Source organism: Olsenella sp. An188, assembly GCF_002160255.1.
GTDB classification, from domain to species: Bacteria; Actinomycetota; Coriobacteriia; order Coriobacteriales; family Atopobiaceae; genus Thermophilibacter; species Thermophilibacter avistercoris.
Genome location: NZ_NFKF01000002.1, coordinates 228243 through 285913 on the forward strand (window position 1 = coordinate 228243; position 57671 = coordinate 285913).

At 68.6% G+C, this 57671-nt stretch carries 42 protein-coding genes (1 of these 42 only partly in view); 16 read left to right on the forward strand and 26 right to left on the reverse strand.

Features of this window, described 5'->3' with window-relative positions:
• Window positions 1–8: 8 nt before the first annotated feature.
• Window positions 9–1325, reverse strand: coding sequence for a lipase family protein (locus tag B5F23_RS03455; RefSeq protein WP_158096109.1), 1317 nt, complete (start codon window positions 1323–1325; stop codon window positions 9–11).
• A 268-nt stretch (window positions 1326–1593) separates the two neighbouring features.
• Between B5F23_RS03455 and B5F23_RS03460 the strand changes: the two genes are divergently transcribed.
• Entirely contained in the window at window positions 1594–2529 is a 936-nt protein-coding gene (locus B5F23_RS03460; protein ID WP_087351836.1) for a 1-phosphofructokinase family hexose kinase, read from the forward strand.
• 330 nt (window positions 2530–2859) lie between these two features.
• Here B5F23_RS03460 and B5F23_RS03465 read toward each other — a convergent pair whose 3' ends face one another.
• From B5F23_RS03465 to B5F23_RS03495, 7 genes are all read right to left on the reverse strand, one after another.
• Window positions 2860–3783, reverse strand: a complete 924-nt coding sequence (locus B5F23_RS03465) for a sensor histidine kinase (RefSeq protein ID WP_087351838.1) — start codon at window positions 3781–3783, stop codon at window positions 2860–2862.
• Window position 3784: 1 nt separating this feature from the next.
• Complete coding sequence (locus B5F23_RS03470) at window positions 3785–4549, reverse strand: hypothetical protein (RefSeq protein ID WP_087351839.1); 765 nt, start codon at window positions 4547–4549, stop codon at window positions 3785–3787.
• A 13-nt stretch (window positions 4550–4562) separates the two neighbouring features.
• Window positions 4563–5318, reverse strand: coding sequence for a hypothetical protein (locus B5F23_RS03475; RefSeq protein WP_087351841.1), 756 nt, complete (start codon window positions 5316–5318; stop codon window positions 4563–4565).
• Window positions 5315–6325: an ATP-binding cassette domain-containing protein gene (locus tag B5F23_RS03480; RefSeq protein WP_087351842.1), complete on the reverse strand. Its 1011-nt coding sequence runs from the start codon at window positions 6323–6325 to the stop codon at window positions 5315–5317. Before B5F23_RS03480 ends, B5F23_RS03475 begins: the two co-directional genes overlap by 4 nt.
• A 123-nt stretch (window positions 6326–6448) precedes the next feature.
• Window positions 6449–7186: a response regulator transcription factor gene (locus B5F23_RS03485; protein WP_241145785.1), complete on the reverse strand. Its 738-nt coding sequence runs from the start codon at window positions 7184–7186 to the stop codon at window positions 6449–6451.
• 17 nt (window positions 7187–7203) lie between these two features.
• Window positions 7204–8019, reverse strand: a complete 816-nt coding sequence (locus B5F23_RS03490; protein ID WP_087351845.1) for an HAD family hydrolase — start codon at window positions 8017–8019, stop codon at window positions 7204–7206.
• A gap of 44 nt (window positions 8020–8063) precedes the next feature.
• Window positions 8064–8831, reverse strand: coding sequence for a DeoR/GlpR family DNA-binding transcription regulator (locus tag B5F23_RS03495; protein ID WP_087351847.1), 768 nt, complete (start codon window positions 8829–8831; stop codon window positions 8064–8066).
• Between the two features lie 490 nt (window positions 8832–9321).
• Here B5F23_RS03495 and B5F23_RS03500 point away from each other — a divergent pair, with 490 nt between their 5' ends.
• Window positions 9322–10173: a class II fructose-bisphosphate aldolase gene (locus tag B5F23_RS03500; RefSeq protein WP_087351849.1), complete on the forward strand. Its 852-nt coding sequence runs from the start codon at window positions 9322–9324 to the stop codon at window positions 10171–10173.
• 144 nt (window positions 10174–10317) lie between these two features.
• Here the strand turns inward: B5F23_RS03500 and B5F23_RS03505 are convergent, their stop codons facing one another.
• Window positions 10318–10776 carry a PTS sugar transporter subunit IIA gene (locus tag B5F23_RS03505; RefSeq protein WP_087351851.1) on the reverse strand — a complete coding sequence of 153 codons (459 nt, stop codon included), beginning with the start codon at window positions 10774–10776 and terminating at the stop codon, window positions 10318–10320.
• Between the two features lie 114 nt (window positions 10777–10890).
• Entirely contained in the window at window positions 10891–11847 is a 957-nt protein-coding gene (locus B5F23_RS03510; RefSeq protein WP_087351853.1) for an ROK family protein, read from the reverse strand.
• 191 nt (window positions 11848–12038) lie between these two features.
• Between B5F23_RS03510 and B5F23_RS03515 the strand changes: the two genes are divergently transcribed.
• Both B5F23_RS03515 and dtd read left to right on the forward strand, forming a co-directional pair.
• Entirely contained in the window at window positions 12039–13589 is a 1551-nt protein-coding gene (locus tag B5F23_RS03515; RefSeq protein WP_087351855.1) for a carboxypeptidase M32, read from the forward strand.
• A complete protein-coding gene (gene dtd, locus B5F23_RS03520) occupies window positions 13590–14060 on the forward strand; it encodes a D-aminoacyl-tRNA deacylase (protein ID WP_087351856.1) in 471 nt (156 codons plus the stop codon).
• A gap of 171 nt (window positions 14061–14231) precedes the next feature.
• On the opposite strand, the gene B5F23_RS03525 is transcribed toward dtd, so the two are convergent.
• The 3 genes from B5F23_RS03525 to B5F23_RS03535 all read right to left on the reverse strand — a co-directional run bounded on the left by B5F23_RS03525 (window position 14232) and on the right by B5F23_RS03535 (window position 16634).
• The gene (locus B5F23_RS03525) at window positions 14232–15197 is read right to left on the reverse strand and encodes a type I phosphomannose isomerase catalytic subunit (RefSeq protein WP_087351858.1); all 966 of its coding nucleotides are present in this window, start codon (window positions 15195–15197) and stop codon (window positions 14232–14234) included.
• A 110-nt stretch (window positions 15198–15307) separates the two neighbouring features.
• Window positions 15308–16255 (reverse strand): hypothetical protein, encoded by a 948-nt coding sequence (locus tag B5F23_RS03530; protein ID WP_087351859.1) that lies wholly within the window; start codon window positions 16253–16255, stop codon window positions 15308–15310.
• 121 nt (window positions 16256–16376) lie between these two features.
• Complete coding sequence (locus B5F23_RS03535; RefSeq protein ID WP_087351861.1) at window positions 16377–16634, reverse strand: hypothetical protein; 258 nt, start codon at window positions 16632–16634, stop codon at window positions 16377–16379.
• A gap of 147 nt (window positions 16635–16781) precedes the next feature.
• Between B5F23_RS03535 and glpK the strand changes: the two genes are divergently transcribed.
• Window positions 16782–18272: a glycerol kinase GlpK gene (gene glpK / locus B5F23_RS03540; RefSeq protein WP_087351864.1), complete on the forward strand. Its 1491-nt coding sequence runs from the start codon at window positions 16782–16784 to the stop codon at window positions 18270–18272.
• A 9-nt stretch (window positions 18273–18281) separates the two neighbouring features.
• Here the strand turns inward: glpK and B5F23_RS03545 are convergent, their stop codons facing one another.
• Complete coding sequence (locus tag B5F23_RS03545) at window positions 18282–19487, reverse strand: CapA family protein (protein ID WP_087351866.1); 1206 nt, start codon at window positions 19485–19487, stop codon at window positions 18282–18284.
• A gap of 66 nt (window positions 19488–19553) precedes the next feature.
• Window positions 19554–20957, reverse strand: a complete 1404-nt coding sequence (gene asnS, locus B5F23_RS03550; RefSeq protein ID WP_087351868.1) for an asparagine--tRNA ligase — start codon at window positions 20955–20957, stop codon at window positions 19554–19556.
• A 220-nt stretch (window positions 20958–21177) separates the two neighbouring features.
• On the opposite strand from asnS, the gene B5F23_RS03555 reads away from it, so the two are divergent.
• The gene (locus B5F23_RS03555) at window positions 21178–22548 is read left to right on the forward strand and encodes an ATP-binding protein (RefSeq protein WP_087351870.1); all 1371 of its coding nucleotides are present in this window, start codon (window positions 21178–21180) and stop codon (window positions 22546–22548) included.
• Between the two features lie 43 nt (window positions 22549–22591).
• Entirely contained in the window at window positions 22592–23254 is a 663-nt protein-coding gene (gene pyrE, locus B5F23_RS03560) for an orotate phosphoribosyltransferase (RefSeq protein WP_087351872.1), read from the forward strand.
• A gap of 58 nt (window positions 23255–23312) precedes the next feature.
• Here pyrE and B5F23_RS03565 read toward each other — a convergent pair whose 3' ends face one another.
• Window positions 23313–23828: a nitroreductase family protein gene (locus tag B5F23_RS03565; protein ID WP_087351874.1), complete on the reverse strand. Its 516-nt coding sequence runs from the start codon at window positions 23826–23828 to the stop codon at window positions 23313–23315.
• 42 nt (window positions 23829–23870) lie between these two features.
• Window positions 23871–26615: a glycoside hydrolase family 3 N-terminal domain-containing protein gene (locus B5F23_RS03570; RefSeq protein WP_087351876.1), complete on the reverse strand. Its 2745-nt coding sequence runs from the start codon at window positions 26613–26615 to the stop codon at window positions 23871–23873.
• Window positions 26616–27032: 417 nt separating this feature from the next.
• On the opposite strand from B5F23_RS03570, the gene B5F23_RS03575 reads away from it, so the two are divergent.
• Window positions 27033–29636, forward strand: coding sequence for a DEAD/DEAH box helicase (locus B5F23_RS03575; RefSeq protein ID WP_087351879.1), 2604 nt, complete (start codon window positions 27033–27035; stop codon window positions 29634–29636).
• A gap of 12 nt (window positions 29637–29648) precedes the next feature.
• Here B5F23_RS03575 and B5F23_RS03580 read toward each other — a convergent pair whose 3' ends face one another.
• Window positions 29649–30650, reverse strand: coding sequence for a DUF362 domain-containing protein (locus B5F23_RS03580; RefSeq protein WP_087351881.1), 1002 nt, complete (start codon window positions 30648–30650; stop codon window positions 29649–29651).
• Between the two features lie 215 nt (window positions 30651–30865).
• Here B5F23_RS03580 and B5F23_RS03585 point away from each other — a divergent pair, with 215 nt between their 5' ends.
• Entirely contained in the window at window positions 30866–33010 is a 2145-nt protein-coding gene (locus B5F23_RS03585) for a HelD family protein (RefSeq protein ID WP_087351882.1), read from the forward strand.
• 249 nt (window positions 33011–33259) lie between these two features.
• Entirely contained in the window at window positions 33260–34510 is a 1251-nt protein-coding gene (locus B5F23_RS03590; RefSeq protein WP_087351884.1) for an ATP-binding protein, read from the forward strand.
• 43 nt (window positions 34511–34553) lie between these two features.
• Here B5F23_RS03590 and B5F23_RS03595 read toward each other — a convergent pair whose 3' ends face one another.
• The 4 genes from B5F23_RS03595 to B5F23_RS09680 form a co-directional block, all read right to left on the reverse strand.
• Window positions 34554–37238, reverse strand: coding sequence for a cation-translocating P-type ATPase (locus tag B5F23_RS03595; protein WP_087351886.1), 2685 nt, complete (start codon window positions 37236–37238; stop codon window positions 34554–34556).
• A 426-nt stretch (window positions 37239–37664) separates the two neighbouring features.
• The gene (locus tag B5F23_RS03600) at window positions 37665–40613 is read right to left on the reverse strand and encodes a glycoside hydrolase family 3 protein (protein WP_087351888.1); all 2949 of its coding nucleotides are present in this window, start codon (window positions 40611–40613) and stop codon (window positions 37665–37667) included.
• Between the two features lie 376 nt (window positions 40614–40989).
• The gene (locus tag B5F23_RS03605) at window positions 40990–43437 is read right to left on the reverse strand and encodes a glycoside hydrolase family 3 N-terminal domain-containing protein (protein ID WP_158096110.1); all 2448 of its coding nucleotides are present in this window, start codon (window positions 43435–43437) and stop codon (window positions 40990–40992) included.
• A gap of 100 nt (window positions 43438–43537) precedes the next feature.
• On the reverse strand, window positions 43538–44002 hold the full coding sequence (locus B5F23_RS09680; protein WP_087351892.1) for a hypothetical protein: 465 nt from the start codon (window positions 44000–44002) through the stop codon (window positions 43538–43540).
• Window positions 44003–44283: 281 nt separating this feature from the next.
• Between B5F23_RS09680 and B5F23_RS03615 the strand changes: the two genes are divergently transcribed.
• From B5F23_RS03615 to B5F23_RS03630, 4 genes are all read left to right on the forward strand, one after another.
• Complete coding sequence (locus tag B5F23_RS03615) at window positions 44284–44994, forward strand: LytR/AlgR family response regulator transcription factor (RefSeq protein ID WP_087351894.1); 711 nt, start codon at window positions 44284–44286, stop codon at window positions 44992–44994.
• On the forward strand, window positions 44991–46322 hold the full coding sequence (locus B5F23_RS03620) for an ATP-binding protein (RefSeq protein ID WP_143786351.1): 1332 nt from the start codon (window positions 44991–44993) through the stop codon (window positions 46320–46322). Before B5F23_RS03615 ends, B5F23_RS03620 begins: the two co-directional genes overlap by 4 nt.
• Window positions 46323–46391: 69 nt before the next feature.
• A complete protein-coding gene (locus B5F23_RS03625) occupies window positions 46392–46682 on the forward strand; it encodes a hypothetical protein (protein ID WP_087351898.1) in 291 nt (96 codons plus the stop codon).
• A complete protein-coding gene (locus B5F23_RS03630) occupies window positions 46675–46974 on the forward strand; it encodes a type II toxin-antitoxin system RelE family toxin (RefSeq protein WP_143786352.1) in 300 nt (99 codons plus the stop codon). Before B5F23_RS03625 ends, B5F23_RS03630 begins: the two co-directional genes overlap by 8 nt.
• A gap of 328 nt (window positions 46975–47302) precedes the next feature.
• Here the strand turns inward: B5F23_RS03630 and B5F23_RS03635 are convergent, their stop codons facing one another.
• The gene (locus B5F23_RS03635) at window positions 47303–49723 is read right to left on the reverse strand and encodes a glycoside hydrolase family 3 N-terminal domain-containing protein (RefSeq protein WP_087351902.1); all 2421 of its coding nucleotides are present in this window, start codon (window positions 49721–49723) and stop codon (window positions 47303–47305) included.
• A gap of 230 nt (window positions 49724–49953) precedes the next feature.
• On the opposite strand from B5F23_RS03635, the gene B5F23_RS03640 reads away from it, so the two are divergent.
• Window positions 49954–50664 carry a LytR/AlgR family response regulator transcription factor gene (locus B5F23_RS03640; RefSeq protein ID WP_158096111.1) on the forward strand — a complete coding sequence of 237 codons (711 nt, stop codon included), beginning with the start codon at window positions 49954–49956 and terminating at the stop codon, window positions 50662–50664.
• Window positions 50661–51986 carry an ATP-binding protein gene (locus B5F23_RS03645; protein WP_087351906.1) on the forward strand — a complete coding sequence of 442 codons (1326 nt, stop codon included), beginning with the start codon at window positions 50661–50663 and terminating at the stop codon, window positions 51984–51986. The genes B5F23_RS03640 and B5F23_RS03645 overlap by 4 nt, the downstream gene beginning before the upstream one ends.
• A gap of 90 nt (window positions 51987–52076) precedes the next feature.
• On the opposite strand, the gene B5F23_RS03650 is transcribed toward B5F23_RS03645, so the two are convergent.
• The 3 genes from B5F23_RS03650 to B5F23_RS03660 form a co-directional block, all read right to left on the reverse strand.
• Window positions 52077–52541 carry a hypothetical protein gene (locus B5F23_RS03650; RefSeq protein WP_087351908.1) on the reverse strand — a complete coding sequence of 155 codons (465 nt, stop codon included), beginning with the start codon at window positions 52539–52541 and terminating at the stop codon, window positions 52077–52079.
• Between the two features lie 288 nt (window positions 52542–52829).
• Complete coding sequence (locus B5F23_RS03655; RefSeq protein ID WP_087351909.1) at window positions 52830–55262, reverse strand: glycoside hydrolase family 3 N-terminal domain-containing protein; 2433 nt, start codon at window positions 55260–55262, stop codon at window positions 52830–52832.
• 217 nt (window positions 55263–55479) lie between these two features.
• Window positions 55480–57671, reverse strand: partial view of a glycoside hydrolase family 3 N-terminal domain-containing protein gene (locus tag B5F23_RS03660; protein ID WP_087351912.1) — the 3' portion only. It continues 253 nt past the right edge of the window; only the last 2192 of its 2445 coding nucleotides appear in the window; its start codon lies beyond the right edge, outside the window; the stop codon is at window positions 55480–55482.

Sequence of the window (57671 nt, forward strand, 5' to 3'; positions counted from 1 at the left end):
CCCGAGCCCTACTCGAAGCGCAGGTCGGCGGCATCCGTGGCGTCGAGCCAGGCGATGTAGGTGTTGGGGTAGTGGCTCGCGAGCAGGCGCCCGAGGTCAAGCCCCATGAGCTCGCCCGCCAGGTCCACGAGCCCGAGCGGCGAGACGAGCTCGTCGAAGCTGGAGACGCGCGCCCCGAGCGAGGCGGCAAACTCGTCCGCCACGGCGCGGTCGTCCGGGCTCGCCGGGCACTCGGCGCCCATCGTGGCCAGGTAGGACGCGCGCATGACGTCCTCGCGCTCGGCAAACGACGCGTCGCCCTCGCCGGGCAGCCACACGTCGCGCCCGTAGCGCTCGTAGCCCCAGGACTCGAGCGGCAGGCGCGTGACCAGGTCGGACGGATTCAGCACGTTGAAGATGTTGTCGTAGGTGGCGCTGCGCGCGTCGTCCGCGGAGGTGCAGTTGGGCGTCGCGAAGGTGTAGGCGCGAACGTCCTCGGCCGTGGCGAGCGCGTGGCTGCCGCCCGCCACGTCATCCGCGTAGCTGGCGAGCAGGTTTGCGACCGCGCCCCCGCGGCTGTGCCCGCAGAACAGGTAGCTGCGCTCCACGCTCGGGTCGAGCTCGGCGGCGCGCTTCTCGAGGTCGGCCACGATCTCGCTCGCCGCGAGGGTGAAGCCGAGGTGGTCCTCCTCGTCCCCCTCACCCGCCACGCCCGTGGCGCCCTCGATCTTTGCGTTGGAGATCCACTCGGAGCCGTAGCTCCCGCGGACAACGACGACCGTGAGCAGCCTCTCCGCGCCCGTAGCCGGGTCGGTGACGCGCTTGGTCGCCAGCGTGTAGGCGACCACGTCGGTGCCGTCCACCACGCCGAGCACCTCGTCGAGCACCTCGCTGCGATAGCGGTAGGACGCCGTGCACACCTCGTCAAAGCCAAGCTGCGCGAAGGCGTGCTCGGCGTAGGCCGGGGAGGTGGACCCCTGCTGGTAGTAGGCGCTCTCGGCGTTTGCCACGGCAGAGAGCACCGCGCATGTGTGCGCGAGGTCCTGGTTGTAGGAGCCGGCGTCCTGGAAGAACCACGCGTCGTCCCAGGAGACCTCCGAGGTGACCTGGTGCCCCCCTGCGGAGAAGAGTGCCCCGTACTCGATCGTGGTGACAAACGATCCCGTGCGGCGTTCGGCGGCAACGGTCGGCGCCGTGACGGCGTTGGCCCCCGTGACGCGCTCGAGCCGGCGGGCGTGCAGCACGGCGGCCCCGGCGAGCGTGGCGCTGTCGGCCAGCGCGACGGCAACGAGCAGGGCGAGAAGCACCCCGCGCCTGCGACCCTTTCTACGGAGCCTGCCCCGCATGACCACCTCCTCTCCGCTTTTCATCATGATACCGGGCGGGACGCGCCTCCCGGCGCTCGGTGCCGAACGTGACAAAACCCTTAGGGTGGGCGGCGCACGGACGTCCCGGTGCGCACCTCGGGACCGCAAAACGCGCCAAACGCAAGCAAGCGAAAGGCTGCCGCAGGGCGAGTCGCGGGCCCACGCGACCGGGCGGCGCGCACGGGCGGGCTATGATTGCAGTGAGGAGGGGTCGCGCCCGCGCCCCGCGCGAACAAAGGAGACTCGCATGATCGCCACCGTCACGCTCAACGCTTCAATCGACAAGGCCTACCAGCTGGCGTGCCCGCTCGTGGACGGCACCGTCATGCGCGTCGAGACCTGCATCGACAACGCGGGCGGCAAGGGCATGAACGCGGCCCGCGCGGTGGCCACCTGCGGCGAGGACGTGCTGGCCACGGGCTTTGTGGGCGGCAACAACGGCCGGCTGCTCTGCGAGCTTCTGGACGCCGACGGCATCGCGCACGACTTTGTCCACGTGGCGGCCGAGACCCGCTGCTGCGTGAACGTGCTCGAGCCCGACGGGCGCTCCACCGAGTTCCTGGAGCCGGGCCGCCCCGTGAGCGAGGCCGAGGTGGCCGCCATGCGCGAGAAGATCGCCGAGGTAGCGGCGCGCGCGGACGTGGTGACCTTCAACGGAAGCGCCCCGGCGGGCGCCGGCGAGGACATCTACCGCGTGCTCGTGGACGTCGTGCGCGCGGCGGGCAAGCCGGCGATCCTGGACACCTCGGGCAAGCTCCTCGTGGAGAGCCTCGCGGCGCGCCCGACGATGATCAAGCCCAACACCGACGAGATCTGCGCGATCCTTGGCAAGAAGCCCGAGTCCATCGACGAGATCGTTGCCGCCGCGCGCGAGGTGCACGAGAGCCGCGGCGTCGAGAAGGTTGTGGTGTCGCTCGGCGGAGACGGCTCCGTGATGGCCTGCTCCGAGGGCGTCTTCCGCGGTCGTGCGCCCAAGATCGACGTGGTAAACCCGGTTGGCTCCGGAGACACGATGGTCGGCGCCTTCGCCGTGGCAATCGCGCGCGGCATGGGCGTGGAGGACCAGCTCGCCTACGCCATGAGCTGCGCCTCCGCCAACTGCCTCACGGCCTCGACCGGCCACTTCGACATGGCCGTGGCCGAGGAGCTGCGCTCCGGCACGAGCGTGGAGCGCGTGGCGTAGCGCGCGGCGAGAGGGCCGTACGGCAAGAATGCCGTGCGATTGGGTGGCAAGCTTGATGTGCCCACGCGCCCAAGACCGCACCAACCGCCCGGCGAGAAGAACGACCTGCCCAAACGTTCTTCTCGCCGGGCGAATCTGTGCCGGAGGGGGCAAGGGCGCCCCCGGGACATCAAGGATGCCACCCAACGGGAGTGGGTTCCTGACAAAACGACGCTTCCCGGCAACCCGAGGGGACCAAAACGCCCAATCGGGCCGCTTTTGTGGCAGCGAGATGGACGGGACGGGCCCCGGCGCCATGCGGGACTCGCGCCGGGCGACGCGGCACGCGGGCTACGACGCCGCGCGAGCCTCCGACGCCGGCCGCAGCTCAAGACGCGCCGAGAAGCGCGGCGGCTCGCGCGTGACATCAACGGAAAAGCTCGCCCCCATCGCCTCGGCGAGCGCGCCCACGACGGCCAGGCCCAGCCCCGAGCCCTGCCCGGTGCGCGAGGGATCGCCCTGGTAGAAGCGGTCGGTCAGGCGCGCGGGGTCGAGCGCGGCCGCGACGTCGGCGCCCACGGGGTTCTCCACCGCGAGCGTCGCGCCGTCCACGCGCACCGTCGGGGCGCCCGATCCGTGCGCGAGGGCGTTGTCCAGTAGGTTTGCCACCACGCGGTCGAGCGCGTCCGGCGCGGCGAGCGCGGGCTCGGCGTCGGCGAGAAGCACCTCGGGCTCCCAGCCGCGCGCGGCGAACTCCTCGTAGCGCGCCGCCAGCGCGTCGGCCACCGCCAGCTGCAGGTCGCAGGGCACGAGCTCGGGCGCCCAGGACGGGTCCGCCGCGCGGGCGTAGGCAAAGAGGTCGTCCACGAGCACCCGCAAGGCGGCGAGGCGCTCCTCGGCCCCGTCCAGGCAGTGGGCCGCGCGGGCGGCGTCCGGGGTGCGCCGCGCGAGCTGCAGGTAGCCCTGCGCGCCGGCGAGCGGCGTACGCAGGTCGTGACTGAGCGCGGAGAGCTGCTCGCGGAAGCGCTCGTCGTCCGCGCGACGGGCAAGCTCGCGGTCGCGCGCGGCGTCGAGCGTGCGGTCGATCGCCGCGGCGAGCGCGGCGACCTCCCGGTCGGCCGACTCCAGGCGCGCACGGGCGATCGGGGCGGCCTCGTGGTCCTCGAGCATCGCGGTGAGCCGGGCGAGGTCGCGCGTGCGGGCGCGCCCGCGGGCAACGAGCCACGCGAGCGCGCCCAGGGAGGCGAGAAGCGCTATGGCGAGCAGCGCCGTCACGTCACACCGTCCTTCTCGCCAGCAGAAGGCGCGTCAGGCCGAAGAGGGCCGCGAGCCACACGAGCGGGGTCACAAAGGCCGGCACCAGCTCGAGCGGCATGAGGCGGGCCTCCGGCGCAAAGGAGACGCCCGTCGTGAGGCCCTCGGTGGACACGAGCGCGCCCACGACGTCGAGGAGCCGGGCCTGCTGGAGCGTGATTTCGCCGTCGGGGACCAGGGCGACGATCGCCATGTGGAAGAGCACGTAGAGCACCGCGAGCAGGGCGACCGTGGCAAGCGCGCTCGGGCTCCTCACGAGCGCGCCCACGAAGAACGCGAGCTCGCAGGCAACGAGCACCGTGAGGATGCCGGCCGCCAGGCGCAGCGGCTCGTGCATCTGCGGCGACGCCAGGATGCGCGACGCCCCCGGCACGAGCGCCCCTCCGAGCAGGTCGAGCGCCGCCGTGGCAGCCACGAGCGCGAGCGCGACCACGGCGACCATCACAAAGCGCGAGGTGGCGTAGCGGGCGCGTCCACCCTCGGCCTCACAGGAGCTCCGCAGGGCGCGACCGCGTTGGTCGAAGGCGGCGATGCCGGCGGCGGAGAACACGTAGACGACGAGCGTGACCTTGTCGCGCAGGATGGAGTCCTGCAGGCCAAAGCTCACGCTGCCCTGCGCAACTCCCGCCAGGGTCCACGCCCAGCGCGCCACCACGAGCGCGAGCGCCACCCAGACGTAGGGGTTACGGACGAGCAGGTAGAACCCGGAGCGAAGCTGGTTCTTCATGATGACACCCCTCTCAGACGGCCCTTCTCGCCCAGAGGCGACAGGAGAGCGCGGAAGCGGCAACGAGATAGACGAGCGGCAGGGCGACGGAGCGCAGCGGGTCCACCACGGCAAAGCTCTCCACGAGCGGGTAGAGCAGCACGAAGCGCAGACCGTCGAGCAGCGCACTTCCCAGCTCCTGCGAGAAGAGCTGGGCGACCATGACGGGAAGCGTCTGGACGAGAAGCCCCAGGATGCCCGCGGAGACCGCAAGCGAGATGAGAAAGACCCCGCCCATGCCCCGCTCGCGCCTTGAGACCCAAGTGAGCAGCGTGGCGATCGTCGCATACGCCCAGGCGACGAGCACGCGCGCGCCAACGACGCCCACGAGCTCGCCGAGCGCGTCCGAATATGCCACGTACACGCCGGGAAAGACGAGCAGCACGGCAGAAAAGACCACCGCCCAGAGCATGAGCGCGACCGAGACCACGCCCGCCAGGACCGCGCGCGAGACAACGTAGCGTTGCCGGCCGCGCGGGGCGAGGCAGGCCGCGCGCAGGCCCCCGGACGCCAGGTCGTGCGCGACGAGCCCCACCATCGCGAAGCTCGCCCCAAAGTTGGCGGCGCCCACGGCACCCGAAAGCACGTACTCGAAGGTGACGGGGTCGACCCCCGGGATGAGGGTCGTCAGCGCGAACACGAGCGGCAGCAGCGCCGTAATGGCCACCGCACCCTTGGGGTACGCGTCGTGAAGCAGCAGGTAGAGCGCTGCGCGAAGCTGGTTTCTCATGCGGACCGCCCCCTCCCGGGAGCGCTCGCGTCGCCGGCCGCGCGCGAGGGCTCGCGCGCGTCGATGATGCGCACGAGCTCGGCCTCGAGGTCGGGGACGCTCACCGAGAGCTCGCTCACGGCAACTCCCGCGGACAGGAGCGCCTGGGACAGCACGCGGCGGTCCGGCTCGCCGCCGCCCGGCGCCGTCACGCGCAGCGCGCCGTCGGGAAGCACCCGCACCGTGAGACCGGGAAGCTCCTCGGCGAGCGCCGCCACCGCGCGCTCCGGCGCGTCCACCCGCAGCGTGAGGTAGGTGGCGCAGGCGTCGGCGAGCTCGCCCTCCGTGAGCTCGCGCACGAGGAAGCCTCCGCGCATGATGCCGTAGTGCGTGCAGACGCGCTCCAGATGCGAGAGCACGTGCGAGCTTATGACCACGGTGACGCCGCGCTCGCGGTTGAGCCGGGCGAGAAGGTCGCGCAGGGCCGCCGCGCCCGTGGGGTCGATGCCGTTCAGCGGCTCGTCGAGCAGCAGGATCTCCGGGTCGCCGAGAAGGGCGAGGGCCACGCCGAGTCGCTGGCGCTGGCCGGTGGAGAGGTCGTCGACGTAGGTGCCGCGCGGCCAGAGGACGCGCCGGCGGCCGTCGCCGGCGTCACGGGCACCGAGCCCCACGAGCTCGAGCACCTCTCGGCACGCCGCCCTGGGGTCGGGCAGGCCAAGGATAAGCGCACGGTTCATGAGGTTCTCGAAGGCGTCGAGGCGCCCGTAGACGGCCGGGGCCTCCACGAGCACGCCGAGGCGCGGGTCGGACTCGCCGGGGCGCAGCTGGCGCCCGCCCACGCAGACGGTCCCGCGGTCCTGCGGCGTGAGCCCGGACACGAGCTTGAGCAGGGTGGACTTGCCCGCGCCGTTCTTGCCCACGAGGCCGTAGACGGAGCCTGCAGGCACGTGCATGTCCGCGTCCAACACGGCCCGCACGCCGCGGAACGACTTGGAAAGACCACTCGTCTCTATGGCGTTGCTGCTCATGGGACCTCCCCTCGCCGTCTTTGTCTCAAGCGTACGCGGGGAGTTTCGAGAAAGGCTTCAGAAAGGTACAAGACTTTGACAAGAACGAGCCCGCGCCTGGGTCCTTCTCGCCCGTGCCCGCCCCTACGCCTGCGCGCGGAGCTTGAAGCCGATGCCCCAGACGGTCTGGACGTAGTCGTCCGTGCCGGACTCACGCAGCTTGGCACGCAGGTTGCTCACGTGCGTGGAGATGGTCCGCTCGTCGGCGAGCGCCTCCTCGTGGCGCACGAGCTCGAAGAGGGCCTGCTTGGTGAAGACGCGGCTCGGCTCGCGCATCAGCGCGGCGAGGATGTCGAACTCGGTGCGCGTGAGGCGCACGGGCGCGCCGTCCACGGTAAAGGTGCGCGCCGCAGGGTCGAGCTCCCAGCGGCCAAAGCGCAGGGCGGCCGGGGCTGCGGGCGTCTCGCGGCCGCGCAGCTGGACCTCCACGCGGGCGAGAAGCTCCTCGAGGTCGAAGGGCTTGACCAGGTAGTCGCTCGCCCCCAGGCGGAGCACGCCCACGCGGTCGGCAAGCGCTCCCTTTGCCGAGGTCACGATCACCGGCGCGTCAACGCCCGCCGCGCGCAGGCGCCCGATGAGCTCCTCGCCCGGGACGCCCGGCAGCATGAGGTCGAGGATCACGAGGTCGAACGGCTGGCCCTTCTCGGCCGCGCGCTCCGAGAGCAGCAGCGCCTCCGTGCCGGAGAAGGCTGGCGCGCACGCGTACCCCTCGTCCCCGAGGAAGGTGCGGACCACCTCGGAGAGCGCGGCGTCGTCCTCGACCACGAGGACGCGCGGGGCGATGCTGTGGGCGTGAGGTTCCATGCAGACAGTGTAGCCCACGGGGCCCGGCGCGCGCCTTAGCGCTCGAACGGCCAGTCGCCCGCGGCGAGCGCCTCGATCGCGGCCGCGACCGCGTCGTCCTCGCATGCGCCGATGTGCCAGCGCGCCGCGGCAGCCGCCTCGGGAAGCGCCCCCGCAACGGCGACGGGGTGCCCCGCCTGCGCGAAGAGCGCCAGGTCGTTGCCCGCGTCGCCAAAGACGACCGTCTCCTCCCGCGTGACGCCGAGGTGGTCCTGCAGCCACGCGAGCGCGGCGCCCTTGTTCCAGCCAGCGGGCATCACGTTGGAGAAGCCCGCCTGTGGCACGTCGAAGTCCAGCCCGTCCACCTCGGCGTTGAGGCGCGCGACGAGCTCGCGGGTCTCCTCGAGCGTGCCGTTGACAAAGACGTTGGCCTTGGGCACGGGGGCGTCGGGCAGCCCCGGCGCGTCGAGGCACTCGCGCGCGTAGCGGGGGAAGGCCTCGGCCAGGTCGTCGCGCGAGCCCAGGGCCAGCAGGGGCGCGTCGCCCTCGAAGTAGAGCAGGCCCGCGCGGGGCTCGTCGCGCAGCACCTCGGCCGCGCGGCGCAGCGGCCCCGGCTCGATGGAGCGCGCCATCACCTGCCTGCCGCCGTGGTAGACCTGCAGGCCGTTGGCGGCGATCGCCGTGGCGCAGCACGCCTCGTCACCGCCAAAGAAGGCGGGAACCCACGAGTAGAAGCGCCCCGACGCCGGACCCACCACGATCCCGGCGTCCAGCGCCGCGTGGAAGGCCGAGCGCGTCCGGGCGGAGACCTCGTGGCGCCCCCAGGGCAGGATGGTTCCGTCGATGTCCGTGAGAATGAGCCTGACCGCCATGTTCTTCTCCCCCGTCCGTCGCCACGTCCGCGCCAGCGTCCGCATCAGTATATGACGCGACAGCCCAGCTCCGCGGCGTCGGCGGCCACGAGGTCCCCGGGGTCCGCGTCCATGATCACCGCCTCGGCGCTGGCCAGCGTGCCAAACCACAGGAGCCCCGGCGCGCTCACCTTGCTGGCGTCCATGAGCACGAAGGTGCGCTCGGCGCAGGCGAGAAACGCGCGCTTGAGCTCGGCCATGTCCTGGTTGTTGGTCATGAGGCCGCGCCCGGGAACGTAGGAGGTCGGCGTCACGAAGGCCTTGTCGGGGTGGAGCATCTCGAGCGTGCGCAGCGCGAGCGGGCCCGCCGTGTAGCGGTGGCCCTTGCGCAGGCTGCCGCCGAGCGTGATGACGTCGAGCGACGGGGCGGAGCGGTCCACGTAGTCCGCGATCGTGAAGTCGTCCGTGACCACCGTGACGCCCGCACGGCCGGAGATGGCCCGCACGAGCTCGAGCGCCGTGGTTCCGGAGTCCACGAGCACCGAGTCCCCGTCCTCCACGAAGGGCGCCGCGAGCCGCGCGATCGAGCGCTTTGCCTCCGCGTTCACGTTGATGCGCCGCTCCTGCACGGAGACGGTGAGCGTTTTGGAGAGCGAGACCGCGCCGCCGTGCGTGCGCCGCAGCTTGCCGTCACGCGCCAGGGCGTCAAGGTCCGCGCGCACCGTCACGCGACTGACGCCGAACGCCTCGGCGATCTGCGTGACCTGCACGGACGTCGCGCGGTCGAGCATGGAGAGGATCGCGGCGCGGCGCTCCTCGGGAGACGTTGGCATGTCGGGCGCTCCGTTCCCTCGCCGGCGGCGACGCTGCGCGAGGTTCTTCTCGCCGGCGAGATGTGGTGGAATTGTGTTTCCTTTCCTTTCCTTTAAAGCAAAATATCACATGTTCTTTTCTTTCCTTTTGGCAAATTCGGCGAGAAGGACGCCCGCTCCGCGGTCGTGCTTAACAATCTGGGGTTATGGCACGCCGGACCCCAAACGTGCTTAGGAATCCGGGGTTGTGGCAGGGCCGTCCGCACAAAACCCTCTCACCGGCCCGCACTTCTCGACAAAAGCCCAGTTGGCGAGAAGAACCTCCCGCCGCGCCCCCGCGCCTCTCTGCCACAACCCCCGATTCCTAAGCGCCGCCCAGCCCGCGGCGCCCAGGGCCCGCACTCCTGCCCTTGCTTTCGCTTCCGCGCGCCGCTCGCCGCTTGCACGCCCCGCACCGCCCCTCCCACCTCGTACAATGACGGTGTCGATAAGCCCAGCGAAGGGAGACAAGATGCTCGTCACCACCAAGGAGATGCTGCTCGACGCACAGGCCGGCCACTACGCCGTCGGCGCGTTCAACGTCGAGAGCCTCGAGTTCGTCATGGCCGTCGTGAAGGCCGCCGAGGAGCTGCGCTCCCCCGTCATCATGCAGACCACGCCGGGCACCGTGAAGTACGCCAACCTCGACTACTTCGCCGCCATGTGCAAGGTCGCCGCCGAGCAGGCCAGCGTGCCGGTGGCCATCCACCTCGACCACGGCGACGGCTTCGACCGCTGCGTCCAGGCCATGAAGGCCGGCTACACCTCCGTCATGATCGACGGCAGCCACGACACCTTCGAGGACAACATCGCGCTGACCGCCTCCGTGACCAAGGTCGCCGCGCCGCTCGGCATCCCCGTCGAGGCCGAGCTCGGCAAGGTCGGCGGCAAGGAGGACGACGGCCCGGCCGTGGAGGGCGAGAACCCCTACACCGACCCGGACGAGGCCCGCGAGTTCGTCGAGCGCACCGGCTGCACGTCGCTCGCCATCGGCGTGGGCACCGCGCACGGCGTCTACACCGAGACCCCGCACATCGAGCAGGACGTGGTCAAGGCCATCCGCTCCGTCGTGGACGTGCCGCTCGTGCTCCACGGCACCTCCGGCGTGCCCGACGACCAGGTCGCCGAGGCCGTCAAGAACGGCATCTGCAAGGTGAACTACGCCACGGAGCTCCGCCAGGCCTTCATGCGCGGCTTCATGGGCTTCATGGGCGAGAACCCGGGCACCTTTGACCCCAAGAAGGCCAACAAGCCCGGCATGGAGGAGATCACCAACCTCGTCAAGGTCCGCATGACCAACCTCGGCTCCGTCAACAAGGCGTAGCCCCCGGCGAGAGGATCGCGCGGCACGCGGCGGCGCCGCCGCACCCAAGGAGGAGGGTGCGGCGGCGCCTTTCTTACCCACAAACGCAGGCGGGGCCCGACGCGCACGGCGCCGGGCCCCGCCACAGATCCCTCTTCTGGTCGCCTACTCCTCGTCGAGGCCCTCGTTGATGAGGGTGGCGATCTTCTCGGCGTCCGCGGCGTCCTGGACGCTCGAGCGGAAGCCCTCGTTCATGAGCAGCACGGCGGTCTTGGAGAGCAGCTGCAGGTGCGTGGTGCCCGCCTCGGCGGCCGGCGTCAGGATGGAGATAGCGCAGGTGATCGGGGCGTCGTCCATCGAGGCCCACTCGACGCCCTCGGTGAACTTGACGACGATCATGCCGGCCTTGGTGATGGCGTCGCTCTTGGCGTGCGGAATCGCGAAGCCGCCCGTCATGCCCGTGGTGCCCTCGGCCTCACGTGCCTTGAAGGCCTCGTAGACGGCGTCGGCGTCGTTCGCGAGACCCAGCTCGACGGACTTGTCGGCAAGAAGGCGCAGGACGTCGTCGACCGAGGAGGCAGACTGGTCGAGAAGAACGTGGTTGGCGGGGACAAATTCGCTCATCGTGACTCCTAACCCGGCGACCCGGCGGCCCGGCGCCGTACCTCGCGAATGCACAACAATGGAAATAGTACCACCGCTTGGCCTGCCCGTGGTGGACAAGAGCGGGCTTCGGCGCTACTTCCCGGCTCCCTCCCGGCGCAGGCGCAGCGCCTCGTAGGCGCAGCCGTACATGGCGGCCTGGTTCCCGAGGCCGGCCGCCTCGATGCGCGTGTCGCGGCAGGTCTTGAGCGCGTGAGCCTGGAAGCGCTCGCGCAGCTCGGGGGCAAAGGTCGCGAAGGCACCCGCGACGCCTCCGCCGATGAGGTACATCGCCGGGTCCACGATGCAGGAGACCTGCGCCATCACGCGGGCGAGGTACTCGCACATCTGGTCGATGGCGATCTTGGCGCACTCGTCGCCCGACGCCAGCGCCCGGAAGACCGAGAGGGTGTCGGTGGCGTGCTCGATCTCCACCGGCTTGACGCCGCGCTTCTCGCAGGCCTCCAGGTAGAGGCGCACGATGCCCTTGGCGGAGGCGTACTGCTCAAGGCAGCCGCGCCGGCCGCAGCCGCACACGAGCGTCTCGTCGTAGTTGACGGTCACGTGGCCGATCTCCCCGCCGGAGCCGAAGGCGCCTGCCACGAGCCGGCCGTTGGCCACCACGCCCGCGCCCACGCCGGTGCCGAGCGCGATGAGCACGTAGCTCGAGACGCCCTGCGCCACGCCGGCCCACATCTCGCCCAGGGCCGCGGCGTTGGCGTCGTTGACGAATGCCGTGGTGGCGTTGGGGTAGGCGGCCGTGAGCGCGCCCACCAGGCCGTCCGGGTCAAGCTCGATGTTGGGGAGAAGCCCCACCGTGCCGTCGTCGGCCACCGGCCCGGGGATGTCCAGGCCGCAGGCGATGACGTCGTCCGCCCCGGCGTCGTGGGCGGCGAGAATCTTGCCGATGCCGTCCGTGACCACCGCGTAGGCCGTCTCGTCCACCAGCGCGGGCGTGGGGATCTTGCGCTCCTCGAGCAGCTCGCCGGCCGGGGTGAAGAGGCCGACCTTGATGCTCGTTCCGCCGACGTCGATGCCAAGAACCATGTCCATGGGGTGCCTCCCTCGCTTCTCGCCCGCGCCCCGGGCGCCGGCGCACAGTCGTCTGCACGTATGAATGATACGTTGCCGCGCGCGGCGCGTGAACGTCCTTTGCACGGAACGCCCCATCCGCGTCGCAGGCGGTCGGACGGGTACACTGAGGGGCAGGGAACGGCCCCTTCCGTCGCAACAGAGGAGAACCCATGGCAGAAACGCACCCCACCCAGATCAACGCCGCCCTCCCCAACCCTCGCGCAGACATGGAGGCGCTCGACGAGCTCGAGCGCACGCTCTTCTCGCTGGGCTACGCGCTCGGCGAGATCGGCTCGCTTGGCCCCGTGATCGATCCGCCCAAGGCCACCGCGCAGCGCGGCGAGGCGATGGCGAGCCTCCAGGAGATGGCCGTGCACGCCCTGTGCGACCCCTCGGTGGGCCCGCTGCTCGACCGCCTCGAGGAGCAGCCCGAGCTGCTGGGGGAGCGCCGCATGGCGCAGGTGCGCGTGCTCAAGCGCGACCGCGCCTCGCTCGTCGACGTGCCGGCCGAGGAGCAGGCCGCCTTCAGCCGCCTCACGGTGGAGGCCAACGACGTCTGGCGCCGCGCCAAGGCGGCAAACGACTGGGCCTCCTTCGAGCCCTACCTAGACCGCATCGTCGACTCCCTGCGCCGCATGGCCGCCTTCAAGGACCCCGCGCGCGACCCCTACGACGTCTGGCTCGACGAGTACGAGCGCGGTTGCGACCGCGCCTTCTACGACGCGTTCTTCTCGGAGGTCAAGGACACGGTGGTGCCGCTTCTGGCCGACTGCATGGCGAGCCGCCACAAGCCGAGCCACGCCTGCGTGGACGGGGTCTTTGACGAGGAGCGCCAATGGCGCCTGGCAGAGGACCTCGCGCGCCTCGAGGGCCTCGACATGGACGCGCTCTGGATCGGGCGCACCGAGCACCCCTTCACGAGCGGCCTCTCCCGCGACTTCGTGATCGTGACCGGGCACGCCTACCCCGACAACGTGCTCTCCAACGTGTTCTCCGTCCTGCACGAGGGCGGCCACGCCCTCTACGAGCAGGGCGTCTCGGCTGACTACGCGGGAACCTCGCTCGTGGGCGGCACCTCGATGGGCATGCACGAGGCGCAGAGCCGCTTCTTCGAGAACCTCGTGGGCCGCTCCGAGGCCTTTGCCGAGCCGCTGCTCGCCGTGCTGCGCCGCCACTTCCCCGGGCAGTTCGGGCGCGTGACGGCCCACCAGCTCTACCTCGCCGAGAACTGCGCCGAGCCCGGACTCGTGCGCACCGAGGCCGACGAGCTCACCTACCCGCTGCACATCATGGTGCGCTACGAGATCGAGCAGCTGCTCTTCTCGGGCGAGGCCACCGCGGCCGACGTCCCCGCCCTCTGGGCCGAGAAGTACGGGAGCTACCTGGGCGTCACGGTCCCCGACGACGCCCGCGGCGCGCTCCAGGACACCCACTGGTCCGACGGGTCGTTCGGCTACTTCCCCACCTACGCGCTCGGCTCCGCCTTTGGCGCGCAGCTCAAGGCCGCGATGGTGGCCCAGGGCGTGGACTTCGAGGGCGCCTGCGCGAGCGGCGACCTCGCCCCCGCGCGCGCCTGGCTCGGCGAGAAGATCTGGCGCTGGGGACGCGCCAAGGACTCCGGCGAGCTCATCGAGGCGGCGTGCGGCGAGGGCTTCTCGGCACGCTACTTCACGGACTATCTCACCGAGAAGTTCTCGGCCCTCTACCGGCTGGGGGCCTAGGTGCGCGCGCTCATCCAGCGCGTCGAGAGCGCACAAGTTGAGGTCGGCGGCACCGTGGTGGGCAGCTGCGGCGCCGGCTACCTCGTGCTCCTCGGCGTGGCGCCGACAGACGACGAGGCGCTCGCCGAGCGGCTCTGGCGCAAGGTGGCGGCACTTCGCATCTGCGCGGACGACGCCGGCAAGACCAACCGCTCGCTCGTGGACACCGGCGGCGACGTGCTCGTGGTGAGCCAGTTCACCCTCTACGCCGACGCGCGGCGCGGCAACCGCCCCTCCTTCACCGGCGCCGCGGCGCCCGCGCTCGCCGAGCGGCTCTACGAGCGCTTCTGCGAGCTCGCGGAGGCGGACCTCGGCGCGGGGCGCGTGGGGCGCGGCGTCTTTGGCGCGGACATGCGCGTGAGCCTGGTCAACGACGGGCCCTTCACCGTGCTTCTCGACACCGACGAGCTCGGCTGGAGCGCGCAGGCCTAGCGCTCGGCGAGAAGAACGCGCGGCTTGCGGACGTTTTTCTCGACAAAAGTGACCGGAACCCGCACGCTTCCGTCGAAGGTGCGGGTTCCGGTCGTTTTGAGGCGGCAAAGCGTCCGCAAGCCGCGCGTCCTTCTCGATAGGTGAGCCCGGGGCAGCCCCGGGGGCGCGGGGCTACGGCAGGCGCGAGGTCACGAGCGTCATGTCGCCGCGGAAGGTCAGGTCGCCGCAGCCGGAGGGCGCCAGGAAGTGCGTGCCCCTGCCGACCTTGTGCTCCACGCCGGCCTCGGCCGCGCGCACGGTGCCCTCGCCGTCGATGACGCTCACGCACAAAAACGGCCAGGGCTGCCCCAGGACCTTCTCGCCGTCCACGCGCACGCGGTCCACGACGAAGTTGGGGCACTCCATGAGCTCGGTCACGCCGTCGACCTCGGGCGCGCTGATCTCGCCGGACGCGGGCGCGACCATGTCGTAGTCCACCACGTCGAGGCTCTGCTGGATGTGCAGCTCGCGCGGCTTGCCGTCGTCGCCCACGCGGTCGTAGTCGTAGACGCGGTAGGTGACGTCGGAGGACTGCTGGGTCTCGAGGATCAGCGTGCCGCCCTGGATGGCGTGCACGCAGCCCGGCTCGATCGGGAAGAAGTCCCCGGCGCTGCAGGGCACGAGGTTGAGCATGTCGTCCCAGCGGCCCTCGTCGATCATGGCCGCGAGCTCGGCGCGGTCGTGCGCGTGCTGCCCGATCACGATCTTGGTGTCGGGGTCGGCAGCCAGCACGTACCAGCACTCGCGCTTGCCGAGGCTGCCGTTCTCGTGCTCGGCGGCGTAGACGTCGTCGGGGTGCACCTGCACGGAGAGGTTGTCCTTGGCGTCGATGATCTTGACCAGCAGCGGGAAGCGGTCGCCCTCCACGTTGCCAAAGAGCTCGCGGTGCTCGTCCCAGAGCTCGGAGAGGTGCTTGCCAGCCCACGCGCCCTCGGCGACCACGCAGTCACCGTTGGGGTGGGCGCTTATCGCCCAGCACTCGCCGATCGGCCCGTCGGGAATCTCGTAGCCGAAGTCGTCTGCCAGCTTGCGACCTCCCCAGATCTTCTCGTGAAAGATGGGCTCCGGAAAGACAAGGTCGCGCTTCGTGTCGGACATGACTCCCCCGTTTCGGTCGGACTTCAGGGACGTTTGACGAGAAGGGCGGGGCGCACGAGACGCCCCGCCCCACATGATAGCCGCTTTTCAGGCTCCTCGCGCGAGCGCGCCTAGAGGGTCGCGGAGTAGACGGCGACCGGCGCGTCGGAGCGGTCGATCGCCATGATGCTGAACGAGCAGGACGACGCCGAGGTCACCTCGCCCAGGCTCGCGTCGAAGTAGAAGAAGCCCTGGACGGTCTCGCCGGCACGCACGGGGCGGGCGAGCGTGGCGTCGTAGTAGACGTCCTCGCCCTCGAGCGTGGTCGAGATGTTGGTGAAGACGAGGTCCTGGTCGGTGCGGTTCTCGAAGCTCATGAGGTAGCCCGTCTCGCCCTCGAAGTCGGCGCCGACGCCCACGATCTTGACGAGCGCGGTGTCGTCGTCGCCCACGGTGACGTCGAGCGGCTCGCTCACGGTCACGTCGGCGGCGTAGGTGTCCGCCCAGGCGTACATCTCGTCGGTGAAGAGCTCGTCGGCGAGGCTCGTGTCGCCCTCGTCGAGCGTGTCGTCAATCGGGTCGTCGTCCGTGTCCTCGACCGGGAGGTCGTCGAACTGGTCGAGGGAGCCGCCGCCGGCGTTCACGGACGGGTCGCGGTCCATGACGGGCTCGTCGGAGACCTTGGAGAAGACCATGGTCTCGCCGTCGTAGGTGAGCGTGAGGCGCTCGTCCTCATAGGGGACGTCCACGCCCTCGTCGCCCAGGGTGAGCGTCAGGGTGTCCTCGTCCTTGATCTCCCAGCTTCCCTCCTGCTGGCTGCCGAAGGCGTCGACCAGGAGCTCGCCCTCGTCGGAGAGGTCGAGCGTCACGTGCATGTCGAGCGTCTCGGACATCGAGTCGTAGTCCTCCTCGGAGATCGACTGGTCGTCGAACTCCGCGGACTCGAGCTCCCAGCTCCCCACGAACTCCGTCCTCAGCTTCTCCAGGTCGGGACCGGCCGGCGTTCCCCCGCAGGCGGCCAGCGTCACGGCAAGGGCAAGCGCGCCGGCAAGCGCGACCGCGTTTCTCGTAGCTCTCATGCTTCTCCTCCTCTTCTCGGGGCAGGAGCAGCGTAGCTTAAAACTTCCTTGAATTTGCTACGGCGGGGTCAATTTCGGCAGATGGCGTCGAGGGGCTCGGCGGGCGAGAAGAACCGCGCGCTCACACCCTCCTGTCGTGCGAGACGTCGTGCGGACGGCGGAACTCCCCGCAGACGTTGGAGGTGCGCAGGTACTCGGCGCCATACGGGTCGACGGCCGGCACCAGGTCCTCGGGGCGCTCGGCGAAGTGGCTCTCGGGGCTCACGTGCACGTGGGGGTTGGCAAGCGTGTAGCCACGGCTGCACGCGCCCTGGTAGAGGCCGGACTCCTCGTTCAGGGCGAACGCGGAGTACAGACAGTCGGTGCAGTGAAAGCCCATGCGAGACCTCCTCGGGGATTGACACAGCAGATGGTACCCCAACGCGAGCGGCCGCAACGCGTCGGCGGACGGGCGGGCGTGGCGGCGACGGGGCGGGACGGAGATACTGTCATGTAAGCGGGACGTAAGCGCGGCGGGGAGGGACGCATGGCTGGCAAGAGGTACGTAATCGCGCTCGACCAGGGGACCACGTCCTCGCGCGCGGCACTCGTCGACCGCTCCGGGCGCATGGTCGACGTGGTCCAGAGGCCGTTCCAGCAGATCTTCCCCAAGCCCGGGTGGGTCGAGCACAACCCCCAGGAGATCCTCTTCTCGCAGCTGGGGTGCTGCTCCGAGCTCGTGGCGCGCCACGGACTCGGCGCCGACGACGTGGCGGCCATCGGCATCGACAACCAGCGCGAGACCGTGGTCGTCTGGGACCCCGCGACGGGCGTGCCCGTGTGCAACGCGATCGTCTGGCAGTGCCGCCGGACCGCGGAGATGGTCGAGCGCGTCTGCGGCGCGCCCGAGGTGCGCGAGCTGGTGCGCTCCAGGACGGGCCTTCTGCCCGACGCGTACTTCTCGGCAAGCAAGATCGCGTGGGTGCTCGACAACGTGGCGGGCGCGCGCGAGCGCGCCGAGGCGGGCGAGCTGCTGTTTGGTACCGTGGACACGTGGCTCGTGTGGGTCCTCACCGGCGGGCTCGTGCACGCCACCGACCCCACCAACGCGAGCCGCACGATGCTCTACGACATCCACCGCGGGTGCTGGGACGATGAGCTGATGGCGCTCTTCGGCATCCCTGCGGCCATGATGCCCGAGGTCCGCCCGAGCTCGGGCTTCTTCGGCGAGACGAGCTACCCGGGGCTTCCGGCCGGCATCCCCGTCACGGGCGTGGCCGGGGACCAGCAGGCCGCCCTCTTCGGCCAGTGCTGCTTTGAGCCGGGGCAGGCCAAGAACACCTACGGGACCGGGTGCTTCATGCTCATGAGCACGGGGCTCGAGGCGCGCGCGAGCGAGCACGGGCTCGTGACCACGGTGGCGGCGACGCCCCCGGGCGAGCCCGCGCACTACGCGCTCGAGGGCTCGGTCTTCGTCGCCGGGGCGCTCATACAGTGGCTCCGCGACGAGCTGGGCGTCATCCGCACCGCGGCGGAGACCGAGGCGCTCGCGCTGAGCGTGCCGGATGCCGGAGGGGTCACGATCGTGCCCGCCTTCACGGGGCTCGGGGCGCCCTGGTGGGAGCCGGACGCGCGCGGGGCGATCCTCGGGCTCACGCGCGGGACCACCCGGGCGCACCTCGCCCGGGCCGCGCTCGAGGCGCTCGCCTTCCAGGTCGCCGACCTCGCCGATGCCATGGCCGCAGACGCCGGGGCGCCGCTCAGCGTCCTCAACGCCGACGGGGGCGCCGCCGCGAACGGGTTTCTCATGCAGTTCCAGGCGGACCTCCTCGACTGCGAGCTGCGCCGCCCCGCCAACACCGAGACCACCGCGCTCGGCGCGGCGTTTCTCGCCGGTCTTGCCGCGGGATTCTGGTCCGGCACCGACGAGCTCGTGGCGCTGCGGTCGGGAGACGACGTGTTCCGCCGCCAGATGGGGCCCGCGCAGGCCGAGGCGCTTCTCGCCGGCTGGCACGACGCCGTGCGCCGCGTGCTGTAGCGGACGGCCCTAGGCCTGCCAGACGAGCTCGCAGGACGCGGGGTCGAAGGCCTCCCCGAGGCGCTCGGAGCAGAAGTCGACGCACCACTGGCGCGAGAAGTCCGAGCAGCCCTCAAAGCCGCGGATCCCGTTGCCCGCCGCGAGCTCCTCGGTGTAGTCGGCCAGCTTGTAGGTGGTGAGGCTGGTCTGGCCCGCCCTGTTGGTCACGAGGGGCGTGAGGCCGCACGAGCTCACCGAGCACCCGTCCGCCGAGAAGGACAGCGTCAGGCGCGCCATGCCGCCCACCATGGAGTCCTTGCGGTCCTGGCCCGAGACGAAGTTGCCCGTGGACCAGAAAACCGGCACCGAGCGCCCGTCGGACGACCCGATCACCTCGAAGGGCTGCATGACGTGCGGGTGGTTGCCTATGATCGCGTCGACCCCGGCGTCGGCGAGGACGGCCGCCCAGCGAAGCTGCTCGGAGTCAGGCGCGGGAGCGTACTCGGTGCCCCAGTGCGGGCAGGCGACGATCGCCTCGGCGCCGGCCGCCCGCGCGGCCTCGACGTCGGACGCGATCTGGGCCTCGTCGAGCATGCGCACGGCCCAGGGCTCGGGCAGGGGTATGCCGTTGGTGTTGGCCGCGTAGTTGAGGATCGCCACCTTGTGGCCTGCGCGCGCGAGCACCGGCACGACGGCGGCCGCGTCCTGGCTGTCGGCCATCCCCGTGACCGTCACGTCCGGGTGGTTGGCGCGCCAGTAGCCCAGCTCCCGCTCGATGCCCGCCATGCCCTTGTCGAGCACGTGGTTGTTGGCGTGGAGGATCACGTCAAAGCCCGCGGCGGCCTCGGCGTCGGCGAACTCCTGGGGGCTGTTGAAGACCGGGTAGCCGGAAAGGCCCAGCTCGTCGCCCCCGAGGATGGTCTCCTGGTCGAGCATCGCAATGTCGGCGGCGGCCACGTCCTCCAGGACGTGCTCGAAGAGGTGGTCATAGCTGCGCGTCCCGTCGGCGCGCTCGCCGCTCTTCCAGACGCTCGGGTGCACGAGGACGTCGCCGACCATGAGGACGGTGACGTCGGCGGGCTGAACGGGGGCAGCGGGGTCGTAGAGCGTGGCCGTCCCCGCCCCGGGGCCGCCGGCCGGAGAGGAGTCCCTCCCCGAGCAGCCTGCGAGCACCCACAGGCCCGCGGTCGCCGCAGCCGAGAAGAACGCGCGTCGCGTGAGGCAGGCGGGGGACATGTACGCTCCTCTCTCGGGCGGGCGAAGCGGCCCCGGAGGCGAGGCGCCCCCGGGGCCGCGGAGGTCCTAGAAGTCCGCGTTGCCCACGGTGCGCGGGTGCGGGATGACGTCGCGGATGTTGTCCACGCCCGTGAGGTACATGACCAGGCGCTCGAAGCCCAGGCCAAACCCGGCGTGGTGGCATCCGCCGTAGCGGCGCAGGTCGAGGTAGTACTTGTACTGCTCGGGGTCCATGCCGAGCTCGCGAATGCGGCCCTCGAGCACGTCGAGGCGCTCCTCGCGCTGGGAGCCGCCGATGATCTCGCCGATTCCGGGCACGAGGCAGTCGGCGGCGGCGACGGTCCTGCCGTCGTCGTTCATGCGCATGTAGAACGCCTTGATCGCGGCAGGGTAGTCCGTGACGAAGACCGGACGGCGGAAGTGCTCCTCAGTGAGGTAGCGCTCGTGCTCGGTCTGCAGGTCGCTCCCCCAGTCGACGGGGAACTCGAAGACGTGACCCGCCGCCTGGGCGTCCTGCAGGATCTTGATGGCGTCGGTGTAGCTCACGCGCCCAAAGTCCGAGGTGGCCACGTGAGTGAGGCGCTCCACGAGGCCCTTGTCCACGAACTTGTTGAAGAACTCCATCTCGTCGGGGCAGTGCTCCATCACGTAGTTGATCACGTGCTTGAGCATGGCCTCGGCGCAGTCCATGTCGCCCGCGAGGTCGCAGAAGGCCATCTCGGGCTCGACCATCCAGAACTCGGCGGCGTGACGGCGCGTGTTGGAGTTCTCGGCGCGGAAGGTGGGGCCGAAGGTGTAGACGTCGCCAAAGGCGAGCGCGAAGTTCTCGGCCTGGAGCTGGCCGGAGACGGTGAGGTTGGCTGCGTGGCCGAAGAAGTCCTGGCTCCAGTCCACGTGGCCGTCGTCGGTGCGCGGCGGGTTCTCCACGTCGAGCGTGGTCACGCGGAACATCTCGCCGGCGCCCTCGGCGTCGGAGGTGGTGATGATCGGCGTGTTCACGTAGACGAAGCCGCGCTCCTGGAAGAAGCTGTGGATAGCGTAGGCGGCCACGCTGCGCACGCGGAAGACCGCGCGGAACAGGTTGGTGCGGCTGCGCAGGTGCTGCTGGGTGCGCAGGAACTCGCGAGTCTGGCGCTTCTTCTGCATGGGGTAGTCCGGGGCAGAGGCGCCCTCCACCACGATCTGCGCCGCCTGGAGCTCGAAGGGCTGCGGGCGCTCGGGCGTGAGCACGAGCTCGCCGGTCACGACGAGCGCAGAGCCCACCCCGGTGGCGGCTATCTCGTCGTAGTTCTCGAGCTTCTCGCGGTTCATGACCACCTGCAGGTCCTTGAAGCAGGAGCCGTCGTTGAGCATGACGAAGCCGAAGTTCTTCATGTCGCGGACCGAGCGGACCCAGCCCGCCACGGTCACGGTGGTGCCGCCGAGCGCGTCGGCGTCGGCGAAGAGCTGCGAGATGTGGGTGCGTTCCACGGGGTTCTCCTTTGGTGCGTCGAGGTTCTTCTCGCCTGGTTTGCGCGTCTAACTCTAGCGCAACGGACGGCGCGCCGGAGCGGACACCCCCAGCCGCGGCGAGAAGCGCCCACACACAGAACTGGTCACCTGATATTGCCAGTTTTGAGTAAGACTGGTCACATTAGGTGCCCGGTTTGATAGAGTATTGGTAATTTCATATGACCAGTTTGGGAGAAGCATGAACCATACCGTTGTTGCCATCCTCCAAGAGTTCTCGCTCGATGCATACCGCCCCATCTTCCACCGCGACCTAGACCTTGGCGAGCCTCTACCCCCGCGTGCAGGAAACCTCGTCAAAGTCGTGACGGGCATGCGTCGCTCGGGCAAGTCCTACCGCCTCTTTCAGGAAATGGATGCGCTCCTAGCGGCCGGAGTCCCCGAGAGTCGCATCTGTTACTTCAATTTTGAGGACGATCGCATAAGTCCCGCCACACACCAGACCGGCGACGACGTAATCGAGGCCTTCCGCTACCTCCACCCAGACGTGGCTCCAGAGGACGGACTCTATCTCTTCTTTGACGAGCTTCAGGAAATGGAGGAATGGGGCTCCTGGCTGCGCCGCGTCGTGGACACAACGCGGGCAACCATCTACGTAAGCGGCTCATCGTCCAAGATGCTCACAAGCGAGATAGCGACCGAGTTTCGCGGCAGGGCTCTTGACTTTGAGCTGCTCCCCTACTCCCTGCGCGAACTTGCCCTGCAAGACGTCGAGCTTGCGGCACACATAGATGATGTCGTCCAGAGCCCGGCACGGCAAACGCGACTCCAAGCCCTTCTCGACACCTACCTGACCCGAGGGGGATTTCCGGCAGTCCAAGGGCTCCCCGTGGCACAGGCCAACGGGCTGTTGCAGTCCTACACGCAGCGCGTGGTGGCACGCGATGTGGTGGAGCGTCACAACCTCGCGCGACCGCGCGTTGCCTCCGCACTTGCCTCCCGGCTCATGGGCCTCAGCGGCCGCCAGCTCTCCGTGCGCAAAATCGAGAACGACCTACGCTCAGCTGGTCTCGCCTCGGGAAGAGGCTACCTCGGGGACCTCATCTCATACTTTGAGGAGGCGTACCTCGTGTTTCTCGTAAGGGAGCGCTCCCGGGCGCTCTCGGAGAGCACGACCGTCCCGCCCAAGGCATACGCCATCGACCCCGGACTTTCGCTCGCCAACAGTCGAGCCGGGGTCAGCGACATGGACCAGCGCCTCGAAAATGCCGTCTACCTCGAGCTGAGACGCCGTCATCCCGAGTTTCGCGACGGAGGCATCTCCACCCTCCGCACCAGGTCGCACGGCTACGAGGTCGACTTCGTCGTGGGCGACGCGCTCGACGAGCGAGCAACCGAGCTCGTCCAGGTAACCGACTCCATGGACGACTCCCGAACCGTCGAACGCGAAACGCGCGCCCTCTGGGAGGCCATGGAGGAGCTCGGGGCAAGAGATGGGATTATCGTCGTGCGATCCGGAGCTCAGGCGCACTATGAGCGCGATGGGATGTCCATCGCCCAGATTCCGGCTTGGAGCTGGCTGTTGTCTACGAACGGAGCGCCGAGCCGCTAGAATCGTGGGAGCACACGATGCGGCGACCGCCGGAAGGAGACCCATGGAAGCCTACAAGCGCGAGTTCATCAAGTTCATGGTCGAGAGCGACGTCCTGAAGTTCGGCGACTTCACGCTCAAGAGCGGCCGCAAGAGCCCGTTTTTCATGAACGCGGGCGCCTACGTCACGGGCAGCCAGCTCAAGTGCCTGGGCGAGTACTACGCCCACGCCATCCACGACAACTTTGGCCTTGACTTCGACGTGCTCTTCGGGCCGGCGTACAAGGGCATCCCGCTGGCCGTGACCACCGCGATCGCCCTGCACGACCTCTACGGCAAGGAGGTCCGCTACTGCTCCGACCGCAAGGAGGCCAAGGACCACGGCGCCGACAAGGGCGGCCTGCTCGGCACCTCGCTTGCCGACGGCGACCGCGTGGTCATGATCGAGGACGTGACCACCTCGGGCAAGTCCATCGACGAGACCTACCCCAAGGTCACCGGCGCCGCAAACGTCGAGGTCAAGGGGCTCATCGTGAGCCTGAACCGCATGGAGGTCGGCAAGGGCGGCAAGGTGAGCGCCCAGGAGGAGATCCAGGAGAAGTACGGCTTCCCCGTGGCGAGCATCGTCTCCATGTCAGAGGTCGTGGAGGTGCTCGACGGCACCGTCATCACGCCCGAGCTGCACGCCGCGATCGACGCGTACTACGAGCAGTACGGCGTGAAGTAGCCCCTCGAGGCTCCCGCCGCGCGCCGGGAGGCCACCCCCTCCCGGCGCGCGACCGGCGCTACAGCCGCGTCACGAGCTCGCCGACGTCCCGTCGCTCGAAGTGCTTGGGCGCGGGACCGCCCTCCGGCGCCGGGTATCCCAGCGGGAAGATGGCCACGAGGTCGCAGCCGGCCATCTCGGGGAAGGCCTCCGCCAGCGCCGGGGCGTCGAAGTGGCCCACCCACGTGGTCCCGAGGCCGAGGTCGTGCGCGGCGAGCATCACGTGCGTGGCAACGATGCTCGCGTCCACGTCGGCGAAGTTGCGGCCGTCGTACTTGCGGACCCAGGCCTCGTCGGCGACGGCCCCCACCACCACGAAGACGCGCGCCCCGAAGCTGAACCGCGTGCATGCGCTCAGGCGCTCCACGGCCTCCGGGCTCTCGACGACCCACGCGCGCCAGGGCTGCCTGTCAACCGCGGTCGGCGCGGCGACGGCGGCCGCAAGCAGCGCGTCGACCTTCTCGGGCTCGACGGGGCGGTCGGTGAAGGCGCGGCAGGAGTAGCGGTCGCGCGCAAGCTCAAGGAAGTCGGTCATGGCTGTCCCTTCGTCGCGGGTCCTCACCCGAGTTTACACCGCTCACGCGTAGACGCCGCGCATCCCCGGAACCTGGCCGTTCACCGCGTTTGAGTTAGCGATGGCGTAGAGGTAGCGGTGCATGGCCTGCCGCATGGCGCGCACCGCCGTGGCGCTCTCGGCGTCCGCCATCTCCCCGGTCGTGGCGGTCGTGGTGAAGTTGACGTCGGTCCCGGCGTAGATGGCCTGGTTCTTGTCGGTGTAGTCGTAGAGGGACCAGTCCGAGATCACGTACCCGTCAAAGCCCCACTCGTCACGCAGCAGCTCGGTGCAGAGGGCGCGGCTGCCCCCCGCCCACGTGGCCCCCACGTAGTTGTACGAGCTCATGACCGCCTTGGCGGCCCCCACCTCGCGCTCCCGGCGCTCCCCCGTCGCGGCGTCGAGGTAGGGCACGCTCCCGCGCGCCGTCTTGACCACGATCTCGAACGGGCGGCAGTAGATCTCGCGGATGGCCTGCTCGCTCGCCCAGGTGAGCAGGTGCGCGCAGCGGTTGGTGTCCTGGTCGTTCAGGGCGAAGTGCTTGATCTGGGCGTAGACGCCGCGCGTGAAGGCACCCTCCACCTCCGCCGCGGCGAGCGTCCCGGCCAGCAGCGGGTCCTCGGAGTAGTACTCGAAGTTGCGCCCGCCGAACGGCGAGCGGTGGCAGTTCATCGCCGGGGCGCACCAGCCGCTCATGCCCGCCAGGAGCAGCTCGTCGCCGATCGCCTCGCCCATCGCGCGCGCCAGGCCCGCGTCCCACGTCTGCGCCACCAGGTACTCGCTCGGATACCCGCAGTGGCCGGCCTCGCTCACGTAGACCGAGATCCCGGCCGGCCCGTCCCCCTCGCGCACCTCGGGCTTGCCCACGGAAGGCACCGAGACGCTCCCGTAGCTGTGGTTGTTGAGCACGAGGTTCATCGCGTTGGGATGGAGCTGGTCGAGCAGCGGCTCCCAGAGGGGGTCGTCGTAGGGAAGGCCGCGCAGGTCGATGAGGGAGAGACCGTTCTTCGCGCGCGTGGTCGGCATCTCGTCGTCGGGGTTCACGGCGGAAAGCGCGTCGTACTCCTCGAGCGCCACGTCCACCGAGGCCGCCGTCCGATCCTCGGCGCGCGTCGGGAACGTCCCGGCAAAGTCGGCGCGCGTGAGCGGCGTGCAGTGCGTCTCCAGGTAGTCGGTCACGTCGTCAAAGCGGTTCGCCACGCTCGCGCCCGTGGCCGAGTCGGTGTCGTAGACGGTCTCGCCGAGCTCGAGCGTGCGCACGCCCACCACCGTGTGGGAGTCCGAGCGCAGGCTCACCTCGTAGCTCCCGGCCTCGAGCAGCCACGCCCCGCGGTCGCTGCTCCAGCTCGCCAGGTCGCGCACGGCAAACGAGAGCCCCACCTCCTCGGACGCGCCCGGGGCGAGCTCGGCGGTCTTGGCAAAGGCGAGAAGCACCACGGCGCTCTTCTCGACCGCGCCCGTGTAGGGCGCGCTCCCGTAGACCTGCACCACGTCGCGGCCCGCCACCTGGCCCGCGTTGGTCACGCGCGCCCGCACGGACACCTCCTCGCCCTCGCGCGTCACCTCGAGGAGCTCCCGCTCGAACGTGGTATAGGAGAGGCCGTAGCCAAAGGGGAACGTCACCGCGGCGTCGTAGTCGAAGCCCTCGTAGCGGCCGGCCGCCGCCTCCGCCGCCGCGGTCTCGTAGTAGCGATAGCCCACGTAGACGCCCTCCTCGTACTCCACGAAGTGGGCGCCCGAGCCGATCGAGGTGTAGTAGTCCGTGACGTCGGGGTAGGTGTGGTCGCCAAAGTTCATGAAGCTCGGCGTGGCCGAGAGGTCCGACGCCCACAGGTCGCAGGTGCGCCCGGACGGGTTGACCTCGCCCGTGAGGACCCGCGCCACGGAGCGCAGCCCCACCGCCCCCGGAAAGCCTATCTCCACGAGGGCGGACGCCGCGCAGGGGCCGCCCGGCTCCACGAGCGGGCCAACCTCCATCGTGGTGGCCACGTTGAGCAGCACCACGAGCGCGTCGCAGGCCTCGCGCGCGGCGGCGAGCAGCTCGCGCTCCTCCGCGCAGAGCTCGAGCTGGTGCTGGCCCTCCTCGTAGCGCGCCGTCTCGGCGTTGGCCACGAAGGTCTCCGAGACCCCGGACTCCAGGCTGGCGAGAAGGTCCTGCGAGAGGTCTGCCCCCTCGCCGCTCGGCCGGGAGAGCACGACCACGCCCACCGTCCCCGCGAGCGAGGCGCGCACCTCCTGCGGGTAGGACCCCCACGGCACCTCGCCGAGGTAGTGCGAGACGGTCTCGGGCCGGTCGAGCGCGCCCACGGTCGCGCGCGGGTAGTCGGGAGCCACGGACGAGAGCCACTCCCAGGCGGTCGCGTTCACCACGAGCCCGGCGCCCTCCGCCGCCGCGCGCAGGTCCACCGCGGACGAGGAGTCTATGAGCGCCGCCCCCGTGCCCCCGTAGACCACGTCGACCGCGCCGCGCCCGAGCAGGCTCACGGTCGTGCCCGGGGCAAGCGGCAGCGTCCCGTCGTTGGCGAGAAGGACCACGCCCCCTGCCTCTACCTCCTCGGCCACGGCCTCGCCCGCGGCGCGCGCCTCCTCGGTGCTCGCGCAGGAGCTCTCGTAGTAGGTGGCGTCCCAGCCGGTGGTGTCCCCGACGCTCTCCACGCCTGTCAGCTCGCGCCGCCCGCCGTCGTCGCCAGCCTGCGCTTCGCAGGCGGCAAGCCCCGCCAGCGCGAGCCCCGCCAGCGCGATCGCTGATCTTCTCGTCGTCGTTCCCATGAGTTCCTCCCCCGTTGCCTCTCTTGTCTGGCAACGAGCGTAGGGGACGCGGCCGCCGGCGTGCGTGCGCGCGGCGCGAGACGGCCTCCCGGCGGCGCAACGGGCTCGCGAGGGCCACGAGCGCCGGGGCGCGACCGCCCCCCAAACGCACGGAGGCCCGGAGCATGGCGTCCGGGCCCCTGAGGCAAGGGAGAGAATGACCGAGGCCGGAACCGGGGAAAGGAGGGGAGGAGCGGCTCGGCCGTGCTTGTGCGGAAACTCTGGTCACCCTCTCTGTTGAGCCTAGAATAGCCCGCCGGGGCGCGACGGGGCCAAAGCCGGCGCAACCGGCCTGTTTTCCGACACGTTCTGCACTGCTCGCCGTTCGTGCCGGCTCGCGCGGCGCGCGGTAGAATGGATGGCCCGAAAGGAGACGCCATGCCCGTAGCACCCACAGCCCCCTCGTCGCCCGCCGTGACCGTGGACGAGGGCGTCAACGGCCCCGGATCGCTGGGCCGCCTCATCCCCTGGCCCGACGACGAGACCTACCCCAACATCGGGGCGGACGAGGCGCTCGACCTCTTCCTCGGCTGGGTGGACTCACGCGGGATCGAGCTCTGGCCCCACCAGGAGGAGGCCCTGCTGTCGCTGGCGGCGGGCGACCACCTCATCCTGGGCACGCCCACGGGCTCGGGCAAGTCCATGGTGGCCCTGGGCATGTGCTTCATGAGCGTGTGCACGGACCGGCGCGCCTACTACACCGCCCCGATCAAGGCCCTGGTCAGCGAGAAGTTCTTTGACCTCGTGGAGCTCTTCGGCCGCGAGAACGTGGGCATGATCACCGGAGACGCCGCCATCAACGCCGAGGCCCCGATCATCTGCTGCACGGCGGAGATCCTCGCCAACCAGGCCCTGCGCGAGGGCGAGGGCTGCGACGTGGGCTGCGTGGCGATGGACGAGTTCCACTTCTACGCCGACCCCGACCGCGGGTGGGCGTGGCAGGTGCCGCTGCTCACCCTCCCCCACGCGCAGTTCCTGCTCATGAGCGCCACGCTCGGCGACACGAGCTCCATCGCTTCCGCGCTCTCCGAGCACACGGGCGGCCGCACGGTGGACACGATCGCCGACGCCCCGCGCCCGGTGCCGCTCTCCTACGAGTTCGTGGACACGGCGCTCGAGGGCACCGTCGAGCTCGCGCTGCGCGCGGGCGAGGCGCCGCTGTACGTGGTGCACTTCTCGCAGGACGCGGCGCTCGCGAGCGCGCAGAGCCTGGCGAGCTACGGCGTATCCACCAAGGAGCAGCGCGAGGCCATCAAGGACGCCATCAAGGGGACCCGCTTCACCACCACCTTCGGCAAGACCCTGCAGCGCCTCCTGGGCTGCGGCGTGGGCGTGCACCACGCCGGAATGCTGCCGCGTTACCGCCTTCTGGTGGAGAAGCTCGCCCAGCAGGGGCTGCTGCCCGTCATCTGCGGCACGGACACGCTGGGCGTGGGCATCAACGTTCCCATCCACACCGTGGTGCTCACCGCGCTCTCCAAGTTCGACGGGCGGCGCATGCGCCACCTCAACGCGCGCGAGTTCCACCAGATCGTGGGCCGCGCGGGACGCGCCGGCTTCGACACCGAGGGCCACGTCATCGCCGAGGCCACCGAGTACGACATCGAGAACGCCCGCGCGCTGCGCAAGGCCGGCGGCGACCCCAAGAAGGCCCGCAAGGCGAAGACCAAGAAGCCGCCCGAGGGCTTTGTCGGCTGGAACAAGCAGACCTTCGAGCGCCTGATCGCGGCGGTGCCCGAGCCGCTGCGGCCGCGCATGAAGGTCACGCACTCGATGGTGCTCGCCGAGGTCGAGCAGGGCGGCGACGCCTGGGCGCGCGTGCACAGGCTCATCGAGGACTCCGCGCAGCCCGCCGAGGAGAAGGAGGCGCTCTCCACGCGCGCCGACGAGATCTTCGCCACGCTCATGGACGCCGGCGTGGTCTCGCGCGAGGAGGGGCCGGACGGCGAGGCCAGCTGGTCCACCACGGTCGACCTGCCGGACGACTTTGCGCTCGACCAGCCGCTCTCGCCGTTTCTTCTCGCCGCGCTCGAGCTCCTGGACCCGGAGTCTGAGACCTACGCGCTCGACGTCATCTCCATGGCGGAGGCAACGCTCGAGGACCCGTGGCAGATCCTGCGCGCCCAGCAGCGCGTGGCGCGCGACCGCGCGATGTCTGAGATGAAGGCCGAGGGCGTCGAGTACGACGAGCGCATGGAGCGCCTGCAGGAGGTCACGTGGCCCAAGCCGCTCGAGGAGCTGCTCGAGGCCGCCTTCGCCGAGTACTGCGAGAAGGTCCCGTGGGCGCGCGACTTTAGCCTCTCGCCCAAGTCCGTCCTGCGCGACATGGTCGAGACGGCGAGCGACTTCAAGGAGTACGTGGGCCGCTACAACATCGCGCGCTCCGAGGGCCTGCTGCTGCGCTACCTCTCCGAGGCGTACCGCGCGCTCGACCGCACGGTGCCGGTGTCAAAGCGCGACGAGCGGCTGACGGACATCGTCTCCTGGCTGGGCCTGGTTGTGCGCACGGTGGACTCCTCGCTCGTGGACGAGTGGTCCGCGGCGGGCGAGGGCTCGGCCGCCGGCCTGGACGCGGCGCCGCCCGCGGCCGACGAGGTGGTGCGCGACCGCCGCGGCCTCACGCTGCTCGTGAGAAACGCGCTGTTCGCACGCGTGCGGCTGGCGGCCTTCGGCGACGTGGAGGCGCTCGGCAAGCTCGACGGCGAGTGGGGCTGGCGCGCGCCGGTGTGGCAGCGCGCACTCGACCGCTTCTACGAGGAGCACGACGAGATCGTGCTGGACGGCGACGCGCGCTCGACCTCCTACTACACCATCGACGAGTCCGACGAGCGCTCGGCGCACGTCTGGCACGTCCACCAGGTGTTCCGCGACTCCGACGACGACCGCGACTTCGGCATCTGGGCCGACGTGGACCTCGACGCCACGCAGGACGAGGGCGCCGTGGTCTTCTCGGGCTACCGCGTGGGCTTCGTGGACGACTAGCCGCGCGCCGCGCTACCCGGCGAACGGCACGACGTGCGCCACGGCGTCGGCCGGCTCGATGCGCGCGCCGAGCGCGTCGAGGTCGAGAAGGGCGTAGCGCCAGTTGCCCACCCCCAGCTCGCGCATGTAGCTGAGCTGGCGCAGGCCGTGGCGCGTCTCCATGCGCTCGACGAGGTCGTGGTGGTCCTCCTCGCGCATGGCGTAGACGAGGTCGACGCACGCCTGGTCGAGCGCGAGGATGTCCGTCGAGGCGAGGATGCCCACGTTGGGCGTCACCACGGGGGCGGCGGCCGTGCCCTCGCAGTCGCACGAGACGCTCATGTTGCGCATCACGTTCACGAAGGTGATGCGGCGGCCGAAGTGGTCGCACACCGCCTTGGCGCTCTCCATCATGCGCTCCATGAACTCCTCGGTCTTGATGTCCCACTGGTCGTCGGAGCCGGGGGTGGTGTGGATCTCGGCCTTGCCCACGCGCCCGTCCGCGCACCCGATGCCGATGTTCTTGGCCGAGCCGCCAAAGCCGCCCTGGGTGTGGCCCTTGAAGTGGGTGAGCACCACGAGGGAGTCGTAGTCGGCCAGGTGGGAGCCCATGTGGACCGCGTCGAACCACTTGCCGCCCGCCACGGGGAAGGCCGTGACGCCCTCCTCGTCGAGGATGTCCACCGGGGCGAAGGTCCAGCCGTTGACCTCGAGGGTCTCGCGGTGCTTCTCGGTGGTGTAGCGGTCGCCGTCGTAGTAGGTGTTGGTCTCCACGATCGCGGCGCCGGGCAGGTCTGCGGCCATGAGCTCGGCCACCCACTCGCGCGGGATGATGTTGGGGCCGTGCTGCTCGCCGGTGTGGACCTTCACTCCCACCCTGCCGCGCACCTCGCCGGCCACCTGCTCGTAGGCCTTCCGCAGGCCTGCGGCGGAGAGGTCACGGGTGAAGTAGACGATCGACTCGTTGCCGTCGCGCTCCTCGTAGGGCACGTACCTCTCGCCGCCTGTGCCGGGAACCGGATTCTTCTCTGCCATGGTGCCCCCTTCGACGATTCCGTTGTCCACATTGTACGCCCAAGAGACGCTACGTCACTTGTTGTTTGGCCGCGCCTCCCCCGTGACGCAGGAGCGACGCCGAGAGCGGCCGGCGGCCCGCACGTCAACCGCCGGTGCGACGCGGCGTTCTTCTCGCCGGGCGGTTGATGGCGTACCATAGATAACTCGAAATTCCGCGCAGAGGGAGGAGCGGCATGGCCGAGCACGACGAGCAGCTTGAGAGCGACCAGCACGACGACCCGATCTTCCAGCAGGAGCAGGCGCACCTCACCGAGCTCTACGCGAAGCTGACCCAGATTCGCGACGACATCTCGGCCGAGCTTGAGCGCACGCACGCCACCTCGGTGCGCGACCTCCTCGAGATGAGCGAGGAGGTCAACGTCGACGTGCTCGACCTCGACGACCCCAACTACGACGACCTCGCCGAGGCGGCGGCCTCCATCGAGGCCCTGAACTCCATCATCGACGCCTACAACCAGTTCCACGACGTCAACACGGACAAGCTGCGGCGCGTGATGCTGCTGCTCCTGCAGCCCTACTTCGCCAAGGTCACGCTCGAGATGCGTCCCGGCCGGCCGCCGCGCGACGTCTACATCGGCGCCGCGGGCATGACCGACGAGCGCAGCCGCCCCCTGGTGGTGGACTGGCGCTCGCCCGTGGCGGAGACCTACTACAACCAGCAGATGGGCCCCACGAGCTTTGAGGTGGACGGTCGCACGCGCAACGTGAACCTCACCCTGCGCCGACAGTTCGACATCGTGCGCGACAGGCTCAACATGTACTTCGACACCACGGTGGCCATCCAGGACTCGCTGCTGCTGGGCGCCCTCAAGAAGCACCACACCGAGAAGCTCCAGGCCATCACCGCAACCATCCAGCGCGAGCAGAACGAGGTGGTCCGCCACGAGGACGTGCCCGTGCTGCTGGTGAACGGCATCGCGGGCTCCGGCAAGACGAGCGTGCTGCTGCAGCGCATCGCGTTTCTGCTGTACCGCAACCGCAAGACGCTGCGCGCCGACCAGGTGTGGCTCTTCACGCCCAACAGCGTCTTCGAGAACTACATCGACACGGTGCTCCCCTCCATGGGCGAGGCCAACCCGCAGACCTTCACCTGGCGTGCCTTCGTGAGCGCGCAGGGCGCCGGCGAGCGCGACCTCGGCGAGGGTTCCGACCCGGACACGCTGCTGCGCATGGAGGAGCTGGCGCACGGACTTGTCATCGAGGAGGGCGACCTGCGCGAGATTCGCGTTGACGGCGTCGCGCTGCTCAAGCAGGGGCAGGTCAAGAGCGCCGTTGAGAAGTTCTCCGAGTTCGAGGTGGGCCCGCGCTTCACCGCGCTCGTCAAGGAGGAGCTGCACGACCGCCTCAACCGCCGCCTGTCCCAGATGGCAAAGGACGAGGAGCTCCAGGAGGAGATGCTCGGCCTGGACGTGGAGCAGCAGGTGGAGATCTTCGGCGAGACGATCCTGGCGGACGATGACGACGAGACGCTCGCCTACGCCAAGCGCTTCGTTGAGGCCCGCTACGCCAGCGCGCACGACGAGATCGAGCGCCTGGCCTGGCTGCGCTTCGACCGCATCGGCATGCGCCTGCTCGGCCAGAGGGCGCTCTCGGCCACCGAGTGGCTGTGGCTGCGGCTGATCTTCACCGGCGTCGGCGAGCGCGACGCCCGCTTCGTCATGATCGACGAGGTGCAGGACTACACCGTGACGCAGCTCATGGTGCTCGCACGGTACTTCTCGCGCGCGCACTTCCTGCTGCTGGGCGACGAGCACCAGGCCATCTACGAGGGCACGGCCGGCTTCACGCAGATCGCGGACATCTTCCGCCAGACGCACGGCAGCGTGGACGAGTGCCGCCTGCTTACGAGCTACCGCTCCTCCCCGGAGATCACGACCCTGTTCACCGGCCTTCTCGACAAGCGCGAGCAGCTGCGGCTGACCTCGGTGCAGCGCCCGGGCGTGGAGCCCGTGATCCGCTCGTTTGCCGAGAAGGACGCGTACCTCGCGGCGCTGCGCGAGGCCGTGGCCGAGCCCGGCGAGGGCCTCACGGCCGTGGTGGCCGAGAGCGACGCGCGCGTGAACTGGCTGTCCAAGCAGCTCGGCGACGCGGCGAGGGTGATTCGCGGCGACGTGAGCCTGCCCGCGCGCGGCGTGGTGCTGATGCCGCTGCGCGTTGCCAAGGGCCTCGAGTTTGACCACGTCATCGTTCCCGACGCCCAGGCCGAGGTCTACCCGGACACGCCGCTCGCCCGCCGGCGCCTCTACACGGCACTCTCCCGCGCCATGCACCGCGTGACCGTGCTCGCGCAGGGCGAGATGACGCCGCTCCTGAGGTAGGCGCCCCACGGCAGGCGCCCCACGGCAGGCGCCCTGCCCGCACTTGAAGACCGCACTTGAGAAGTGCCCGCTGGAAGACCGTTCCGGCGGGCACTTCTCGCCAAACACCGAGAAGGGCAACGCACTCGATTCGCCAACGGCCCCGCGACGCCCGCACCCCTCAAGTGCGGGCGTCGAGTGCCCGCCCTTCTCGCCGGACCATGCCGAGCGGTTGGGTATAACTACGGGAAAGCGGAGAGGAGGCCCCGCATGTTCAGCCCGTTCACCGACGAGCAGGGTACGCCCAAGGCGCTGTCGGACGTCACGTACGCCGACCTCGACCAGCTGCGCGAGCTCGAGGAGGGCTTTGCCCTGGAGCTCAAGCAGACCTTCTCGCCGAGCGTGCGTCGCAAGATCCCCAAGATCGTGGCGTCGTTTGCCAACTCCCGCGGCGGCTGGCTCGTGATCGGGGTGTCAGACGCCGAGAAGGACCTCTGCCCGGTGCCGCGCCCGACCGCCGACGTGAGCCAGACGATCGGCGAGCTCTGCCGGCGCCACGTCTCCCCCGCCCCGCGCTTCGACGCGCGCTTCCTGCCCGACCCCACGTGCCCCGACCAGGGCGTTATTCTCGTCCAGGTGCTCGAGGGCGACTTCCCGCCCTACGTGGCCGACGGCGTGGTGGAGATCCGCGAGGGGTCCACGTCCGGCCCCGCGGCGGGCACCGCACTCGTGGACCTCTACGACAAGGCCACGAGGCGCCGGCTCGAGGTGCGGATGTTCTGCAAGCGCACGGTCTACTACCCGATGGCGGACGCCGTCCCCGGCGACCTTCCGCTCTTCAACCTCTACCTCTTCCGCATGGGCCGCTCCCGGGAGGACGTCGCCTCGCGGGAGCGCACCAACGCCAACGCGGCGGCGATGCGCGAGGCCTTTGAGCAGCAGGGGCTCGCCTGCCGCGTCCAGCACGCGCACGACAGCCTCGTCTTTCGCACGCCGGCCCGCGACGAGGCGGTGGTCCCGCACTCGGCCATCGAGCTCTTTGGGGACGAGTCGATGAAGCTCTCCGTGCCCGCGGTCCTTCTCGACGGCAAGAGGCGCGCGGACGCCCAGGCGCAGCTCGCGGCACGGGCGCTCTTCTCGCCCGCCGCGGACGCCACGCTCATAGACGCGCCCGCGACCATGCGACGCGTGACCCGGATGGCCTCGCTGCTCGACCGCTACGTGCGGATTCGAAGGATTCCCTGGTCACAGTACGCGGTCGCCTACGAGCTGGAGGGAATGGCCGGCGTGACGCTGTGGTCCGACGACGAGTGCTACCTCGCCTACGCCGAGCGGCACGGCGTGCTCTACTGCGCCACCACCGACTGCCTCTCGCGCGTGCGCTACCTCGACGACGGCGCCCACGACACCTTCCGGGCCCGCCAGTTTGCGGGCAGCCACTTCTTCGAGGCCTGCGGGCTGCCGCTCGGCTCGCCCGACCCGGAGGACAACGAGCTCGTCGACGCCCTGCTGCGCACGTAGGGCGGCCCCGGCCCCGGTGCGGGCGGCGCCGGGGACCAACCCGCTACTCCTCCCCGACGTTGCGGTGACGGACGAGCCTCCTGCGATAGAGCCAGGTCTCGTGACGGTTGTCCCAGAGCTTGAAGGCCTCGGCCACAAGCGTGGGAACAAGCGACAGCCCCAGGGCGCAGGCCCAGCTCACGGGCCCGATCGGCGCAAGGCCAAAGACGGCGCCGGCCGGCTCCACGAGCACGAGCAGCGAGAAGGCCGCGACCACGGCGAGCGCGCTCCACACGAGCGGCATGTTGTCGCGCACCGTGCGGCGGAAGACCGAGCCGCGCGTGCGCACCGTGAAGACGTGCAGGACGCTCGTGAACGCCACCACGAGGAAGCACATCGTCTGGCCCGCCGCCAGGGACGGCCCCTCCCCTCCCGGCAGCCACGCAAACGTCCCCAGCCAGAAGGCGAGAAGCCCCACCACGGCAAACGCGACGGTCTGCTGGCCGATGGCGCGCGAGATGCCGGCGAAGAAGCTCTCCGTTCGGCCGATGGGCCTGCGCGCCATGATGCGCTCGTCGGAGCGGTCGCGCGCGAGGTTGAGCCCGGGGATGCCGTCGCCGAGCACGTTGATGAGCAGCAGCATCACGGGCGTGAGCGGGGTGCCCCAGCCCGCGAGCTGCGCGCCAAGCATGATCACGATCTCCGAGAGGTTGCACGCCAGCAGGAAGTACACCGTGCGCTTGATGTTGGAGAAGACGTTGCGCCCCTCGCGCACGGCCGCCACGATGGTCGCGAAGTCGTCGTCGGTGAGCACCATGTCCGCGGCCGCCTTGGCCACCTCGGTGCCCGCGCGGCCCATCGCCACGCCCACGTCGGCCGCCTTGAGCGCCGGGGCGTCGTTCACGCCGTCGCCGGTCATGGCGACGACCTCGCCCTGCTCCTGCCAGGCCTCCACGATGCGGATCTTGTCCTCCGGCGAGACGCGCGCGTACACGGAGAAGCCGCGCACGCTCTCGACGAGCTCCTCGTCGGACATGGCGGCGAGCTCGCGGCCGGTGACGACGCGGCCGCCCTCGCCCAGGAGCCCGATCTGGCGCGCGATGGCCCCGGCCGTGGCGGCGTGGTCGCCCGTGATCATCACGGTGCGGATGCCGGCGCGCCGCGCCAGTGCGATGGCCCGCGCCGCCTCGGGGCGCGGCGGGTCGATGAGGCCCACGAGCCCCTCGAAGGCGAGGTCGCGCTCGAGCTCCTCCAGGTCGCCGGACACCGGGAGCTCGTCGACCACGCGGCTGCCGAGCGCCATCACGCGCAGCGCGTCATGGGCGAGAAGGTCGTGCACACGGGCGCGCTCCTCGCGCTCACCGGGCGTCCCCTCGCGGAAGGGCACGCGGTCGACCGCGCCCTTCGTGAGCACGAGGTAGCGGCCGTCGGGCATGCGGTGGACGCTCGTCATCATCTTGCGCGCAGACGAGAAGGGCACCTCGCCCACGCGCGGCAGCTCCTCCTCGAGCCGCTCGCGGGTCTCGCCGCACGCGCCGAGGAGCCGCACGATGGCGCTCTCGGAGGCGTCTCCCACGATCTTCTCGCCGCCCTCGCCGTCCGGCTCGACGGTCGCGTTGCTGGCCAGGGCGAGGCGACGCAGCAGCTCGAGCTCCGCGCCCTCCGGGAGCGCATCGTCCCCGACCCTTGCCACGTCCGCGCCGCTCACCCAGAGGCGCCGCACGCTCATGCGGTTCTGCGTGAGCGTGCCCGTCTTGTCCGAGCAGATCACCGAGGTGGAGCCCAGCGTCTCAACGGCGGGCAGGCGGCGGATGAGGGCGTTTCTCTCCACCATGTTCTGCACGCCCCGGGTGAGCGTGAGCGTGACGATGAGCTGCAGCGTCTCCGGAACGGCGGCCACCGCCAGGGAGACGGCGGCGAGCATCATGGCCCAGAACTCCTCGCCCTGCTGGAGGCCCGTGAGCAGCAGCGCCACCGCGGCCGCGGCCGCCACGACGCTCACGGAGCGGCTCACGCGCCCGAGGCGGCGCTGGAGCGGCGTCTGGAGCTTCTGGGTGTCGTTGAGGTAGCCGGCGATGCGGCCCATCTCGGTCTCCATGCCGGTGGCGGTGACCACGGCGAGCGCGTTGCCGGCCGTGACGAGGCAGCCCGAGAAGACCATGTTGGCGCGGTCGCCCACGGGCGCGTCCGACTCCACGGGCGCGTCGGCGTCCTTCTCGGCCGGCTCGGACTCGCCGGTGAGCGAGGACTCGTCCACGGCGAGGCCCGTGGTCTCGAGCAGGCGCGCGTCGGCGGCCACGAGGTCGCCGGTCTTGAGGACCAGGACGTCCCCGGGCACCACGTCCGCGGTGGGCACCTCCAGGCGGGCGCCCCCGCGCAGCACCAGGCAGGTGGGGCTGTTGAGGTCGCGCAGGGCCTCGAGGGCGCGCTCGGCGCCGCGCTCCTGCGTGACGGCCAGCGTCACGTTGAGCGCAATCACCGCAAAGATGACGAGGGGCTCCAGGTAGCCGTGCCCCTCGCGGACGGCAAGCGCCAGCGAGAGCGCCGCGGCCACGACCAGGATGACGTTTGCAACGTCCCTGAACTGTCGCAGCACCATCGAGCCCACGCCCTCGGGCTTGGCCTGCCGGTAGGCGTTGGGGCCGCTGGCGGCAAGGCGGCGTGCGGCCTCCTCGGGCGAGAGCCCAAGGTCGGCACGCACGTCAAGGTCGGACAGGGTCTTCTCGGCGGGAAGGCTCCAGTACGTCATGTCTCTCTTTCGGTTGGGATGGGCATCCCCTCTTTAATACCCCTATTTTGGTAGGAATATACCGCGGCGAGAAGGACGTGGAGCGAGGGCGCCTGGCGCGACCCCGAGCGCGGCCCGTCCGAGCCCGCACCGGACGTCGTCCAGGGCCCGCACCTGAGGCCCGCACCCGAGGCCCTCACTCCACAAGTGCGGGCCTCGGCGCGACCACAGAACGCACTTCTCGCTAAATGGCGAGAAGAACCACGCACCGGGCGCCGCAGCGCCCCCGAGTTGCCCGCACCCCTCAAGTGCGGGCGAGAAGTGCGGGCCGCAAGTGCAGGCGAGAAGTGCGCGCATCAAGCGCGGCTCGCCGCTCCACACAAAGCGGCGCCGGCCCGCAACGCTGCGGACCGGCGCCCGAAGGAAGGGCTCGCTTACCCGAATGGGTTACTTCTTTGCGGACGCCTCGTCCTTCTCGGCCGCCTCAATCTGCTTGTTGCGACGCGCGCCCAGGTAGCAGCGGGCACCGAGCGCGGCGGCGCCGACGAGCATGACGGCGCTCGCGCCCCAGACGCCGTACTGCCACGGCGAGGGCGAGGTGGTGATGGTGGAGCCGGGCGCCATGCCCTGCATCGCGTTGGAGTTGACGACGGTGTAGAGCACGCGGTGGGACGCCTCGCGCAGGCGAGCCACGACGGACGCCTCGCCGGTGCCCTGGAAGGCCGGCGTCATGGCGGCGTAGGTGAGGTGCATGTCCGTGCCGCCGTCGAGGGCCCAGTTCTTGTCCATGTAGCCGTAGAGGTTGAAGTCGGTGATGATGCAGCCGGTGAAGCCCCACTCGCCGCGCGGGACCTCGGTGCACAGGGCGTGGCTGCCGCCGGACCACTGGGTGCCCACGTAGTTGAAGGAGCTCATGAGGGCGGTGCAGCCCGGCATCTCCACGGTCTCGACGGTGCCCTGGTCGTCCGAGATGTACTTCATCTCGGTCGAGGACTCCTTGATCGTGATCTCAAACGGGCGCAGGTAGATCTCGCGGGCGGTCTGCTCCGTGGCCCACGTGCAGAGGTGCTGGACGCGGTAGGACTCCTGGTCGTTGAGCGCGTAGTGCTTGACCATGGCGTAGCAGCCGTTGCTCGCGGCACCGGAGACCACGGCCGCGCCGATCTTGCCGGCGAGCAGCGGGTCCTCGGAGTAGTACTCGAAGTTACGACCGGCGAACGGGCTGCGGTGCGTGTTCATGGCCGGCGCGTACCAGCCGTTGTAGCCCGAGGCCAGCGCCTCCTGGCCGACCATCTGGCCGGTACGGTACATGAGCTCGGTGTTCCAGGTCTGGGCCATGATGAACTCGGAGCAGTACGCGCAGTTGCCCGTGGCACCGGTGAGCGAGGTGAAGCCGGCCGGGCCGTCGGGCTCGGAGGTGGCGGGCTTGCCGATGTGGGCGATCGCCGGCGTGTTGTAGGCGCAGTCGTTGAGCATCGTGGTCATGTCGTCCACGGTGAGCTCGTCGAGCAGCTGGTCCCACATCTCGTCGTCGTACGCCTTGCCGCGCAGGTCGATGAGGGAGATGCCGTTGTTGGCGCCGGTCGTGGGCATGGCCTCGTCGCCGAGGTGGTCGGCGTAGTTGTACTCCTCGAGCGTGATGCCGCACTCGGCAGCCGTCTTGTCGGCGGCAGCCTCGGGCCAGGTGCCGGCAAAGTCGGCGCGCGAGAGGTTCTCGCAGTTGTCCTTCATGTACTGCGTCATGTCGTCGAAGCGGTTGGCGAGCTCGTTGCCGGTGGCGGAGTCGGTCTTGTAGACCTGCTCCTCGAGCGTCACGGCCTGCTCGGCGATGACGGTGTGGGAGTCGGAGCGCAGGGAGATCACATAGTCGCCCGCGTCCAGGACGTAGCCGCCCTCGTCGGAGCTCCAGGAGGCCATCTCGCGCACCGGGATGGTGAGGTCGACGGTCTCGGACGCGCCGGGGTCGAGCAGCTGCGTCTTGCCAAAGGCGCCGAGCACGACGGCGCTCTTCTCGATGCCGCCCGCCGTGTACGGGGCGGAGTAGTAGAGCTCGACGACGCACTTGCCGGCGGTGGAGCCCGTGTTGGTGACCGTGACGGAGGCCTCGACGTTCTCGCCGTTCACCGCGCAGGAGTCGAGCGTCTGCTCGAAGGTGGTGTAGGAGAGGCCGTAGCCAAACGGGAAGACCACGGCGGAGTCGTAGTCAAAGTCGTAGTTGCCGGCCTCGGCCTCTGCGGCGGCCGTCTCGTAGAAGCGGTAGCCGTAGTAGATGCCCTCCTTGTACTCCACGAAGTACGCGGTGGCGTTGGAGACGGTGCCGGTGTAGTTGGTCGGGTAGTAGTCGGTAACGTCGGTGTACTGCTTGCCGCCGAAGTTGCCGAAGGTCGGGTCGGCGGTGAAGTCCGCGGCCCAGATGTCGGTCGTGCGGCCGGACGGGTTCACGGCGCCGGTGAGCACCTGGCCCACGGCCGCGGCACCCGAGGCGCCGAGCGAGCCGATGGAGAGGATCGCGTCGACCTCGAGCTCGCCGGACATGAGCGGGCCGAGCTCCATCGGGGTGGAGCCGTTGTAGAGCACGATGACCTTGTCGCAGGCGTCCTTGGCCGCGGTGATGAGGTCGCGCTCCTCCTTGGAGAGCTCGAGCTCGTGCTGGCCCTCCACGTAGTTGGCGGTCTCGTCGTTGGGCGTGAAGTTCTCGGACACGCCGGAGTTCACGTCGGCGAGAAGGTCGCGGGACAGGTCGCCGCCCTCGCCGCCGCCGCGGCCGATGACCACGAGCGCCGTCGTTCCTGCGATGGAGCCCTGGGCGTCGGAGCTGTAGGCGGACCAGGGGATCTCGCCGATGTAGTAGCTCGCCGTGGCCGGGTTGTCCATCGTGATGTTGGCCTTGGGGTAGTTGCTGTAGTTCTCGGCGATCCAGTTGTAGGCGGTGTCGTTGACCACGAGGCCCGCGCCCGCGACGCCGTCGTAGAGCGTGGTGCAGTCGTTGGGGTCAACGGTGCCCGAGCCGGCGCCGCCGTAGACGGGGTCGGCGGCGTAGCGGCCGATGAGGGAGACCTCGGTGCCAGACGCCAGCGGGAGGGCGTTGTTGTCGTTCTTGAGAAGGACGATGCCCTCGCCCTCGATCTCGATGACGACGTTCTTGGCGTCCTCGGTGGCCGCGCCGCGACCACGGTACTGCTGGTCGTAGTAGGCGGTATCCCAGTCCTCGGAGCCAGGAGCGTTGGTGATGGTGGTCTCGCCGCCGCCCACGTAGTGGTCGAGCGCCGACTTGAACATGTTGGTGCCCACGTTGGCGGCGACGGTCACGCCCACGAGGGCGCCGGCGCCCACGCCGCTCGCGACAAAGCCGCGACGTGTCATCTTCTTCGGTTGCTTCTTTGGCTTGTCAGCCATGGTAACTCCTCCTTGTTCGGATACCCCGACCCTCTCATCTAACGAGAAGCGCCGCACGGATGCGCGTTCTTCTCGCAAGTAGTCGTTTTCACGGCGTGACTTGCACGCAGCGGGGACGGGTGGTACCGGCGCTGCAAGCGGCTTTTGAGTGCCTCCGCCTTAAAGTCGAGTTGTGCACGAGCAAAACTCGACCTTTCTCTGGCGAGAAAAACCGTCAAGCCGTCTACCTGCGCAAACTCAGAACCTGCCTCGCACCTTTTGCCGAAAGTCGAGTTTTGCTCGTGCATAACTCGACCTTGAGGTTTCGCGCTTCAGCGAGAAGAGCGCGCCGCTCCGGTTGCCGGGGCGGCGCGCTCCCCGCTCGGGGATCGCTGTCCTAGGCGTCAGCCTGAACCGCGGTCTCCGGCTCGGTCAGCGGGCTGGCCTTGTAGGTGGCCGTGCGATCGTCGTCGATCACGCCGGACCAGTTGAGGCCGAGGCAGAACTCGTAGGTGTTGCCCTCGGAGTCGGTGTAGCACTCCATGTCGCGCGGGACGTCCTCCTCGTTGGCCTCGACGGTGTCCATGTCCTTGGGCATCTGGAACGGAAGAAGGCCGGAGGGCTCAACCGAACCGGTGATGATGTGGGCGAACGCCTCGTCGATGATGCCGTTGAAGCCCATGAGAATCGCGTCGGCAGAGGGCTCGATCTCGGAGAAGACCATCGGGCGGTCAGCGTCGACGATGAGGATGAGCTTGGCACCCTCCGGGAGCCTGGACTTGACGTCGAGGACCAGGTCAAGGTCGCTCTCGTTGGTGGCGTAGGTGGACTCGCCGTAGTAGGCACGGTTGATGTACTCGCCGTACTCGTCCTCGGGGTTCAGAGACTCCTTGCGGACGTTGGGGCCGTCCGCAGTGTACGGACGATACTGGAGCGAGATGGGCTTCCAGTAGGGGCCGGGCTCGGGCTCGGTGCCCATGATGATGGAGGCGAAGCTCGGGCCACCCTGAACGCCCTGGTAGGCATCCTGCGGGTTGTTCACCTTCACGATGGCGTACTGGACGTCGGCGAGCTCCTCCGCGGTGAGGCGCGTGATGTCGCCCTCGGCCGGGTTCTCGGGATCGGCGGAGTTGACCGCATCAGTCACGACGTCGAGACCCTCGAAGATAGCGGGGTCGATGACCGGGGCGATCGTGGCCGGAGAGGTCCCGAAGGGGCTCGCGGAACCAGCTGTGAACTTCTGGGGGATGTACACCTTTCCGCTCAGGCCAGACTCGGAGATGACGTTGCCGGCGTTCTTGAGCATGATGACGCACTTCTCGGAAGCCTCCATGCCGAACTGGGCGGGAGCCTCGTTGTCGAAGACGGCCTTGGCCACGGTGCGGTCCGAGTAGGGCTGGTCGAAGAGCTCGACGTCGACCATGAGCTTGAAGATGCGGCGGGCGTTCTCGCGGAGCGTGGAGAGGGCCTCATCCTCTCCGAGCTGCTCGACCATGAGGTCGTAGGCAGACTTGGCAACGTCAGGCTCGAAGGTGCCACCGTGCTGGGAGATCGTGTTCTCCATGAGCTTCGCGTAGCGCTCCTCGGTGGTGAGGTCGGTGCAGCCGTGGGCGATGGCGTCGAGAATCATCCAGTCGGTGCAGAGCATGCCGTCCCAGCCGGCGTTGCGCAGAATCGAGATGTTGTGCTTGGAATAGGCGCTGCCAACGTGCTCGCCGAGGCCCTCGGGGTCGTTGGGGTCGTAGGCGATGCCATAGCACGGCATCATGGCCGCCACCTGCTCGGTCGAGGAGTCGAGGTGCATGCCGCCGTCGAGGAACGGAACGAGGTGGGCGTTGAAGTTGGAGCCCGGGAAGACGTTCCACTTGCCGGAGTCGGAGTGGTCGTCACGGCCGCCCTCGTTGGAACCCTCGCCCACGAAGTGCTTGAGCATGACGCCGCAGGACTCGGAGCCCCAGCCCTGGTCGTCAGTGGCCTCGTCGTCGCCCCACGTGGACTGCATGCCGCCGCCAAATGCCCTGGCAAAGTCACGGTTCAGAGCGGGGTCCTCGGACACGGAACCGGACAGACGCGTGCCGCGCGGCTGAGAGTAGACGTCGATCTGAGGACCAAGCTCGCAACGCACACCCGTGGCGCGCCAGGCGCGAGCCTGCCACATGCCGGCCTTACGCCAGAGGTCCTTGTCCATAGCCGCGGCAAGGCCGTTGCTCGACGGAACGTTGAAGAGGACGTAGGGATCGGAGTAGTTCAGGTACGGGATGCCGTTGGCACCCTCCTCGCAGATCTGCTGAATCGTGTTGATCCAGCTGACGGCGGAGGCGTAGGACTCCTCGTTTGCGGAGAGACGGGAGACGCCCGCACGCGAACCGGCCTCGATCCAGTCGTTAGACTCGGAGTCGCCGCCCGGCGTGGAGGATCCGGAGGTGTTTCCGCCCGCCCACAGCAGCGGGAAGATGTCCTCAGCGCTCAGGGAGTCGGCAAGGGCCTTGGCGCGGTCCTCGGCGGACTGACGCCAGTCCTCCCACATGTCGAGCTTCCCGTTACCGTTCATATCGCGGAACGCATAGCCGTCAACCTGGATAATCTTGGCGGTGTTCATGGTGCCCAGCTCGGCGCCACCCTCCTGAGTGACCCTAGTCCAGCCGTCACGCACTTCCTCGCTCGTCCACTTGGCCTCGACGCCCTCGCCGTCAGGGTCAATCGGGTAGGCATCGGCAGCGGGGGCGGCAAGCGCGTCATCGCCGGACGGGCTCGTGCCAGCTCCGTTGTCGCAACCGGCAAGGCCCACCAGGCCCGCCGTGACCGCAGAGGCCGCGAGGAAGTTCCTACGCGAGATGTTGCTCATATCTTTCTCCTCCCAAAAAGCTATAGGTCTCATTTGGGGCAGGCCACTGCCCCTACCTCAAAACGCATCAAATAGAACGCAGCCCGAGGAAGTCCCCGTCCTAGCCGTAGAAGTCGAAGTTGATGGTGTCGAAGTCGGCGATGCCGAAGGCGTGGGCGTCGCCCTCGCACTTGGCGGAGCCGGTCACGGTGAGCACGACGTCGCCGGCGGTCTCGAGGTGCAGCGTGATCTCGGACTCGGTGCCCTCCCAGGTGCCGGAGTCGGTCGGCAGGTCGGCGTGGGCCTCGAGGGGCTCCACCGTGCAGGTGCCGTCCTCGGCGAGGTTCAGGTCGAGCATGTTCTCAGACCCGCCGGCGGTGCCGTAGACGGTGGTGCCGGTGATCTCCACCGAGCCCCTCCACTGGCCCCAGTAGGCGTCCACGGCGTCGAAGCCGCCGTCCTCGGAGGCGGCGGGGGCGTCGGAGCCGCCGTCGTCGCCCGTGGCGGCCGGGGTGCCGCCGCAGGCCGCGAGCGGCAGCGCGAGCGTCACGGCGAGCGCGCCGACAACCAGGAACTGCTTCTTCATGGGTTTCTCCTCCCTTGTTCTCACGCTATGCGCGTCCCTTCCGCAAGCGCATAACGCTTCCTTAACACTTAGGACACATTCAAATCCCCAGCCGCCTGCCGAAGGTGCATTTGGCCTGAAGCGCACCTTTCCGGTCACGTCGGTCGCACAGACCCGCCAAACGGCAACACTAACCGCCCGCAATCGCCGGCAAACGGTTCAGTTTCGCCGGCGAACGTAAAAACGCTATGATTTAGCTGGGACGGATATGACTTCGTTCATATCCGGGGGAAGGGAAGACAATGTACAGGACGCTCATCGTCGAAGACGAGGCGGACGAGGCCCGACGCCTCTCCGACTTCGTGCGCCGCTACGGGGAGACCCGAGGCGAGGTGTTTCAGCTCACGTGGCTCAAGTCCGCCATGGAGATGCTCTCTGACCATGGCCATTACGACCTGGTTCTCCTCGACATCGACCTGCCAGGCATAAGCGGCATGGAGGCCGCGCAGCTCATGCGCGTCTACGACGAGACCACGCCCATCATCTTTGTGACCAACCTCGCCAAGTACGCGGTTAAGGGCTACGAGGTGGGTGCCACGGGATTCATCGTCAAGCCGGTCACCTGGGGAAACCTCTCCATGAACCTCGACCGCGCCATGCGCGCCATCAAGCAGAACGCCGGTCGCTCCGTCATGGTCCCCACCGAGGACGGCATGCGCGTGGTCCCGTTCTCCACGATCGTCTACGTGGAGGTCACGGGGCACCGCCTCACCTACCACCTCGAGAGCGGGGAGCTTCTTGAGGCGCGAGGGTCGCTCGGCCAGCTCGAGGACGCGCTCAGCGGAGCGCCCATCATCCGAGTGGCCAAGAGCTGCCTGGTCAACATGGACAAGATCGTCCTCATGCGCCCCCAGTCCCTCCAGATGGTGACGGGAGACACCCTCAGCATCTCGCGCACGCGCAAGCGCGAGGTGGTAGACGCGGTCACCGACCACCTAGGCGGCAGACGGTGAGGGAGTTCTTTGACACGTGGTGGTCCCTCGAGCCCATCGTTCAGCTGCTCGTTCCCATCCTGCTGTTCGCCCATCGCCTGCCAAGGCGCCCGCATGCCGCCTTACGCGGAGCGGGGGTTCTTCTCGCCCTGTTGTTCATTGCCGTGGTGCCGCTGGCCACGGGGCTTGTGCGAGGGCTTGACGTACTGCAGACGTTCATCGTGTTCAGTGCGCTGCTCGCGTTCTTTGTGGGAGCGATTCTTCTGGTCTACCGCGTGAGCCTGTGGACTGCGCTCTTCTGCGCAACGGCGGGCTACACGCTCCAGAACATCGCGAGCGGCCTCACCATCCTCACGCAGATGCTCATAACCGGCCGCGCCAGCGCCGCGCTCTCAGAACCCCTCGCCTCAATCGTCGCCGTTGGTGTGCCTGCCCTCGTCTATCTCCTGGGATACATCTTCTTCGCCCGAAGCGTGGCGCTCAACGGTCTGCTCAACGTCGAGAACCGCCTCATGCTCTCCATGTTTGCCATCGTGGTCATCGTGGTCATCGGCTTTGACCTCATCATCAAGGGGCTCACGTTCGTCGGAATACCCTTCAACTACCTGCTGCTCCTTCGCTGCGTTCACCCGCTTGTCTGCGTGTTCGTGCTGTTTGCGGAGTACGAGCTGCTCTACGCAAAGCACGCGGAGGACGAGCGCGTGGAGACCGAGCGCCTGCTCGCCGAGCGAGAGCGTCAGTACCGCCTCAGCCGCGAGAACATCGAGGCCATCAACATCAAGTGCCATGACATCAGGCATCAGATCCGCCACCTCGCGGACGGAGGGGCTGCGGTCGATCGCTCGGTGCTCAGCGACATCGCCCGGGAGATCAACGTCTACGACTCGGTGGTGGAGACCGGCAACGAGGCCCTGGACACCATCCTCACCGAGAAGAGCCTCGCGTGCTCGGGAGAGGGCATCGTGCTCACGGTGATGGCCGACGGCTCCGCGCTCGACTTCATGACGCCCGCGGACGTCTACGCGCTCTTTGGCAACGCCCTGGACAACGCCATCGAGGCAGTCCGCGGCGTCGACGACGAGGAGCGCCGCACCATCACGCTCTCGGTCCGCCGCCTCAAGCGGATGGTGGCGGTGAGCGTGGAGAACTATTACTCGGGCGTGACCCGGTTCTCGGACGACGGTCTCCCGATCACAAGCAAGCGCGACAGGTCCAACCACGGCTTTGGCGTGCGCTCCATGCGCGCGATAGCCGAGCGCTACGGGGGGTCGCTTCACGCCGGCGTGCAGGACGGGGTCTTCTACCTCAACGTTCTTCTCGCCATGCCGGAGACGCCTGCCTCCACGTGATGTCCCCTGTTCTGTGGCTAGTTATGTACAGAATCGGCTACACTCTTTCATAGAATGAAAGGGGGTTCCATGGATGCCATATTCTCTGCAACGGCGTTGAGAGATCATCCGCGCGAGGTCAAGGCCGCCGCGCGAGAGAGCCTAGTACGCATAACCGAGAACGGAAACGGCGCATACGTGTTCTGCTCGGAGGACGTTTTCAGGCGCGAGATTGACGAGGCGGTTGAGCGAGCCCTCTACGCCGAACGCGCCGAGCGCGCCATCCTTGATGGGCGTAGCGCAATTGCGGCTGGAAACTACGTCGAAGGAATCGGAGCTGCGCGCGAGGCGGTTGCACGGCGAAGGGCCGAGCGTGACTAGGATGCGCTTCTCCGGCCCGTTTCTTGACGAACTGGCCGAGTTGGACGAATCCGCAGAAGCACGCATCTGGGAAAAACTTGAGCTGGTTGAGTCTTTTCCCGGCGTTGGATCGTCTCTTTTGGAGCCGCTTCTTGTGCGTGCGTTTGGTCGAGGCTGCCTCAAGGTCTCCGCGGTCGGCTACGACGTCATCTACGAGCGCTCAAGCGAAGGGGACGAAGACGACCGCGGCAACGGCGAAGGCGATGAGACCGTCAGCGTGCTTGGCATCATCAAGCAGCGTCGGATTCGCTAGGCGCCTGAGATGGGGCAGGGACGATTTGCCCTCAAGTCAAACCTTTCGAAGGCGGTAACGCAAAGAGGCGCGGCGCCCGGGAGGTACGATGGATTGCTTGAGGCGTCTCAGCACGGGGACGTCTTCTCACTCAACATCCTCCTGTCCCCCGCAGGCACAACGTCCGCGACGAGCTAGCCAGCCGCAGGGAAAGCACCCGTTGCACCCATAGTTAAAACTCTTCAACGGCGAGAAGTACGGCAGGGCGTGACTCCCGTGGGCAAAAGGAGGTGCGGCACCCCGGAACAGGGGGGTACCGCACCTGGGAGGGGCAATCTGTTCGAACAGCCTAGAGCTCGATGTGCTCCGGAGTCGTGAGCGGCTCGACCGAGTAGGTCTTCACACGGTCGTCGTCAATCACGCCGGACCAGTTGAGGCCAAAGGCGAAGTCGTACTCGTTGCCCTCGGAGTCGACGTAGCACTCGAGGTCACGCGGGACGTCCTCCTGGTTGGCCTCGACGGTGTCCATGTTGGCCGGCATCTGGAGCGGCAGGAGGGCGCTCGGCTCGGTCTTGCCCGCGAGCAGGTTGAGGTAGTCGTCACCACCAGCGTTGAAGCCGATGAGGATGGCATCGGCGAGCGGCTCGACCTCCGAGAAGACCATCGGGCGGTCGGCACTCACGCACAGGACCAGCGGCACGTCTCCGGAAGCCTCGGACATCTCCTGGACGAAGGTAAGCTCAGAGGCGTTGGCGGCCGTCGTGGACTTGCCCACGTAGCTGCGGTTCTCCTTCTCACCGTTCACCACGTCGCCTGCGATGGAGTTCTCGCGCACGTTGGGGCCGTCGGCCACGTACTCGCCGTACTGGAGCGTGATGGGCACGTAGGTCTCGGTCTCGGCGTCAAAGCCCACACCCGCGGTCGGGTTGTTGATGTAGCAGGCCACAAGATCGCACTCGGCAATCTGCTCGGGCGTGGCGCGGGTGACGTCGGACTCGGCATAGGTGGGGTTGCCGTCCTCGCCCGCGGGGCCGGTCGGGTCGCCGATGGTATCGGTCACGATCTCAATCACCTCGGAGGCAACGGCCTCGGTGACGGGCAGCGTCCAGGCGCCGTCGGCAAACTTCATCGGAACGTAGACCTTGGGCTTAGCTCCGCCGCGGTCGGAGATGGCACCGCCCACGTTCTTGAGCATGACGATGGACTTGTCCACGGCCTCTGCAGCGAGCGCGAGGAGCTCGTCGCTCTCCACGATCTTGTCGGCAGAGGAGGAGTCGACGTAGGGGCAGTCGGAGAGGCCGATGACGTAGAAGGTGCGCAGCGCACGGCGGGCGGACTCGCGGACGCGGGCGAGCGCCTCGTCCTCGCTCGTCTCGCTGGCCATCTCGTCGTAGGCGGCGCGGAGCGACACGAGGTCAAAGCCTCCGCCAATCTGGTCGACGCCCGCCTCCACGATCTTCTTGCAGCGCTCGACCTTGGTCGCGTCCTCCATGCCCCAGGGGGTGGAGACCATGGCGCCCGGGTCGTCGATGACTCCCCAGTCAGAGCAGATGAGCCCGTCGTAGCCGCACTTCTCGCGCAGCAGGTCGTTCTTCCACTTGGAAAACGCGGAGCCCACGAGCTCGCCGTACTCCTCGGTGTCAGAGTAGGCGATCGAGTAGGAGTCCATGTAGGCCGCGGTCTGGCCTGTCTTGGAGTCCAGGTGCAGGCCACCGTCCACGAACGGGATGAGGTGCGCGGCCAGGTTGTTGCCAGGATAGACGCAGAACTTGCCGTAGTCGTTGTGCGCCTCGCGGCCCTGCTCGCCGCAGCCGTCGCCGGGGAAGTGCTTGAGCATGTTGATGACGGACTCGGAACCCCAGCCCTGGTCCTCGCCGGACTCGTCGTAGGTGGACTGGAGACCGGACGCAAAGGCGTTGGACATGTCGCGGGAGAGCGCGGGATCCTCGCCAAAGGTGTCGGGGATGCGGCTCCAGCGCGGCTCGCTCGTGATGTCCATCTGGACGCCAAGCAGCGTGGAGACGCCCTCGGCACGGTAGGCACGTCCGTACTCGTCCGCAACGCGGCGCACGAGGTCGGGGTCAAAGCTCGCGGCGAGGCCGAGCGTGCTCGGGAAACCGTAGTCCTTGGGGTTGTTGGAGATGTTCACCGGGATGCCGTAGGTCTGGCCCTCGACGTACTCCTGGAGCTTGTTGACCCAGCGGGCGAGCACGGGGGCGCCGTTGGCGTTACCAAAGTTGAGCATCGTACGGATGCCGTGGTCGAGGACCTCCTGCAGCGTGGGGTCGGCGTTGTCGCCCTCAACGGGGCCGGTGCCCGCAAGGACGTCGGTGATCTCACCGGCGTTGAAGACCGAGCCGTGCAGCATGAGCGCGAGGGCCTCGTCGGCCGTGAGCTGGGCGGCAAGCGCCGCGGCACGCTCGTCGGCACCCTGGCGCCAGTCCTCCCAGAGGTCAAGCTTGCCGTTGCCGTTGAGGTCCTTGAACGCGAGGCCGTCGACCTGGATGAGCTTGTCGGTGCTCGCCACCCCCAGCGTCGCGCCGCCCTCGTTGGTCACGCGCGTCCAGCCGTCGCGCATCTCCTCCTCGGCATGCTTGGGCGTGCCCGACCCCCACTCCTCTGCGTCGATCGGGTAGGCATCCGCCGCAGGCACCCCCGAGGCGTTGTTCGCCGGGGTGTTACCCTCGCCGCTGCAGCCCGCAAGCGCCACGAGGGCGCTCGCGGCCGCCGTCGCCTGAAGGAAGTTGCGACGCGTCACGTTCTTCTCCATGTCTCCTCCTCTTCCGCGCGGGGGTCCCGCGCACCTGCGATGCGCAATGCACCTCTTTCGGGCCGAAACCCTATCCGCGTACGCCGAGAAGGACGCGTGCGCGTCGAGAGCGGTCCCCCAGAGGACGCAAGATGCACTCCCGCTCTCGCAGGCGGCGCCCGCGGGAGAGGGCCGGAAACGGCCCGTCAATCGGCTACGCTAGGCACGGGAAGGATTGTCGGGGAGGAATCATGTATCGCGTTTTGATCGTAGAGGACGAGGCCGACGAGGCCTCGACCCTGAGGTCTCACCTCGAGCGGTTTGGGGCAGCGCGCGGGGTGGACTTCTCCATCACGTGGCTCAAGACGGCATTTGACTTCGTCTCGCAGAGCGGCAAGTTTGACCTCGTGTTCTTGGACATCGACCTCCCGGGCATAAGTGGCATGGAGGCTGCGCAGCTCATGCGCGTCTACGACGAGGTGACACCCATCATCTTTGTCACCAACCTCGCCCAGTTTGCCGTGAAGGGCTATGAGGTCGACGCACTCGACTTCATGGTCAAGCCGGTGGGCTACTATGACTTCTCCCTGCGCATGGAGAAGGCCCTGCGCAAGCTCAGCGCCAACGTTGGCCGCACCATTCCCGTCCCAACCACAGACGGAGTCCGAGTGATCCCCCTCTCGCTGCTTGACTACGTCGAGGTCCGCAACCACAGCCTCATCTTCCACGTATCGGGCGACGAGCCCCTCTGCGTTCGCGGCAACCTGAGCACCTTTGAGAAGGAGAACGCCGGAGGACCGCTCCTGCGCATCTCCAAGAGCGTGCTCGTGAACATGGAACGTATCGACTGGGTGCGGGGCTATGATCTAAGGACCCTCTCCGGGGACGCGCTGCGCATCAGCCGATCGTACAAGCGCGTGGCAACCGAGGAGATAACGCGCTACCTTGGCGGCAGCAGATGAATACGATTGGCTGGCCCATCTGGCCCGTCTCGATCGCCGTCCAGCTTACCGTGGCCGTCCTGCTCCTGGGGAGCCGCCTTACCCCACGCAACGCGTTCGGACGACGTCTCTGCGCCGTACTTGCGACAACCGCCTGCGTCGCCCTCATCCCGAGCGCCACGGGCCTGATCGACACGCTGGATAGCACCTCGCGCTACCTCGAGCAGTTCTTCGTCTTCTGCGGCGTGCTCGCCCTTCTCGTCCTGGCGGTACGCCTGCTCTTTGACGCCAACACCTGGGCGGCCCTGTTCTGCGCCACGACGGCCTACACCATGCAAAACCTTGCGAGCAGCGCCGAGCAGCTTGCGAGAATGGTTCTTCTGGGGCGGGCGCAGGACCTTGACTTCGCGGGTGGCCAGCTCTTCTCGCTGGCAACCATGGTTCTCTCCTACTCCCTCTGCTACCTTGGATTCATTCGAAAGATTGACCGCTCCGCGCTTGAGCGGATGCGCTCTCGCACCATGATTGGCGTCTACGTGGTGGTCGCCTTTGCCGTGATCGGCTTTGACCTGGTGGTCAAGAGCGCCTGCAACGAGGGGCTGACCCTGGGGACATCCGTGCTGCTGCGCGTTGCGCACGTCCTCGCCTGCGTCTTTGTGCTCGTGTCGGAGTATGAGATCCTCTACGTCCAGCAGCTCCGCGTTGAGAAGGCCACGACCGAGCGGCTCCTTGCCGAGCGCGGGCGCCAGTACGAGCTCGCCCGGGGCAACATCGAGGCTATCAACGTCAAGTGCCACGACATCAAGCACCAGATTCGCACGCTCTCGTCCGGCGGGCGCGTCGCCGACCCAACGGCGCTCGCCGACCTGGCGCATGAGGTGGCTATCTACGACTCCTCCCTCAGAACGGGCAACGAGGCCCTAGACACCATTCTCACCGAGAAGGGCCTCATCTGCGAGCGGAGAGGAATCACGCTCTCATGCATCGTCGACGGCTCGTCGCTCTCCTTCGTCGCGCCGAGCGACCTCTACGCCTTCTTCGGCAACGCGCTCGACAACGCCATCGAGGCGGTGAGCGCCTTCGAGGGGCTCGAGCGGCGCACCGTCTCGCTCGTCGTCAAGCGCCGCGGCAGCATGGTTACCATCCACGAGGAAAACTACTGCGCCAACCAGCCGCGCTTTCTTGACGGCACACCCCAGACCACCAAGCCGGACGCAGCCAACCACGGCTTTGGTGTGCGATCCATGCGTCTCATAGCCGAGAAGTACGACGGCTCGCTCACGGTCTCCTGCGAGCAAGGCATCTTCCGGCTTGACGCCGTGATTCCCGTGGCGGGGAACTAGCCCCTCGGTTGTACGAAGGGGCAAAAAGAAGGCGCGGCGCCTCGGGGATGGCGCCGCGCCCGCAGAGGACGACCGTATGTGACGTCTGGATTAGCCGTAGAAGTCGAACTGGATGGTGTCGAAGTCGGCGATGCCGAAGGCGTGGGCGTCGCCCTCGCAGGTGACGGAGTCGACAACGGTGAGGGTGACGTCGCCGGCGGTCTCGAGGTGCAGCGTGATCTCGGACTCGGTGCCCTCCCAGGTGCCGGAGTCGGTCGGCAGGTCGGCGTGGGCCTCGACGGGCTCCACCGTGCAGGTGCCGTCCTCGGCGAGGTTGAGGTCGAGCATGGCCTCGGTGCCGCCCGCGGTGCCGTAGACGGTGGTGCCGGTGATCTCCACCGAGCCCCTCCACTGGCCCCAGTAGGCGTCCACGGCGTCGAAGTCTCCGGACTCGGAGGCGGCGGGGGCGTCGGAGCCGCCGTTGTCGCCCGTGGCGGCCGGGGTGCCGCCGCAGGCCGCGAGCGGCAGCGCGAGCGTCACGGCGAGGGCGCCGACAACCAGGATGTTCTTCTTCATGGGACGTGTCTCCTTTCAAAGGTTCCGGTGCAACCACATTGTAGGTGCCCAGCTCAAACAGGGACGGTCCTTCCCGTAAACCGTCGATTTGAGAGCGCAAGTTGCACCCCTCGACAGCGAGCCTTTCCCAAAAAACCTCGCACCCATAGATTGTTTTTCAAACTTTCGGCAAGAGAATCCCTGTTGATGCGTTATTTGCTTTAAAAAAGAATCAATGGGTGCGAGGTTTTGACAGAGGCGAGAAGGGCGCGCGCCGGCGAGAAGAACCGGCGCGCGCCACCTCCGCAACTAACCCGGGATGACCTCCGTCTCGGGCTCGGTGAGCGGAGCCGCCTTGTAGGTCGCGGTGCGCTCGTCGTCGATCACGCCGGCCCAGTCGAGGCCGAAGCAGAAGTCGTAGGTGTTGCCCTCGGAGTCGGTGTAGCACTCGACGTCACGCGGCACGTCCTCGTAGGATGCCTCGACGGTCTCCATGTCCTTGGGCATCTGGCAGGGCAGCAGGCCGGTGGGCTCGACCTCGCCCTTGAGGATGCGGCCGTACGCCTGCTCGAAGTTGCGGCCCGAGCTCGCCCAGGACCAGAGGATGACGTCGGCGTAGGGCTCGATCTCGTGGAAGCACTGGGCGTTGTTGGTGGCCTCGACCGCCAGGATGATCTTGGCGTCGGGCAGGGCCTCGCGGATCTCGATCAGGCGGTCGAGGTCGGCCTCGTTGCTCGCGGTCACGGACTGGCCACGGTAGGAGCGGTTCTCCTTGGTGCCGTCCTCGAGGATGTCGCCGGCAAGCGAGGGGTCGCGCGCGGTGTCGGCGGTGTAGGGACGGTACTGCAGCGAGATGGGCAGGTACTTGGGGGCGTCGGGGTCGACGGGCGCCGCGTCGGGGCCAAAGCCGCCGCCCTGCGGCTCGCCCGCCCCGGTGTCGGGCGAGGAGATGACGTAGAAGACGTACTCGCAGCCCGCCATGTCCGCCACGGGGAGGTCGGTGATGACCGGGCTCTCGCCGGACTCGTCAACGGTGTCGGTCACCACGTCAAAGAGCTCGTCGGCGAGGTCCTGGCTGATGGCGGAGCTGACGGTGGCAGGAGTGGACGAGAAGAACCCGCCGCCGGAGGACTTCTGCGGGATATAGCACTTCGGCTTGCCGGAGATGCCCGCCTCGGAGATGACGTTGCCCTTGTTCTTGAGCATGACGATGGAGCGGTCGGACGCCTCCTGGCCAAAGTCGAGGGCGGCCTGGTCGTTCAGGATCTCCTTGGCGCGCTCGCGGTCGGAGTAGGGGTTGTCGAAGAGCTCAACGCGGTTCATCACCGTGAAGATGCGGCGCGCGGAGTCGCGCACGCGGGCGAGCGCCTCGTCCTCGCCATACTCCTGCTCGTAGAGCTTGTACCCCTCGGTGGCCACGTCGACCGCCCAGTCGCCGCCGACCTGGTCGACGGTGGCCTCGAGGAGCTTCTCGAAGCGCTCGGGCTCGGTCATGTCCTTCACGCCGTGGGCGCGGTCGCCGAAGTCGGTCTCGCGCAGAATCTGCCAGTCGGTGGTGATCATGCCGTCCCAGCCGGCGTTGCGCAGGATCATGAGGTTGCGCCTGTTGTAGGCGCCACCCCAGATCGGGCCGAGGGACTCGTCCTCGGTGTAGGCGATGCCGTAGTTGGGCATGACCGCCGCCATCTGACCCGTCGAGGACTCGAGGTGCATGCCACCGTCGAGGAACGGGATGAGGTGGGCGTTGAAGTTGTCGCCGGGGAAGACGTCGTACTTGCCCGCGTCGTTGTGGTCGTTGCGGCCGCCCTCGACGGCGCCGGCGCCCACGTAGTGCTTGAGCATGATGGCGACGGAGTCCTCGCCCCAGCCCTTGTCGTCGGTGCAGTCGTCGTCACCCCAGGTGGACTGCATGCCGCCGCCGAACGCCTTGCAGAGGTCGCGGTTGGCCGCGGGATCCTCGCTGATCGAGCCGCCCAAGCGCGTGTAGACGATGTTGGAGCCGATGTCGATCTGCGGGCCGAGGTTCACGCGGGCGCCCGTGACGCGCCACGCGCGACCGGTGTAGTGCCCCGACTTCTTCCACAGCTCCGGGTCGAAGGAGGAGACCAGGCAGTGGTTGTCCGGGATGTCGTAGAGCTGGTAGGGATCGGTGGAGTTCATGTACGGGATGCCGTACTTGTCGTTTGCCTCGCACCACTCCTGGACCGCGTTGATCCAGGCGATGGCGCTCGCGTAGGTGTCCGCGTTGGCGTTTGCGCGGGAGACGCCCGCACGAAGGCCCTCGCCGAGCTTGGCCTCGGAGTCCTCGTCAAGCGGGGCGCTCGTGCTCATCATGCCGTCGTGGAACATGAGCGGGAGGATCTCCTCGGCGCTCATCGTGTCAGCGAGGCTCTTGGCGCGGTCCTCATCGCTCTGGCGCCAGTCCTCGTAGAGGTCGAGCTTGCCGTTGCCGTTGAGGTCCTTGAACGCGTAGCCGTCGACCTGGATGATCTTTGCGGTGTCCATGACGCCGAGCGTGGCGCCGCCCTCCTGGGTCACCCTGGTCCAGCCGTCGCGCACCTGCTCGGAGGCCCACTTGGCCTCGACGCCCTCGCCGTCAGGGTCGATGGGGTAGCTGTCGGCCGACGGCGCCGCCGTCTCGTCGCTCGCCGCCGGCGCGGTCGCGTCGCAGCCGGCGAGGCCCATGAGGCCTGCCGTGACCGCGGAGGCGGCCAGGAAGTTCCTGCGCGTGATGTTGCTCATTTCCTTCTCCCTTTTTTCGTTCCCTTGCAGGGCCGTGCTTCAGGTTGGATTAAACCGCCCCCAGCTCACGAGCCGAGAAGCCCCGCACGATCGGTCGAGGCCGCCACACGGATTGCAGGTGGCGTCGTCTGGATGGCAACCCGAGCGCTCAAAGAAAGCGCCCGCAGGCAGCCGGAGCCACCTGCGGGCAAAAGGGAGGAAGCCCGAGACGAGGAAGCTACTCGCCGGGCGTGACCTCCGTCTCGGGCTCGGTGAGCGGCGCCGCCTTGTAGGTGGCCGTACGCTCGTCGTCGATCACGCCGGACCAGTTGAGGCCGAAGCAGAACTCGTAGGTGTTGCCCTCGGAGTCGACGTAGCACTCCAGGTCGCGTGGGACGTCCTCGTAGGAGGCCTCGACGGTCTCCATGTTGGCCGGGTGCTGGGCGTTAAGCAGACCGGTGGGCTCGACCTCGCCCTTGATGATGTTGGCCCAGGCAGCGTTCTGCAGGCCGCCCTGCATGTTCCAGGCAAAGAGGATGACGTCGACGTACGGCTCGATTTCCGAGAAGACCATCGGGCGGGTGGCCTCAACGAGCAGGATGATCTTGGCACCCTCCGGGAGCTTCTCGCGCAGCTCGAGCACGAGGTCGAGGTCGCTCTCGTTGCTCGCCGAGGCGGACTGCCCGAAGTAGCTGCGGTTCTCGTACTCTCCCGCCTCGTTGACGTGCGCGATGGACTCCTTGCGCACGGCATCGGAGTCGGCGGTGTAGGGCCGGTACTGCAGCGTGATGGGGTGGTAGACGAGGGGCTCTCCCGTGTCACCGCCCATGAGGGAGACACCTCCCGTGACGCCGTCGTTGGGGTCGGTGGGGTTCTTGACCTTGACGATCGCGTACTGGACGTCAGCAAGCTCCTCTGCGCTCAGAGAGACGATGTCCTCGCCCTCGACGCCGTCGCTCACCACGTCGTAGTCACCGAGCAGGTCCGCCTCCACGGCCGTGTCAAACGTGGGCGTGGCGTCGCCGCCCATCATGACCACGAACATGTTGGGCTCGGTTTTCTTGACTGGCATGTAGACCTTGGCGCCCGCGCCGAGGCCACCCTCCTTGATGACGCCGCCCGCGTTCTTGAGCATGACGACGGACTTCTCCGCGGCCTCGAGGCCAAACGCGGCCGCGGCCTCGCTCTCAAGAACCTCGCGGGCGGACGCGACGTCCGAGTACGGCTGCTCGAAGAGGCTCACGTGAATCATCACCTTGGCGATGCGGCGCGCCGACTCGCGGACGCGCTCGAGCGCGCCCTCCTCGCCGAGCTCCGCGACGAGGGCCTCGTAGGCCTCCATGCCGGTGTCGTACATGTAGGCGCCGCCGTACTGGTCGATGCCGGCGTTGACCATCTTCTCGTAGCGCTGCGCCTCGGTGAGCGACCCAACGCCGTAGGTCTGCTGGTTGATGATGCCCCAGTCGGTGCAGAACATGCCGTCCCAGCCGGCGTTACGCAGGATGTCGAGGTTGCGCTTGTTGTAGCCGGCCCCCACGAGCTCGCCGTACTTCTCGTCCTCGTCGTAGGCAACGCCGTAGCAGGGCATCACCGCGTCCATCTGCCCGGTCGTCGAGTCGAGGTGCAGACCGCCGTCCAGGAACGGGACGAGGTGGGCGTTGAAGTTGTCGCCGGGGAAGACGTTGTAGCGCCCGGGGTCAGCGTGGTCGTTGCGGCCGCCCTCGACCGAGCCCTCTCCCACGTAGTGCTTGAGCATGGCGGCAACGGAGTCCTTGCCCCAGCCCTGGTCGTCGGTGGCGTCGTCGTCACCCCAGGTGGACTGCAGACCTCCGGAGAAGGCGGCCGTGAAGTCGCGGTTCAGGGCCGGGTCCTCGCCCACCGAGCCGGAGAAGCGACAGCCGAGCGGCTGGGAGTAGACGTCGACCTGCGGGCCGAGCAGGCAGCGCACGCCGGTCGCACGCCAGGCGCGTCCGAGCCACATGCCCGCCTTGCGCCAGACGTCCTTGTCCATCGAGGCGGCGATGGCAAGGTTGTCCGGCAGACCAAAGAGCTGGTACTGGTCGGTGGAGTTGAGGTACGGGATGCCCCACTCGCTCTGCTCGCAGATCTCCTGCACGTCGTTGATCCAGGAGATGTCGGACGCGCAGGACTCGAGGTCGGAGGAGAGGCGAGAGACGCCCGCGCGCGAGCCCGCCTTGACGAGGTCGTACTTCTCGGTCTCCTCGCTCGCCTCCGCGCCCGGGCCACCCGGGCCACCGCCCATCGAGGTGTCCCCGCCGTGCCACATGAGCTTGATGCACTCCTCGGCGGGAAGCGCCGCCGCCAGCGCCGCCGCGCGGTCGTCCGCGCTCTGGCGCCAGTCCTCCCAGAGCTCGAGCTTGCCGTCGCCGTTCATGTCGCGGAAGGCGTAGCCGTCGACCTGGATGATGC

What these genes read in the sequence shown, in the direction of transcription:
- B5F23_RS03480 (WP_087351842.1), bottom strand. Translation starts at nt 6,325, where the DNA reads ATGAGCAGCAACGCCATAGAGACGAGTGGTCTTTCCAAGTCGTTCCGC.
- B5F23_RS03515 (WP_087351855.1), top strand. Translation starts at nt 12,039, where the DNA reads ATGGCAGAAACGCACCCCACCCAGATCAACGCCGCCCTCCCCAACCCT.
- B5F23_RS03555 (WP_087351870.1), top strand. Translation starts at nt 21,178, where the DNA reads ATGAACCATACCGTTGTTGCCATCCTCCAAGAGTTCTCGCTCGATGCA.
- B5F23_RS03470 (WP_087351839.1), bottom strand. Translation starts at nt 4,549, where the DNA reads ATGAAGAACCAGCTTCGCTCCGGGTTCTACCTGCTCGTCCGTAACCCC.
- B5F23_RS03500 (WP_087351849.1), top strand. Translation starts at nt 9,322, where the DNA reads ATGCTCGTCACCACCAAGGAGATGCTGCTCGACGCACAGGCCGGCCAC.
- pyrE (WP_087351872.1), top strand. Translation starts at nt 22,592, where the DNA reads ATGGAAGCCTACAAGCGCGAGTTCATCAAGTTCATGGTCGAGAGCGAC.
- B5F23_RS03495 (WP_087351847.1), bottom strand. Translation starts at nt 8,831, where the DNA reads ATGCCAACGTCTCCCGAGGAGCGCCGCGCCGCGATCCTCTCCATGCTC.
- B5F23_RS03635 (WP_087351902.1), bottom strand. Translation starts at nt 49,723, where the DNA reads ATGGAGAAGAACGTGACGCGTCGCAACTTCCTTCAGGCGACGGCGGCC.
- B5F23_RS03600 (WP_087351888.1), bottom strand. Translation starts at nt 40,613, where the DNA reads ATGGCTGACAAGCCAAAGAAGCAACCGAAGAAGATGACACGTCGCGGC.
- B5F23_RS03460 (WP_087351836.1), top strand. Translation starts at nt 1,594, where the DNA reads ATGATCGCCACCGTCACGCTCAACGCTTCAATCGACAAGGCCTACCAG.
- B5F23_RS03535 (WP_087351861.1), bottom strand. Translation starts at nt 16,634, where the DNA reads ATGGGCTTTCACTGCACCGACTGTCTGTACTCCGCGTTCGCCCTGAAC.
- B5F23_RS03490 (WP_087351845.1), bottom strand. Translation starts at nt 8,019, where the DNA reads ATGGCGGTCAGGCTCATTCTCACGGACATCGACGGAACCATCCTGCCC.
- B5F23_RS03455 (WP_158096109.1), bottom strand. Translation starts at nt 1,325, where the DNA reads ATGCGGGGCAGGCTCCGTAGAAAGGGTCGCAGGCGCGGGGTGCTTCTC.
- B5F23_RS03625 (WP_087351898.1), top strand. Translation starts at nt 46,392, where the DNA reads ATGGATGCCATATTCTCTGCAACGGCGTTGAGAGATCATCCGCGCGAG.
- B5F23_RS03645 (WP_087351906.1), top strand. Translation starts at nt 50,661, where the DNA reads ATGAATACGATTGGCTGGCCCATCTGGCCCGTCTCGATCGCCGTCCAG.
- B5F23_RS03530 (WP_087351859.1), bottom strand. Translation starts at nt 16,255, where the DNA reads ATGAGAGCTACGAGAAACGCGGTCGCGCTTGCCGGCGCGCTTGCCCTT.
- B5F23_RS03585 (WP_087351882.1), top strand. Translation starts at nt 30,866, where the DNA reads ATGGCCGAGCACGACGAGCAGCTTGAGAGCGACCAGCACGACGACCCG.
- B5F23_RS03575 (WP_087351879.1), top strand. Translation starts at nt 27,033, where the DNA reads ATGCCCGTAGCACCCACAGCCCCCTCGTCGCCCGCCGTGACCGTGGAC.
- B5F23_RS03655 (WP_087351909.1), bottom strand. Translation starts at nt 55,262, where the DNA reads ATGAGCAACATCACGCGCAGGAACTTCCTGGCCGCCTCCGCGGTCACG.
- B5F23_RS03650 (WP_087351908.1), bottom strand. Translation starts at nt 52,541, where the DNA reads ATGAAGAAGAACATCCTGGTTGTCGGCGCCCTCGCCGTGACGCTCGCG.
- B5F23_RS03605 (WP_158096110.1), bottom strand. Translation starts at nt 43,437, where the DNA reads ATGAGCAACATCTCGCGTAGGAACTTCCTCGCGGCCTCTGCGGTCACG.
- B5F23_RS03580 (WP_087351881.1), bottom strand. Translation starts at nt 30,650, where the DNA reads ATGGCAGAGAAGAATCCGGTTCCCGGCACAGGCGGCGAGAGGTACGTG.
- B5F23_RS03570 (WP_087351876.1), bottom strand. Translation starts at nt 26,615, where the DNA reads ATGGGAACGACGACGAGAAGATCAGCGATCGCGCTGGCGGGGCTCGCG.
- B5F23_RS03475 (WP_087351841.1), bottom strand. Translation starts at nt 5,318, where the DNA reads ATGAGAAACCAGCTTCGCGCAGCGCTCTACCTGCTGCTTCACGACGCG.
- B5F23_RS03595 (WP_087351886.1), bottom strand. Translation starts at nt 37,238, where the DNA reads ATGACGTACTGGAGCCTTCCCGCCGAGAAGACCCTGTCCGACCTTGAC.
- B5F23_RS03525 (WP_087351858.1), bottom strand. Translation starts at nt 15,197, where the DNA reads ATGTCCGACACGAAGCGCGACCTTGTCTTTCCGGAGCCCATCTTTCAC.
- B5F23_RS03505 (WP_087351851.1), bottom strand. Translation starts at nt 10,776, where the DNA reads ATGAGCGAATTTGTCCCCGCCAACCACGTTCTTCTCGACCAGTCTGCC.
- B5F23_RS03565 (WP_087351874.1), bottom strand. Translation starts at nt 23,828, where the DNA reads ATGACCGACTTCCTTGAGCTTGCGCGCGACCGCTACTCCTGCCGCGCC.
- B5F23_RS03590 (WP_087351884.1), top strand. Translation starts at nt 33,260, where the DNA reads ATGTTCAGCCCGTTCACCGACGAGCAGGGTACGCCCAAGGCGCTGTCG.
- B5F23_RS03615 (WP_087351894.1), top strand. Translation starts at nt 44,284, where the DNA reads ATGTACAGGACGCTCATCGTCGAAGACGAGGCGGACGAGGCCCGACGC.
- B5F23_RS03545 (WP_087351866.1), bottom strand. Translation starts at nt 19,487, where the DNA reads ATGTCCCCCGCCTGCCTCACGCGACGCGCGTTCTTCTCGGCTGCGGCG.
- B5F23_RS03510 (WP_087351853.1), bottom strand. Translation starts at nt 11,847, where the DNA reads ATGGACATGGTTCTTGGCATCGACGTCGGCGGAACGAGCATCAAGGTC.
- B5F23_RS09680 (WP_087351892.1), bottom strand. Translation starts at nt 44,002, where the DNA reads ATGAAGAAGCAGTTCCTGGTTGTCGGCGCGCTCGCCGTGACGCTCGCG.
- glpK (WP_087351864.1), top strand. Translation starts at nt 16,782, where the DNA reads ATGGCTGGCAAGAGGTACGTAATCGCGCTCGACCAGGGGACCACGTCC.
- B5F23_RS03640 (WP_158096111.1), top strand. Translation starts at nt 49,954, where the DNA reads ATGTATCGCGTTTTGATCGTAGAGGACGAGGCCGACGAGGCCTCGACC.